Here is a 57,671-nt window from a genome sequence, read left to right on the forward strand (position 1 = left end):
CCGGAAAGCCGCGGCGCATGTGTGTCAAGGCTCGGACGTGTCCAAGCGGAATCCACTGTAGCCGGTGTGCACGGGACAGTCCAGATGATCGCGCAGATAGGCGATAGCCCCCTCCCCTGTGCAATGACACGGAACCAGCAGTTCGGGCTGCATGTCACGCAGGGCCTGCGCGGTCATTTCCAGCCGCTCCCGGCTGGCCGAGCCCAGGTGGAGACCGCCGATCACGGCGCGGATGCGGCTCTCGCCGGTGATCTCCCGCAGATGGGTGAGAGTGTTGATCAGGCCCGCGTGACAGCAGCCCAGGCAGACGATCAGCCCCTTGTCGGTGCTGATCCACAGGGCCTGGTCGTCGTCGACAGGGTCGGAACGCAGGCCATGGGGATCAAAATAGAACGGTCCCCCTGCGTCCTCGAAATCCGTCCACCTCGGAATGAAACCGCTCAGGCCGATCCCATCTCCGAGCAATTGCGCCCCGCCGTTCCAGAACATGCGCTCCACGGGCAGAGTTGCCAGGGCCCGCATCGAGAACATGGGCATGCGGATATCCCGGACCTCGCCGCCCGAGATGCTGTAGCGGGGCTCGGTCACGCCCGAATGGCAGTACACCCGCACTTTCGGCGCGGCCCCGAGCACCATGGGCACCGCGCCGGTATGATCGTAATGGCCATGGCTCAGGACCAGCGCGTCGGTGCGGCCCAGATCGATCCCAAGCGCATGGACGTTTTCGGCCAGGGCGGTGCCCTGGCCGGTGTCGAGCAAGATGTGCCCGTCGCCATGCTCTATCCACAAGGCGAAGCCATGCTCCGCCAGACATCCGAAGCCGGCCTGATTGTCGACCAGCACCGTCAGCACGGTCTTGTGCATGATGAATCTCCGTGATCAGGCATCCTGTTTGACGGTTGGCAGCTCCAAAAGCGGCGCGACAACACTGCGCATGAGTTCCGCCGTCGGGCTTGCGGCATGGTGCATGACAAACGCCTGCCCCATGTCACCGGCTTCGGCCACCATCGGATCGATGGGGATGGAACCGAGAAAGGGAACGCCCATGTCCTCGGCCATGAGCCGTCCGCCGCCGGAACGCAGGATATGGGTCAATTCTCCGCACTTGGGACACACGAATCCGCTCATGTTCTCGACCACGCCCAGCACCTTCATGCCGACCTGCGCGCAGAAAGTGATGGACTTGCGCACGTCCATGGCCGCCACGCGCTGCGGCGTGGTCACCACCACGGCTCCGTCGATGGGGTTGATGAGCTGACAGATGGACAGGGGCTCGTCGCCGGTGCCGGGAGGCGCGTCGATGATCAGGTAATCCAGATCGCCCCAGGCCACGTCCTTCAGAAATTGCTTGATGACGTTGCCCTTGACCGGACCGCGCCAGATGACCGCGTCGTCGGGATTGCGCAACAGAAAGCCCATGGACATGACCTTGAGGTGCCCAAGCTCCACCGGGACGAGGCCGTCGGGACCGGCTTCGATGTTCGCCCCTTCCAGGCCGAGCATGGTCGGCACGCTGGGGCCATGGATGTCGACATCGAGGAGTCCGACCTTCTTGCCCGCGAGCATGAGTCCCATGGCCAGGTTTACGGCCACGGTGCTCTTGCCCACGCCGCCCTTGCCGGACATGACCATGATCTTGTGCCCGATATGGCACAGCCGGGATTGCAGGGCCCGACGGTCCTCGAAATCCTGATCGTTCTCACCCAGCTCGCGCTTGGCCGCCGAGCAGCTGGAATCCTTGCATGAATCGCACGTACTGGCCCTGGGGGCGCTGTTTTCCATATTCTCCATTCAGTTACTCCACGATACGCGGTTAGTTGTTCAATTTTTTTCAAACGGCGGACGAACCGCCCTTGCCCGAATCCTTCTCCGGATCGCCACGCAAATCCCTGCCTCGCCTGTTGCGGATTCGCGCGCCGCCCGGCGCCCCCTCCGCCCAGCCCTCAGGGCTCCGAGGGCCCGAGCCCGGCCTTGCCGGGAATGGTTCCGGATCTGCCCTGCGTGACTGCTGCATGCCCCTTTGACGTCCAAAGCCCCTGCCTCGGCAGCCGGGCATGTCAAATCTTTCATCCAGATCGCCACGCTCCCAGGCCGTGATGACCCGTTCCAGATCACCGGTCACGAAACCGACAACCTTGATTCCTCCGGCCGCAAGGGCTTCTTGCATGGGCCTGGAAATGGCCCCGCAAATGAGCGTCCCAACATCCAGACGAAGCAGGTCCTCGGCCCTGTGCAAAGGCTCGCCGCGCGACAGGACATGCTCTTCCCGCTTACGGCCCCCTTCGGCCAACACAAGGATGCGCCCGCCGACGTCAAAGACCGGCGCGATACGATCCTGCCATTGATGCAAGGCAATGCGCGACATTATGGCTCCTCTTTCCCTCTTGCGAAGCATGAGGCGTGCCGCCGGACGGACGCATATGAAAAACGGATAATACACTGATAATAAAGAATATCATGCGAAAAAGAAAAAACATGGAGGGGCGCAAACGCACCACAAGGGAACAAATGAGTAGCACCATGGCTACTCTTTCGGGGAGGATCGGCCGTCGCGTTCGGGCAAGGCCATGCCGAGGCGCTTCATGCGCCGAAAGAGCGTGGTTTTGTGGATGCCCAGCTCGCGTGCCGCTGCCAGGCGATTGAAGTCGTTGCGCTCCAGAGCCGCGTGAATGGCCTGCCTGTCGAGCATGTCGTGCATGGCGCGGCCCTCGCCGAAGTGTCCACGAGGGGCCAGCAGGGTCAATTCGTCCGGCAGGTGGTCGATGTCGATACGCCCTTCGCCGCAAAGCACAAAGGCCCTCTCGATGCAGTTCTCAAGCTCCCGGATGTTGCCCGGCCAGTCATGCGCCATGAGCAGGGACAGGGCCTCGGTGCTGATGCCCGTGACCGTGCGCCCCTGGATGCGGTTCAGGCGGCGGATGAACTGCTCCACCAGCAGCGGCAGATCGTCCTTGCGCTCACGCAAAGGGGGCAACTCCAGCCGGATGACATTGATGCGGTAATAGAGGTCCTCGCGGAAATCACCGGCCCGAATCAGCTCCGCCAGATTGCGATTGGTGGCCACAATGACTCGGGCGTCGGTGGATTCGGTCCTGGAGGACCCCAGCGGTTCGAAGGTGCGCTCCTGCAATACGCGCAACAGCCGCACCTGCAGGGCCGGACTGATTTCCCCGATCTCATCCAGAAAAATCGTCCCGCCCCGGGCCTGGGCAAAACGGCCCAGCCGGTCGCGGTTTGCCCCGGTGTAAGCCCCGGCCTTGACCCCGAAGAGTTCGGACTCAAGCAATGTATCCGGCAGAGCCGCGCAGTTGACGGCGATGAAAGGTCCACCGGCATGAGCGCTCAGGGAATGGATGGTGCGGGCGAAGAGTTCCTTGCCGGTGCCGGTTTCCCCGGTGAGCAGGACCGTGCTGGGGCTGGCGGCGATGGCCGGCAGCATGGAGAAGAGCTTGTGCATGCGCGGACTGCGGCTGAAGAGCTCGCCGACATGGTAGCGGCCTTCAAGTTCGCGCTTCAATGCGTCGATTTCCGAAAGATCGCGGAATGTTTCGGCTCCGCCCATGACCTGGCCGTTCTCGTCGCGGAACACCGCCGTGGACACGCTGATGGGGATGCGTTCCCCTTGCGCCGTGATGATATATCCGCAGGTGCCGATGCGCGGCCTGCCGCTCGCAAGCGTATCCTGCAGGGGGCAGTTGTCGCCGCACAGGCTGGAACGGAAGACCTCGGAGCACAGGCGTCCGATGGCCTCGGAGCGGGGCACTCCGGTGATCTCTTCGGCGGCGCGATTGAAGGACGTGACGCGCCACTCAAGATCGACGGTGAACACCCCGTCGGAGATGCTCTCGAGGATGGCGTCCGTGGGCGTGCGCGTAGCGGGATTCTTTGTGGACGAGGACATGGCTTTTCTTGTCCCTCTCGGCAGGCTCGGTCAAGAGCGCATGAAAACAAAGAAGGGCGGAAAGGAGATGTTCCCTTCCGCCCCGCATGATGAATCAGGCCCGGTCTAAACCTTGGCGGCGGTCTTCAGGTCCGCGACGGCATCGGTAACTTCCCAGGGGAAGATGAAATCCTCGCGGCCGAAATGGCCGTAGCAGGCGCTCTTCCTGTAGATGGGCTGGATCAGGTTGAGTCTTTTGATGATGTAGTAGGGGCGCAGGTCGAAGACCGTGCGCACGGCCTTGGTCAGGACCTCATCCGGGACGACGCCCGTGCCCCCGGTGGTGACCAGCACGGAAACCGGCTCGGCCACGCCGATGGCGTAGGCGATCTGCACTTCGCAGGTGCCCGCCAGGCCCGCGGCCACGATGTTCTTGGCCACGTAACGGGCCATGTAGGCGCCGGAGCGGTCGACCTTGGACGGATCCTTGCCCGAGAAGGCGCCGCCGCCGTGGTTGCCCATGCCGCCGTAGGTGTCGTTGATGATCTTGCGTCCGGTCAGGCCGCAGTCGGCCAGGGGGCCACCAGCCACGAAACGGCCCGTGGTGTTGATGTAGATGCGGGTGTTCGCGTCCATCATGTCCGCGGGCATGACCTTGGCGATGACCTCGCGCTTGATGCCCTCGACGATTTCCTCGTAGGTCACCTCGGGGGTGTGCTGGGAGGAGACGACCACGTTGTCGATGCGCACGGGCTTGCCCTTGCGGTACTCGACGGAGACCTGGGTCTTGCCGTCGGGACGCAGGAAATTCAGGATGCCGGACTTGCGCACCTCCGCCAGACGGCGACTCAGGCCGTGGGCGTAGTAGATGGGCGCGGGCATGAGCGCGCTCGTCTCCGTGGTGGCGTATCCGAACATCATGCCCTGGTCGCCGGCGCCCTGATCCTCGGGCTTGGCGCGGTCAACGCCCATGGCGATGTCCGGGGACTGCTTGTCGATGGAGGACAGCACCGCGCAGGTGTTGGCGTCAAAGCCCATGTCGGAGCTGACATAACCGATCTCGCGCACCGTGGAGCGCACAATCTCGGGCAGGTCGGCATAGGCTTCGGTCGTGATCTCACCGGCGATGACGGCCATGCCGGTGGTGACCAGGGTCTCGCAGGCCACGCGGGAGCGGGGATCCTGGGCCAGCAGGCAGTCCAGCACGGCGTCGGAGATCTGGTCCGCGATTTTATCGGGGTGTCCCTCGGTCACGGACTCGGACGTAAACAGATAATGATCGGCATTGAGAATCATGAAAAATCTCCTTCTTGCATGGGGAGGTTGTTAATAGCGGTAATGATCGGGCTTGTACGGACCGGTCACGGGCACTCCGATGTAATCGGCCTGCTCCGTGGACAGGGTCTCAAGCTCCACGCCCAGACGCGCCAGATGCAGGCGGGCCACTTCCTCGTCCAGAATCTTGGGCAGAATCATGACCTGCGGGGGATAATCGTTCTTGGCCAGATCGAGCTGGGCCAGAACCTGGTTGGTGAAGGAGTTGGACATGACGAAGCTGGGGTGGCCGGTGGCGCAACCCAGGTTCACCAGCCGGCCTTCGGCCAGGATGATGAGGCTCTTGCCGGAAGGCAGGGTCCATTTGTCCACCTGCGGCTTGACCGTGACCTTGGTGCAGCCCGGGGTATCTTCCAGGAAGCCCATGTCGATCTCGTTGTCGAAGTGGCCGATGTTGCAGATGATGGCCTCGTCCTTCATGGTCAGCATGTGCTCGCCGCGCACGACATGGTAATTGCCGGTGGCCGTGACGAAGATGTCCGCTTCCTGGCAACCCTTGACCATGGTCGTGACCTCGTAGCCTTCCATGGCCGCCTGCAGCGCGCAGATGGGGTCAACCTCGGTGATGAGCACGCGCGCACCGAAGCCGCGCATGGACTGGGCGCAGCCCTTGCCTACGTCGCCGTAGCCGCAGACCAGCACGACCTTGCCCGCGACCATGATGTCCGTGGCCCGCTTGATGCCGTCGGCCAGGGATTCGCGGCAACCGTAGAGGTTGTCGAACTTGGACTTGGTTACGGAGTCGTTGACGTTGAAGACCGGGAAAAGCAGCTCGCCGTTCTTGGCCATCTGATAGAGGCGATGCACGCCGGTGGTGGTCTCCTCGGACACGCCACGGATGCGGGCGGCGATCTTCGTCCACTTCTGGGGATCGGCCTTGGCGCTGACGATGAGCCGGTCGAGCACGCAGCGGAATTCCTTGTTGTCCGTGGTCCGAGAGAGCAGGGACGGATCCTTCTCGACCTTCACGCCTTCGTGCACGAGCAGGGTCGCATCCCCGCCGTCATCGACGATGAGGTCCGGACCAGTGCCGTCGGGCCAGGTCAGGGCCATCTCCGTGCACCACCAGTAATCTTCCAGGGTCTCGCCCTTCCAGGCGAAAACCTTGGCCAGGCCCTGCTCGACAATGGCGGCCGCAGCATGGTCCTGGGTGGAAAAAATGTTGCAGGAGGCCCAGCGCACATCCGCTCCCAGAGCGTGCAGGGTCTTGATGAGCATGGCCGTCTGGATGGTCATGTGCAGGCTGCCGGTCACGCGCAGGCCCTTCAGGGGCTTTTCGCTGCCGTACTTGTCGATGAGCGCCATAAGTCCGGGCATTTCGCGTTCGGACAGCTGCATTTCCTTGGATCCCCAATCGGCCAGACTCATGTCGGCGACCTTGTGATCAAGCTTTGGGTCAATGGGTAACGTCATGGTATCTCCTTTCCTTGGCTGTGGCCGTGGCCACCTGATGTTAAACTGAAAATTCTTCCCGGCGGGCGGTGATGACCATGAGGGTCAGCCCCAGATTGACGGGGTGTCGCTCGCAGCTCAGCTCCTGGAACCCGGCCTTCTCCATCCACGACTGCAGGTCGTCCGGGGAAAAACCGAGCCAGCGGTCGCCGTAGCGCGTGCGCAGGGTTTCGTTGTCGTGCAGCAGAAAATCCACCAGCACCGCCTGTCCTCCGGGGCGGACCACCCGGCCCATCTCGGCGATGCCGTCCTGGGGCGCGGCCAGATGGTGCAGCACCAGCGACATTATGGCCGCGTCCGCTTCTCCGTCGCGCAGGGGCAGATGTTCGAGGTCGCCGATGCGCAGGCTGACCTCAAGCCCCTCGGGCAGGAGCTTGGCCGCCGCGTCGAGCATGCGCGCAGAGTTGTCCACGCCGATGACGCATCCCGCTGCTCCGGCCAGATGCCCAAGCAGAAGGCCTGGGCCGCACCCCAGATCGACCACAGTACCCCGCTGCGTCTCGGCGGCGGCAAGGCGCTTCATGATGGCCGGCCCAAGCGCGAAATCGCCGAGCATTTCGCGGCTCAGGCGGTTCCAGTCCGAAGCGATGCCGTCAAAAAAGTGGGTCGTTGAGCGACGGCGATCGTTCAGGACCTGTGCGGCGCGGTCCAAATCCTGACGGTGCTCGGGCAAATCCTTGAGTCCTTCCAGCACGGCCGCAAGCAATGCGCGAGAGCCGTTGGCCGATGAAGACGAGTAGAAGGCCCACAAGCCATGGCGTTGGCAAGCCACCAGCCCGGCGTCCATGAGGATTTTCAGATGCCGCGAGATACGCGACTGGCCCATGTCCAGAACCTGCACGATCTCACCCACGTTGAGCTCGTGGGCGGCGAGCACGCCGATGAGGCGAAGCCTGGTTTCATCGGCCAGGGCCTTGGTCTGGGTCAGTAGTTTCATGAGTGGCGCATGTGGTTATTTTTATATATCAAGATATCCTGATATAGGCACGCCTACATGCCCGCCGTGCAAAGGTCAAGAACCAGTCTTGCCTGGCACCGGCAAGACGGTTACTTAATAAAGATGCATCAAAGACAAAAGAAAGTCCGCTCCGCGTCCGAGGCGCTCGGCACGGTCCTCGGCACGCCGGAGGCCGCCCTGGAGCTGGCCATTGCCCGGTTGTGGAGACACTGGCCCGAAATTCTCGGGGCGGAAATCGCCGAAATGATCCGCCCCCTGGGACACCGTAAAACCACCATGCTTCTTGGCGCGACCAACTCCATGGTCATGCAGGAATTTTCCTATTTCGCGCAAAATATCCTGGACAAGGCCAACGGCTTTCTGGGCAACGCCTATTTTCAGAAGGTGCAGATCGAGCTCATGGCCGGCCGACCAGCCCTGGATCAATCCTTGCTCCCAAAATTTCCGCCCCGCCCCGAGCCCCCCAAACCCGACATCCTCGGCAACCTTTTGCCCTGCATGGACCCGTCTTCGCCCGTGACGTCCTGCTACCGAGCCTACGTCAGGCATTTCCGCCCGGACCTCGAAATCCCGGAGGACGAATGAACAGACACGCGCTCTTTCTTGTCATCATTGCCCTGCTGTTCCTGCCCACGCAGGTTCGGGCAGACACGGACGCGGTCCTGCGCGACTACATCCCAAGCGGCAAAATCACGCGCTTTGAGGAACCGGTGCTCTTCTGGATCGGCGGCAAGGATCGCCTTGAAGGACAATATTATATTGATACCGTCGTGAACGAAGTGCGACGCATCATCCCCCAGCTGTCCTTCAAACAGGTCTCTTCCATGAACCAGGCCAACGTCCGTTTTTTTCTGACCGACTCAAAGGAAGAATGGCAGGCGACAGTGAGCAAAAGCGCCCAGGGCATGGCGGGCTGGCAGGAGATAGGAGATCTCATCCGGGGCTTCACGCTACTGGCCTCGAATAACGGGGTCATCAGAAAGGCGGACATCGCCCTGCATCTGAACTTTCAGACCTCGGGCGGCCAGAAGCTCTGGATCGTCCGCCACGAACTCATGCACGCCCTGGGCATCATGACCCACCCGAAGGCAACCGTCGACACGGTCCTCAACTCCAGACAGGCGCAGGAAGAAAAAAACAGCATCTTTTCGGACTCCGACATCCTTGTCCTCAAAACCATTTACAGCCCAAATCTTGCCCCGGGCGGTTCCTGGTAAGAGTCGCCGTTTTTCCGATCTTGACAGCCCGGACCTCTTTCCCTAATGAGACTTTTCGCTGCTGGGCGATCGTTCAACGGTAGGACAGCGGACTCTGACTCCGTCAATCTTAGTTCGAATCTAAGTCGCCCAGCCACCATGCGTCCCCATCGTCTAGCTAGGTCCAGGACACCGGCCTTTCACGCCGATAACAGGGGTTCAAATCCCCTTGGGGACGCCACATCAGCACAAAATCGGGACACGCTCCCGCCCCCCGGAGGTTCCGGGAAACACCCCCTAGGCCCCGCGCGAAAGCACGGGGCTTTTTCTTTCCGTCCATTCAAATCGTGTAACCCTGCTATTTCAGCCAAGCCTATACCACACCCCCCGGCCTTGCCCCTGCATGACAAGATGCCTGTTCTGCACCAGCTTGCGGAAATGATCTTTCAAGGTGTTCCGGCTGACCCCTGTCAGGATGACCATTTCTTTCAGCGTGACCCGACCATGTTCGCGGGCGTGTTCCAAAATACGCAGGGAAAGTTCCGGCAACGCGGCCAGCAGCAGATGCTCTTTCTCTAGCTTCTTTTCCAACCTTTTCATTTGTTGATGCAGGGCACGTAAAAAAAACAGAATCCAGGGCTGCCAGTTGGGGTTCTCTGTGCGAATGGTTGTTTGCGTCTGACGCAGGGCAAGGTAATAGCCTTCCTTGCTGTTCTCGATAACGCTTTCAAGCGAACTGTACGGCGTGTATGAATAACCGCAGCGTAGCAGAAGAAGCGTGGTCAGAATGCGTGATAAGCGCCCATTACCATCTTGAAATGGATGGATCGCCAGAAAAGTTACGGCAAAGACACCCATGACCAACAAAGGATGCAGCTTTTTGGTTTCCAGTGCGTGATTTGTCCACTCGACCAAATCACGCATGAGGCGAGGAGTATCAAAGGGAGCGGCTGTTTCAAAAACGATACCTATTTGTTGCCCCTTCTCATCAAAGGCGGCGACGTTGTTCGGGGATGTTTTGTAATTGCCTCGATGGCGTTCGTCTTTATCGCTGTGGCGCAGCACGTCCCGGTGCAGTTGGCGAATGTAGTTTTCAGTCAGGGGAATGTGTTCCCAGGACTGAAAAATTTGCTCCATTGTCTCCGCATATCCCGCCACTTCCTGTTCATCGCGCGTGGCAAAGGAGCGGATGGAAAGATTTGCCAGCAGTTTTTCCACCGCACTGTCGGAGAGCTTGCTGCCCTCGATGCGCGTGGAAGAGCCTATGCTTTCAATGGTCGCAACCCAGCGCAAGGCGAGAAGCCTTTCCGGCGCTAGCGAACCAAGGGCCTTCCAAGCGCCTTTGAATTCGTCGATCTCTGCAATAAGCCCAAGGAGTTCATGGGTGATGTTCAGGGTGTCGGCAGTAATCATGTCCATTTACACATCCGAAAACATCCATTCTGTCAACCCGCAAAAACACCCATTTTCATCCGATTCCCTGCTTTCCAAAAAAATTCCGTTAATTCCTCAAAGCGTGAGGACCCTTGTGCTCGACAATGGACAATCGACGCAAGGCAGGGACTCCAGGCTTTTACACGTCAATGACAGGGCCCTAGCCAAATGGAAGAGTGCCGTTTTCGACCATGAAGGGATTCATCCCGCCAGATCACCTCGGGATTGCCAGCCCATCAATCCCTGCGAAAGCGGAACCTGATTTCCTCCACCCAGCAATACAGCACCGGCACCACGAAGACCGTGATCGTCGCGAAGACCATGCCTCCAAAAGACGGGATGGCCATGGGGATCATGATGTCCGAGCCACGGCCCGAGGAGGTCAGGATGGGCACCAGGGCCAGGATGGTCGTGGCCGAGGTCATGACCGCCGGGCGTATGCGCCGCCCCGCCCCTTCCAGGACCATGACCCGGATGGCGGCGACGGAGTCGGGCTTTTTGCGCGCCTTGCTCTCGTCCAGGAAGGTGGCCATGAGCACGCCGTCGTCCGAGGCGATGCCGAAGAGGGCCAGAAAGCCCACCCAGATGGCCACGCTCAGGTTGATGGGGTGCACCTGGAAAAGCTCGCGCATGTCCACCCCGGCCAGGTGGAAATTCAGGAACCAGTCCTGTCCGTACAGCCAGATCATGGTAAACCCTCCCGACCAGGCCGTGAAGATGCCCGAGAAGACCATGAGAGTGGTCGCGATGGACCCGAACTGCAGATAGAGGATGATGACGATCAGCAAGAGGGCCACGGGCAGGACGACCATGAGCTTCTTCTGGGCCCGGACCTGGTTCTCGTAGCTTCCCGCGAATTCAATGGTCACCCCGGCCGGGATGACCAGTTTGCCGTCCGCGCGCTGCTGCTCGAGGTAGGCCTTGGCCGACTCCACGACATCCACTTCCGCATACCCCGGCTTCTTGTCGAAGAGCACGTAGCCAAGCAAAAACGTGTCCTCGCTCTTGATGGCCTGGGGGCCGCGCACGTAGCGGATCTCGGCCAGCTGCCCGAGCGGGATCTGCCTGCCGCCGGCGGCCGGGACGGAGATGCGCTCCAGGCTTTCGACGGAATCGCGCAGGTCGCGCATGTAGCGCACCCGGATCGGATACACCTCGCGGCCTTCGATGGTCGTGGTCGCCACCATGCCGCCCACGGAGGCCTGGATGATCTCCTGCACCGTTGCGAGCATGATGCCGTAGCGCGAAATGGCCTCGCGGTCCGGCACGATCTCAAGGTACGGCTTGCACACGATGCGGTCCGCCACCACCGCGGCCGGCTGGACCATGGGCACTTCCTTGAGCAGCCGTTCCACCTCCATGGCCACGGACTCGATGGTCGCCAGGTCCGGCCCCTTGACCTTGACCCCCATTGGCGCGCGCATGCCCGACTGCAGCATGACGATGCGCGCGGCGATGGGCTGCAGCTTCGGGGCCGAGGTCATGCCGGGCACTTCGGCGGCCCTCACGATCTCGTCCCAGATGTCGTCGGGGGATTTCACTCCGCCCCAGGCCTCGCGCCCCCGGTTCAGGTCCGGGTCCAGCGCGGGCCGCCAGAGCCGGAAGGGCTGGCCGTCCGCGTCGGGGATGAGGCGGCCCTCTTCGTCTCGCTCGAACCAACCGCGCACCAGATACGGCATGCCGTCGGCCGCGGGTACCGGGATGCCGCCCTCGTCGCGGAAATAGTCCTTGGCGTCCTCGCGCCAGAGGAAGCGCAGGCGTCTGCCCTCGGCGCCCAGCAGGTATTCGTTTTTATAGTTGATGACGGTCTCGACCATGGACACCGGCGCCGGGTCCAGGGGCGAGTCCGCGCGCCCGAGCTTGCCCACGGCGCTCTCCACTTCCGGGATGGCCTGGATGGACATGTCCTGCAGGGCCAGGAGGTCCTTGACCTCGCCCAGGGAGGCGTGGGGCATGGTGGTCGGCATGTAGAGGAAGGAACCCTCGTCCAGCGGCGGCATGAACTCCTTGCCCAGGCCCGGGAAGGCGTGGACGAAAGCCACCATTGGCCGCGTCGTGCGCAGCCCCTCGGGCAGGACGGACAGGAAGGGGGCGGCCCCGAGCCAGACCACTCCTCCAAACAGGGTCAGACAGCCCGGAATGACGAGAAAAAGGGCTTTATGCAGGAGAAAGATTTTCAGAAGCGGCCCGTATGCAAAACGAAAGGCCTGAAAAAAACCCATCAGCAAACCGACGAGGCCGAGCACGAAAAAGGTGTTGGCGGTCCGTCCCTTCTCCAGCCCCAACGGCAGCCAGTCCAGAGCCAGGAACACTGCCACGGCCAAGGCCAGCCCAAGACTCGCGCCCCAACGCAGGCGAACCTGCCAGAACTCGGGCAGCCGGTCGTGAACCAGGCGATAGATCCCGACCACGACAAGGCCCGAACCGATCCAGACGGACTTCCAGACCGCTACCACAAGGCCCGCGGCCACCAGCGCAACCACCAGCCACAGGGACGGCCGCACCTTCCTGCGGCGGAAAATGAGCGCAGCCGCTGCCGGAAGGATGGTCAGGGCCACGATGATGGAGGCGATGAGGGCGAAGGTCTTGGTGTAGGCCAGGGGGCCGAACAGCTTGCCCTCGGCCCCGGTCATGAAGAAGACGGGCAGAAAGCCGACGATGGTCGTGCTCACGGCCGTGAGCACGGCGCTGCCGACCTCGGAGGCCCCCTCGAAGACCACCCGGGTCATGGGCGTGTCCTCTGGCGAGGAGTCCATCTTCTGCAGGATGCTCTCGCAGATGATGATGCCCATGTCGACCATGGTCCCGATGGCGATAGCGATGCCCGACAGGGCCACGATGTTGGCATCCACCCTGAACTGTTTCATGGCGATGAAGCACATCATCACGGCCATGGGCAAGAGCGCCGAGATGAGAAAGGAGCTGCGCAGGTGCATGACCAGCACCAGGACCACGATGATGGTGATCAGGATCTGCTGCTGGAGGGCCGAGCCGAGCGTATTGAGGGTCTCGTGGATGAGGCCCGAGCGATCGTAGAAGGGCACAATGGTCAGCTTGGAGCGCGTGCCGTCGGGCAGGGTCTTCTCCGGCAAACCGGGAGCGATGCGGGCGATCTCGGCCTTGACCGCGTCGATGGCCGTCAGGGGGTTTTCGCCGTAGCGCACGGTGACCACGCCGCCGACCACCTCCACTCCGCCCTTGTCCAGCAGGCCCCGGCGGTTCGCCGGACCGAAGCTGACGTGGGCCACGTCGTCCACGGTGATGGGGATGGAGTCGCGCATCTTGATGACCGAAGTGCGCACCTGTTCGAGATTCTTGATGAAGCCGATGCCGCGGATGACGTACTCCACGCGGTTGACTTCCATGGTCCCGGCGCCCACCTCCATATTGGCCATCTTCAAGGCGGTGACGATCTCCGGCAGGCTGACGCCCGCCGCGCGCATGGCGTCGGGATCGATCTCGATCTGGTACTCGCGCACGAAGCCGCCCACACCGGCCACCTCGCTCACCCCCTCGGCCGAGGTCAGGGCGTAGCGCACGTACCAGTCCTGCACGGAGCGGATCTCGTCGGGATCCCAGCCGCCCGTCGGCCGGCCGTCTGGGTCGCGGCCCTCCAGGGTGTACCAGAAGACCTGGCCCAGGGCCGTGGCGTCGGGGCCCAGGGTCGGGCGCACGTCGGACGGCAATGTTGACGGGGGCAGGGAATTGATCTTCTCCAGCAGGCGTGTGCGGGACCAGTAGAACTCGACGTCCTCGTCGAAGATGACGTAGATGGTCGAGAATCCGAGCATGGAGTAGGAACGCACGGTCTTCACGCCGGGCATGCCCAGCAGGGACACGGTCAGGGGATAGGTGACCTGGTCCTGCACGTCCTGGGGAGAGCGGCCGGGCCAGGCGGTGAAGACGATCTGCTGGTTCTCGCCGATGTCCGGGATGGCGTCCACAGGCACGGGGTCCCGCTCGATGCCGGGCGCGTGCCAGGCAAAGGGCGCGACGATGAAGCCCCAACCAAGCGCCATGCAGACCAGAAGAACGACGACGAGCTTCTGATCCAGGCAGAAGCGGATGATGCGGTCCATGAGGGACATGTGCGCGCTCATGCCTACTCGCCCCTCAGCTGACGTTTGACTTCGCCGCAGCGCAGCATGGAGGCGCCGAAATAGGGGTTGTTGACCCTTGGGTCACCCTGCAGCCACGTCGCGCCCTGATCGCCGAAGGCCATGGGGCAATAGAGCTCGTAGACCGGCCCCTGCCCTGCGCCGTAGGTTTCAACCATGCGGGACATGGCCACGGACAGGGGGTAGAACCCGGCGCGCAGGCCCTCCATATCGGCGGCCTGCTCCATCTCGCCGAGGCCCGAAGCGATGGCCGCCGAATGCCCGGACCATGCTTCACTTCCCTCGACGCGGGCGCTCTCGTCGGCCTGTCCGAGGGCCTGCCTGAAAAGGACGAGAGCCGCATGGGCCGTGTTCGCGTCATCGCCGGCCAGGGCCTCCTGCACCGGAACATAGGCGGCGTAAAGGGCGTCGAGGGCACTGCGCAACCCGGCGGGAGCCTCGATCTTGGCCGTGAGTTCCTCCAGGGGGAACGCGGCCCGGACACGGGCGAAATGACCGCGCATGTCGTCCAGCACCTGCGAGGCGCGGCGCGGGGTCGGGGACTCGTAGCCCAGCAGGGCGTCGTTCCCCAGGAGCATGGACAGCTCCTTCCACTCCAGGGCCGCCTCGCCGTCCAGGGCGTCGGCGTCCACGCCGTTCAGGGCCTTGCCGAAATCATGGTACGCGCCGCGTACGGCGTCCAGGCCGCCCGCGGCCACCGCTTCCTCCACGGCCCCGAGGCGCTGGGCCAGGGCCGCCAGGCGGACGCTGAAGGGCTGCGGCACGTCCGCGAAGCGCACCCCGCTCGCGGCCGGAGCCTCGGCCGGGTTCATCATGCTCGGCCGGGCCACGATCTGCAGGGCCGCGTCGATGCGGAAATTGCCCTGCACCACCACCAGCTCGCCCTCGGCGATGCCGCCGCGGACCACGAAGCCCTGGTCGGTCCGGGGCCCGAGCACCACCTCCCGGCCCTCGTACACGCCGGGCCGATCCGGGTCGGCCACGTACACCACCGCGCGCTTCCCGGTGATGAGTGGGGCCGAGGCCGGAATGACCAGCTCCCGCGGCCGCTGCGCATCCCCGTCCTGCTGCATCGCGCTGACGAACATGCCGGGCTTGAGGGCCAGCCCGGGGTTTGGCACTTCCACCCGCACCTCCACGGTGCGCGTGGCCGGATTCACGGACGTGCCCACATACACGACCTTGCCCGTGAACTCCTGCCCCGGCAGGGCCTCGACCCTGAAGGCCACGTCCTTGCCGGGGGCCATCCAGACGAGATCCGACTCGTAGGCTTCAAGCACCACCCAGACCCGCGAGAGGTCCGCCACGGCATAGATGGGCATGCCCGTCTGCACGTACATGCCCTCCACGACCTTTTTCTCGATGACGATGCCCGACTGCGGCGCGGTCAGGGTGACGTGGTCCGCCGGGGTCCCGCGCTTCACAATGCTTTCGATCTGCGCCTTGCCCATGCCCAGCAGGCGCAGTTTCTCGCGGGCGGCGTTCTCCATGCGCAGGGCGGAGTCCGCGACCAGGCGGCTGCCGCCCGACATGCGCTCGCGGGCCCGCACGGCCTGGATGAGTTCGGCCTGGGCCGCCACCAGTTCGGGACTGTAGACAAGGGCCATGGCCTGCCCGGCGCGGACCACGGCACCGGTCGTGTCCACGTGCAGCCTGTCGATACGGCCGCCGACCCAGGCCGTGATGACGCCCACACGCGATTCGTCGTAGGCCACCTTGCCGAAGAGATGGGTCTGCACGGAAACCTCGGCCAGGCGCGCCGCTTCCACCCGGATGCCCGCCAGCCGGGCAGCGTCCGGGGAAAGGCTCAGCTGGCGGAGGCTCGTCCGCCGGTCCTCGCCGTCCGGTATGGCCAGGGGGATGAGATCCATGAAGCAGATGGGGCACTGCCCGGGTTCGGGCAGCTTGATCTGGGGATGCATGGAGCAGGTCCACAGGGATGCAGCGGGCGCGCCTTCGGAGGTCTCCTGTCCGGCGTGATCGTGTCCGTCATGCCCGGACCCGGGAGGAGCCCACAGGAGGTATCCCCCGCCAAGGCCGAGGGCCACAAGAAGACATCCGGCCGTGGCCCACACCGCGTATTTCCTGAGTGTCGCGTTCATGCATCCCTCGAAAAAGGTTTACTGTTTCTTTTCCGCCGGAGCGGCTTCGGCCGGGACCTTTTCCAACTCGACTCCCTCGGCCTTGAGTTTTTTCATGTATTTCTCGGGATTTTTCTTGAAGGTCTCGGGGCATCCCGCGCAGCAGAAATACACCCTCTCGCCCTTGTAATCCACATAGAGTTCCTTGTTGATGGTCCCGCCCATGACGGGGCATTCGGTCTGGGGCGCGGCCCAGGCCGGGGACAGGGACAGGAAGGCGAAGACGGTGGCGGCCGCGCAGAGCAGAATGAGCTTTTTCATGATGGTTCTCCTTGCCTCACTTGGAGGCTTCGGGTTTTGTCAGTGAGACCCGCAGATCGCGGGCCTGTTCTTCTCCGGCCAGAGCCGGGGTCCTCGAAAATGTGCGGGGGATCTCCTCCCCGGCCAGGACATCGAGATCGGCCAGGCGCACGGCTTGGTCCGTCAGCACCCGGTGGTACTGCAGTTCAAGCTCGATGAGCGTCTTCTCGGCGGTCAGCAGGTCCAGCATGGAGGCCTTGCCCGCCTGGTAGGCGTCCATGGAGGCATCAAGGTTCTGCCGCGCCTTGGGCACGATGGTCCCGGATAGAAGCTCAAGACGCCTGGACCCGTCGCGGACGCCAAAAAGCAGCCTGCTGGCCTGGGCCTCAAGGCCCGCGACCTTGTCCGCCCGCTCCAGGCGCGTCGCCCGGGCGGAATTCCTGGCTTGCCGCACCGCCGCCTCCCGCGCCTCCTGGTCGAAGGGCAGGTTGATTCCGAAGGTGATGGCCACGGGGTCCTTGCCCTCGTTGACCACCCCCGGCATACGCGGGGCGTCTGTGTAGATGGACTCCAGCCCCACGGTCAGGTCCGGGTAGAATTCCCTGCGCGCGAGATCCGCGGCCGCATCGGCGGCTTCGGCCTTGGCGTCGAGGGCGGCCAGCGCCAGGTTGTGCGCCGTGATGGCCGAGGTGATCCGGACGTCATCCCAGTCCGTGTCCATGAGCGGGACGCTGCCGGGCATGGTCAGGATCTCCCCGGCGGGTCTGCCCAAGAGGGTACGCAGGCGCTCGGACAGGGGGAGCCGGTAATCGTTCAGCGAGGCGACGCGTTCCTCGACCTTGGCCCGCTCCACCTGGACGCGGGTGAAATCCGCGTAGGAAGCGCTGGACACGGTGTATCGGGCTTCCACCAGCGCTTCGAAATATTTCAATATTTCAAGCTCTTCCCGTGCGGAATCAAGCGCTTTGCCCAGATAGGCGTACTCGAAATAGGCGGCCCCGATCTCGCGGAAAAGGGTCAGCTTGACGCCCTGGGCCTGGGCCAGCAGGGCTGCGGCCTCGCGTTCGGCCACCGTGGCCTTGAGGTCACGCTTGCCGAACCACGGCAGCATCTGGGCCACGCCGTAGCGCATGCGCTGGGGGCCCGTGCGGGTCTCGATGGGCGTGGTGAAGACGCCAAAGGCCAGGCGCGGATCTGGCCAGGCCCGGGCCTGGGGGACCTTGTCCAAGGCTGCGTCGAAGCGGGCAAAGGCGGCCTGCAGGCCCGGATTGGAGCGGGCGCCCTCCTCCAGATAGCCGTTAAGGACGCTTTGCTCCGGCCACTCGTCCGCGAACGCAGCCTTGCCCGCAAAAACCAGCACCGCGGCAAGGCCCCAAACGGCCAGGCGAGTCAGGGACATCTTCATCGTGAACCTCCGGCAGGATAATCTCGACAAGATATAAGCAACTGCCATGCTTGAACTCATAAGCCCCATAATTTCATGAAAATAGCTCAGAAAATTTAAACCGGACCATTTTTATACGATTAATACACGCAACAAATTGCACAAGAGCCCTTCACAAAATGGCGGCACCCACAAATCCTGCACACCTGAAGCGAACTCTGCGCCCGGATAAGGCCGGCATCGACCGTATCCGGTTGGATGTATCGATGAAAAGGCTCCAAAACCATAGATGCACATGATGCTTCTGGCCAGAAAAAAAACATGAAAGGCGAAGCAGTGCCGAAAAAAAATTATAAAAGTAGGTAGATTTCGGTCCTGCGCAATCCTTCTTTACAGCCGCCCTTGGTGCATCTACGGTAACGCGCTGCGGAGGTGCCAGGTGAACGTTCTTCAGACCATCCTGCCGATTTTCTTACTTATTCTGACGGGCTTCGTGCTCCGCAAGGCGGAATTTCCAAGTGCGGCCTTCTGGCCTCAAGTCGAACGCCTGACCTACTACGTACTTTTCCCGGCCCTGCTCGTGGGCAAGCTGGCCTCTCTGCATATCACAGACCAGCCGGTGCTGTTCATGTCCGTCACGCTGGCGCTGTCCATAAGCGCGATCGCCGGTCTGCTCCTGATCATGCGACCGTTGGTGCAAAAAGATGGACCGGCCTTCACTTCCATCTTTCAGGGTGCCATCCGGCCCAACACGTACATTGGCCTCTCTGCCGCTGGAGGTCTCTTCGGCGACGAGGGACTGACCCTTTCCGCAGTGGCGCTCATGACCATCATCCCGCTGGTCAACGTGCTTTGCGTGCTGGTCCTGTCCAGGCACGGACGCGACACCAACATTCGTGGTTTACAGGAGACGCTGGTGCAGCTCGGCCGCAATCCGCTCATTCTGTCCTGCATCGCCGGTTTCACCCTGCAGTTCTTGAACATCAGCCTGCCCGCACCGGTGCTGGAAGGCTTGCACCTCCTGGGCAGTGCCTCGCTGCCGCTAGGACTTTTGGCCGTGGGCGCGGGGATGTCGTTCACGGCCGCCCTTGAAGGCTGGAAGGACATCGGCGTCGGCTCGATCTTCAAGCTTCTACTGCTGCCGCTGCTTGCCTTCGGCATCGGACGGACCCTGGGACTTTCAGGAACGCCCATGGGCGTCTGCCTGGTCTTCACGGCCGTCCCGGTCTCTGTCTCCTCCTACATCCTGGCCCGGGTCCTCGGCGGCGATTACGACCGCATGGCCGCCATCATCACCATCCAGACCCTCCTCGCCCTGCTGACACTACCGCTGGTACTGGGCCTGCTGCTGTAAGCGGCTCACGCGCGGTTCGTGCTGAAAGGCATGGGGTATTTCAAGGGATGAAAGAAGATGAACAAGACTGACAGGCGGTATCCCGACGCCAGAAATTTTGCGCCGGAAAGGAAGCTGGTGAAGCCGTTTCTGTGCTTCGCGAACGATTCGAGGCATGAATAATCAATCTACTGAATTGATTTGATTATCGCCTGAATCTGCGCACTAAAAATTACAATTAGACGAACAAGAACTTGCAATCAGACGCAGCCATCGGGGGGACGTGCCGCGCTTCGTCTCAATGGCCCAGATACCCGTGCCCCGCTCGACTGACCTACCCGACTCTTTTCAGACCAGGAAATACTTGAGACTGGCGTTTCCCACAGCCAAGAGGTTTGCGCTCGACATGGCCAGTTTGCCTCCGGGCCTACAGTATCTGGCCGAGGAACTCCCTGGTGCGGGGCATCGTAGGTGCGCCGAAAAAGGAGTCCGGACAGCTCTGCTCCAGGATCACCCCTTCATCCATGAAGGCCACCGAGTCCGCCACCTCGCGGGCAAAGCCCATTTCGTGCGTGACCACCATCATGGTCATGCCGTCGTCGGCCAGCCTGCGCATGACGGACAGCACCTCTCCCACCAGCTCAGGGTCCAGGGCCGAGGTGGGCTCGTCGAAAAGCATCACCTCCGGCTCCATGGCCAGGGCTCGCGCGATGGCCACGCGCTGCTTCTGCCCGCCCGAGAGGGTCTGAGGATAGGCGCTCTCCTTGTCGCCAAGACCCACCTTGTCCAGATAGTATCGCCCAAGCTCCCGGGCCTTGGCCTTGGACATCCCGCGCACCTGGGTCGGGCCTTCGGTGACGTTGCCGAGCACGGTCATGTGCGGAAACAGGTTGAAGTGCTGAAAAACCATACCCACCCGCGATCGCAGAGCGTTGATGAACCGTTCGTCGCCATGGACGAGCTGGCCGCCCACGCGGATCTCGCCCTGATCGTACGTCTCCAGATAGTTGACGCATCGAAGCAACGTGCTCTTGCCCGACCCGCTGGCTCCGATGACGCAGACCACATCGGACGGCATGATCGCCATGTCGATGCCCCTGAGCACATGCTGTTCGCCGAACCACTTGTTCAGCCCCTGTATTTCAATGACCGACGTCTGTTGCACCGCTTCCTCCCGTGGTTTGAAAATTCTCCGCTACCGGACTTGCGCCGTGACGCCACGCCCCAGCTCCACACGACCAGGACTACTGCGTCGAGACATCGAGCCTAGCCTCCAGGGCCCGGAACAGCCAGCTGAACACGGCCGTGTACAGCAGATAGAATATGGCCGCGAGAAACAGCATTTCCATCATCATGAAATTGGATGATGCCAGCTGCTGCGACTTGAGCAGCAACTCGTTGATAGTGATGGTGCTGGCCAGGGATGAGTCCTTGAGGGCGATGATGAACTGGTTACCCAGCGACGGCACCGCACGCTTCAAGGCCTGGGGCAGGATGATGCGCACCATGGCCCTGGAATAGGGCATGCCCAGACTGCGCGCCGCCTCCATCTGCCCGCTTGAGATGGAGACGATGGCCCCCCGGAATATTTCGGCGATGTAGGCGCCGTTGTGGATGCCAAGAGCCAGCACGGCCGAGGTCAGGGCAGTCAGCCCGGCCAGACTGCGCAGGCCGAAATAGATGAACAGCAATTGCAGCAGCAGCGGCGTGCCGCGCACCACGTAGATGTAGGCGCGGGCGGGAATGCTCAGCAACCGGCGCTTGGAGATGCGCATGAAGGCCGTGCCCAGGCCCAGGGCCACGCCCAGCACGATGCCGAGGGCCGAGACCTTGAGCGTCATCCACGCCGCCGGAAGAAAATAGGGAAGATACTTGGGCAGAGCCGCAAAGTCGAAATACATGCGAGTGTCCGGTTTCTTGAAGGTTGGGACTGTCCAGGGCGTTATGCCCCGGACGCAGTGTCATCGCCGTGCGGCATCTATTTGGTGGTAATGTCGGTATTGAGCCACTTGACGCTCAAACGCGCCAGGGTGCCGTCCTCGTGCATGCCCCGCAGGATCTGATCGACGGCTTCAAGCAGGGTCTGGTCATTCTTGTTGAATGCCACCGCAATGTTCTCACTGCGCAGGGGCGCGCCCAAGGGGATGATTTCGAACCTGTCGGAATTCATGGCGTTCACGCCCACGACACGGTCGGTGATCACGCCGTCCACCACGCCGTTCGACAGCTCTGTCAGCGTCTGGGTGTCGTCCTTGTAGAGCTTGACCTCGCCCACGCCAAGCTTGGCCGCGTCGGCGGCAAAGGTGGTGCCCGTGACCACACCCACGATCCGGCCGCGCAGGTCTTCGGGCGAGGCAAAGGATGAATCCTTTCCGACCATCATCTGCGCCCCGGAATAATAATAGGGCGTGGAGAAATTGACCACCTTGAGTCGATCCTCGGTCACGGCCATGCTGCCCAGGATGCCGTCATACACGCCGGAGCGCAGGCCCTCGATGATGCCGCTCCATTCGGTGGTCACCGGCTTGAGGGTTACTCCAAGCCGGCTGGCCACCTCGCGAGCCACATCCACGTCAAATCCTACCAGTTCGTTGTTTTCGCTATAGAAGTTGAAAGGAGGGTAGCCGCCGCTCATGGCAAAACTGATCTCGCTGGCCTCCCGGACACGTTCGAGGGAATCAACCTCCGTGTCGGAACAGGCAACGAGTCCAAGGAGAAAAAAAGAGACCGCAACAGCGGCCAGCAGACGCGCAACAGTTTTCATGAAAGCCCCCGTGTTTTGATGAAATGACGATTGTCCGGCAAGGAAATATCAGGCTGAATCCTCCTCGATTCTCATCGCGACATGGTCAAGATCAAAGAATCAATTTGTCTGCCGGAGATGAAAAGCCACACCGAACCAAATGACAATCAGCTCTGCGCAGCCTGCCAAGCATCGATGCTGTATCTCTGCATTGCCATAGCCGACACAAAACATGTTTCAGATTCATACTAAGTAAACACTATTGTGCATTGCCGAACAAGGGGGGAGCGTGGGGATGTTTCGGGTACCTTGGCGTACCCGAAACAAAAATGGAAAATGGAAATTTATAAGGTCACTGCAAAAGTTTGTCAGCCCCTTGAAGAAGGGGATCCGCGTCTTTTAACCATCTGAAAAGAATGGGTTTCGCGCCATTGCCCGACATAGCCCGCCTTCGCGGGAATGGCACTCAGGTTCTTTCGCGACTTTTTGCAGTGTGGTCATTTATGAATTGTTCATGAAAAAAGCGGGAACCCGAATGATCCGGATTCCCGCTTTTTTGTGTCGGCCCCAAAGACGTTCAGGCTTTCAGGACAATATGCCCTTGAAATCCTCGTATCCGAAGCTCCGTACCACCCGCATGGACCCGTCCTCGGGTTCGAAGGTGGCGATGGAGGGCAACTGGATGCCGTTGAAGGTGTTGGTCTTGACCATGGAGTAGTGGGCCATGTCCGTGAAGACGAGACGGTCGCCCGGTTCCAGACTGGCCCTCTCGACTCGATCAAACCACCCAACGCTCCGCCGGAAGGCTGAAAAAATCTTCCAAAGGAATGCCAGGTCCGCCGACCATGAGCGTTTTCGCTTCCGGATATGTGGCCCGAAACCGCTCAAGGCCTTTGGCATCCCCCGACGTGCCGCTCTTAACCTCAATGGCCCAGATGTCCTTGCCTCGATCGACAACATAATCGACCTCGTATTTTCCGTCACGCCAGTAGGTCACTCCGTACTCCATGGAACCAAGCCCGTTGCACAGGTGCGCGCCCACGGCGTTTTCGACCAGTCGCCCCCACCATAAGGCGTCTGAGGCGGCTTGCTCGAAACTGCGTAGACCCAAGGCGTTCACAAGGGCGTTATTCCAGAGCACCAGCTTGGGACTGCTGCCCCGCTTGCGCTGCGTGCCCCGGGAAAAGAGTTCGAGTCCGCTGAGCAGAAAGGCCCCTTCCAGCAGGCGCAGGTAGTGGGCCAGGGTGGTGGTGTTGCCGGCGTCCTGAAGCTGGCCCAGCATCTTGGTGTAGGAGACGATCTGGGCCGGAAGGGTCGCCGCCAGGGCAAAGAGATGGCGCAGCAGCGCCGGCTTGCCGACCCTGGCCATCTGATAGACGTCCCTGGCCAGAACGGTCTCGATGAGGGAATCGACGATATAGCGTTTCCACAAACTCTCATCGTGGGCGAAAGCCGCGGCCCCCGGATAGCCCCCGAAAAAAATCCACTGCTCCAGAGTCCAACCGAATGCGTCTCTGCACTCCGCGAAACCCCAGTGCGGACAGCGGTGCAAGAGAAAACGCCCAGCCAGGCTTTCCGTCAGCCCATCCTGCATGAGCAGGGCCGAGGAGCCCAGAAGCAACACGCGGATGTCCAGGGCCAAATCCCGGCCATCCCACAGCAGTTTGACGCTTTCGCTCCACCCCGAAACCTTCTGCACCTCGTCAAGCACCAGCAACACGGGGCCATCCGAGGCCTGCATCAGGGCGCGCCGCCATTGGGTCTCGATCCATGCGCCGTCCAGGGGCATCGGGCTGTCGGCTGTGGCCACGACCGCGGGAAACCCGAGGCTGTCGGCCAATTGCCGGGCAATCGTGGTCTTGCCGACCTGACGCGGCCCGACCAGGACATGCATGACCGGCGACGGCGATTTCATGATCCGTTGCAGATCGAAAAAGAGCGCTCGTTGATATGTCATAATCATCTGATATCCAGATACAAAATAGGAATCAACAATTTTTACTCAATATAATGAGCAAAAATACTCAATCATTGAGTAAATATAGCTTTCTGGATATATCTCTTTATATATTAGATATTTAAATCATGAATAACTCATGAAAAAAGCGGAAACCCGAATGATCCGGATTCCCGCTTTTTGTGTCGGCCCCAAAGGCGTTCAGGCTTTCAGGACAATCTGCCCTTGAAATCCTCGTATCCGAAGCTCCGTACCACCCGCATGGACCCGTCCTCGGGTTCGAAGGTGGCGATGGAGGGCAACTGGATGCCGTTGAAGGTGTTGGTCTTGACCATGGAGTAGTGGGCCATGTCCGTGAAGACGAGACGGTCGCCCGGTTCCAGGGGTTTGTCGAAGGAGTACTCGCCGGCCACATCGCCTGCCAGGCAGGACTGTCCGCCAAGACGGTAGGTGTGAGCCTTCTCGCCCGGCAGCCCGGAGTCCACGATATGCGGGCGATAGGGCATCTCCAGCACGTCGGGCATGTGCGCCGGGACAGAGGTGTCCAGAATGGCGATGGGCATGTCGGCCTGGGTCACGTCCAGGACCGTCGAGACCAGATAGCCCGTGTTCAGGGCCACGGCCTCTCCAGGTTCCAGATAGACCTGCACTCCGTGACGCTGCTTGAACTCGCTGACGAGCCGGCACAGGAGGTCCACGTCGTAGTCGGGGCGGGTGATGTGATGTCCGCCACCGAAGTTGACGTACTGCATGCGCCCGAAGAATTCGCCGAAGCTCTTCTCCGCCGCCGCGATGGTCCTCTCCAGGCAGTCCGAGTTCTGCTCGCACAGGTTGTGCCAGTGCAGGCCCGTGACGCCGTCCAGCAGGTCGGGGCGGAAGTCTGCCCGTCGCACGCCGAGCCTGGAACCCGGCGAACATGGATCATAGATGGGCACTGCCCCTTCGGAATGCTCCGGGTTGATGCGCACGCCAAGCTCGATCTCGCGCCCCAGGCGCGCCGCCTCGGTTGCGATCAGTTCCCGGAATTTTTCCAGCTGGACAAAGGAATTGAAGACGATGTGATCGGCCGTGGTGCACAGGTCGAAGATGTCTGCCTGGGAATATCCGGCCGCAAAGGCATGCACCTCGCGCTTGAACTCTTCCCGCCCGAGCCTGGCTTCATGCGGCGAACTGGCGCAGACTCCGTTGAGCACCTGACGCAGCACCGGAAACAGGCTCCACATGGCAAAACCCTTGAGCGCCAGCAGAATCTTGCATCCGGTGCGTTCCTTGACCTGCGCCAGTACATCCAGATTGCGACGGATGAGCCCCAGGTCGACCACGAAAGAAGGCGTGGCGACCTGGCGGGGATCAAACCGGTACGAAGTGCGTCCGTCCATCACAGATCAACCACCACCCAGGGCAGGCCGTGGACGTTCAGCTTCTCCATGAACGGATCGGGATCGAGCTGTTCCATGTTGAAGACGCCCTTCCCGCTCCACTTTCCGGTCATCATCATCATGGCGCCGATCATGGCCGGCACGCCCGTGGTGTAGGAGATGGCCTGGGAGCCGACCTCTCGGTAGGCCTCCTCGTGGCTGCAGATGTTGTAGATGTAGGCCTTGCGCTCCTTGCCGTCTTTCACGCCCTTCATGACGCAGCCGATGCAGGTCCGGCCCTTGGTCAGCGGTCCAAGCGAACCCGGCTCGGGCAACACGGACTTCAGGAATTGCAGGGGCACGATCTTCTGGCCCTTGTAGTCCACGGGTTCGATGGAGGTCATGCCGATGCCCTCCAGGACCTTCAGATGATTGAGATAGTTCTGGGAGAAGGTCATCCAGAAGCGGGCGCGCTTGAGGCCCTTCAGATTCTGCACCAGGGATTCAAGCTCCTCGTGGTACATGAGGTAGCAGTCCTTGGCACCAATGCCCTCGGGAAAGTCATAGCTCATGCGCCAGGACAGGGGATCGGTCTCGACCCACTCGCCCCGCTCCCAGTAGCGGCCGCGCTGGGTGATCTCGCGGATGTTGATCTCGGGATTGAAGTTGGTGGCGAAGGGTTGGCCGTGGTCGCCCGCGTTGCAGTCGATGATGTCCAGCTCGTGGATCTCGTCGAAGAGATGCTTCTGGGCGTAGGCGCAGTAGACATTGGTCACGCCGGGATCGAAGCCCGAGCCGAGAAGCGCCATGAGGCCCTTCTCCTTGAAACGCTCCTGATAGGCCCATTGCCACTTGTATTCGAACTTGGCCTCGTCGAGGGGCTCGTAATTGGCCGTATCGAGGTAGTCGACTCCGGTCTCAAGACAGGCGTCCATGAGGGCCAGGTCCTGGTATGGCAGGGCCACGTTCAGCACCAGCTTGGGCTGAAAAGACTTGATGAGGGCCACGGTCTCGGCCACATTGTCGGCATCGAGGGCGGCCGTTTGGATCTCGCGGCCGATCCGTTCCTTGATGGACGCGGCGATGGCGTCGCACTTGGATTTTGTCCGGCTGGCCAGCATGATCTCGGTGAAGACCTCGGGAACCTGGGCACACTTGTGGGCCACGACATGGCCGACACCGCCGGCGCCGATAATGAGCACTTTGGACATGGCGATCCTCCTTTCAGCTAAGGAATGTTTCAGATTACAACCCGCTCGACAACCCGCCGTTGCAGGCCTCGGGATTTTCGCAATCCCGCCCCACGTTCAAATAGGTGTACCCGCGCATGCCCCGTTCGTAGGCGCGCATGATCATGAAGCGCTCCTGGGGGCTGATCTTGCCCGTGCGCACCCCCTGCTCCGCCACCTTGCGAAAATTCTCCAGAACCTGCTTGGGTTCGAATTCCACATAGGAAAGCACGTCGGCAACACTGTCGCCCTCAAGCTCGCGGATGAAATCGTAGGTGCCGTCTTCATTGATGCGCACGCTGACCACGTTGGTGTCGCCGAAGAGATTGTGCAGGTCGCCCAGGGTCTCCTGATAGGCACCAACCAGAAACGCGCCCAGATAATAAGGCTCGCAAGACTTGACCGAATGCAGTTCCAGCACGCGCTTGACGCCGTGGATGTCGATGAAGCTGTCCAGCTTGCCGTCGCTGTCGCAGGTGATGTCGGCCAGGATGGCCTGCTCTTCGGGACATTCGTCGAGCCGATGCACGGGCATGATCGGAAAGAGATGCCCGATGGCCCAGGCGTCGGGCAGGGACTGGAACACGCTCATGTTGCAGTAATAGATGCTGGCCAGGGCCAAATCCACGTCCTTCAGGGCGGAAGGCGGATTCTTCATCTCAGGCAGTTTCTCGGCGATGTTGCGGATCACGGCCCAGAAGATAGTGTCGCTCATGGCGCGCTGACGCAGGCTGCACTGGCCCAGGCGGAAGAGCTGACGCATCTGGTCGCGGTAATAGATGGCGTCGTTGTAGCATTCCTGAAGATTCTTGAGCGACAGGGAGTTGTACACTTCCAGCAGGTTGTGGACGGCCTCGGGGTCATCCTCGTCCAGGGCCTGGGGCACGGTGCGGTCTTCCAGGCGGCTGACGTCCAGCACATTGAACAGCAGCACCGAATAGTAGGCCACCGTGGCCCGGCCGGATTCGGTGATGATGTGCGGATGCGGCAGATCGTGCTCGTCCATCGTGGCCATGACCGACTCGACGATGTCCGTGCAGTATTCTTCCAGGGAGTAGTTGCGGCTGCTGGCGTAATTGGTGTGGGAGCCATCGTAGTCCACGGCCAAGCCGCCGCCCAGGTCCAGATAGCCCATGGCACAGCCTTCCTTGACCAGTTCCGCGTACATGCGCGTGGCTTCGTGCACGGCGGTTCGGATGTCGCGGATGTTGGGAATCTGCGAACCGAGATGAAAATGCAGGAGCTGCACGCAATCGAGCATGGACTGACCGCGCAGCAGGTCGAGCACGTCCACGACCTCGGCCGTGGACAGGCCGAAGATGGACAGGTCGCCGGCCGACTCTGCCCAGTGGCCGCCCGCCTGGGTGGAGACCTTGATGCGCACGCCGATGCGCGGCTTGATGCCGAGCGCCTTGGCCCGGTCCATGATAAGCGGCAGTTCGCTCGGCATTTCAAGAACCAGAAAGCACAGAAAACCCATCTTGCAGGCGTAGAGGGCCAAGTCGATGTAATCCCGGTCCTTGTAGCCGTTGCAGACCAGACATGCCTTGGGATTTTTCAGGAAGGACAGGGCTGCGATCAGCTCGGCCTTGCTGCCGACCTCGTAGCCGTGGTTGTAGCGATTGCCGACCTTGGCGATCTCTTCGAGAACCTGCTGCTGCTGATTGACCTTGACCGGGTACACGCCGCGAAATTCACCGTTGTATTCCAGGGTCTTGATGGCCGAGGCAAAAGAGTCGTGAAGCAGGGAAATCTGCGCATCGAGCAGATTCTCGATCCGAAGCAGCACCGGCAGTCCCAGCCCTCGTTCCTGCAGGCCGCTTATGATGGAAGGAATGGGCACGCAGACACCCTTGCCCGGAAAGGGCGTGATGCCAAGCTTGCCGTCGGGGGTGATCTTGAAATATCCCCCGCCCCAGTTGTCCACGCCGTAGAGTTCCACCGAACGTTCCACGGTCCATTTTTCGAGATTCCGAGATCGCATCAAAACCCTCCACCGTCTTACCTGAATGATACAGGCCCAGGTACAATCCGGGCCAGCGCACCCCCTCTAAACAGCGGGGGGGCAGGCCGTCAATAAATCTTGTGCCCCGTCGGCACACCGCGACTTTTCGACCTCTCAACCGACTCAATTTCTGCTTTGCCTTGCGCCACGCCTTGGGCTATCTGCCTTTTGCGCCTTCACCCGCAGGAGAACACAATGCCTTTCGTTGAAATTATGGCCGTGGCCATCGCCTTGGCCATGGATGCCTTTGCCGTTGCCATCGCTTCGGGCGTGGCGCTCAAGGTCGTGACCAGGCGGCACACCTTTCGTCTGGCCTGGCATTTCGGACTGTTCCAGGCCGTCATGCCCATCATCGGCTGGTTTGGCGGCTATGCCGTACGCGAATATTTTCTGCGCTTTGGTCACTGGATCGCCTTCGCCCTGCTCCTCTATATCGGAGGGCACATGCTCTGGGAAGGGCTGCACAAGGACGAAGACAATGTCTGCCAGGACCCCACCGTAGGCACAAAGCTGATCATGCTTTCCGTGGCCACAAGCATCGACGCCTTGGCCGTCGGCTTCACCCTGGCCATGCTGGGCCTGTCCATCTGGGTCCCGGCGGCGATCATCGGCGTGGTGGCCCTGCTCTTCACTGCCGCAGGCCTGCATCTGGGCAAATATCTCGGCTGCGAGACCCGCCTCGGCCAGTATGCGGAAGTGCTCGGCGGCGGCGTGCTGCTTGCCATCGGCTGCAAGATCCTGTGGCAGGCGCTCTGAGACTGTCAGGCCATGCACGCATGTTTTTCAGTATACAATTTGTGAATTTTCTTCCCAACATCAAAAGGGAGTCGCATGGATACCGGAAACAGCTTGGCGTGAAAAATCCGCAACCCAGACTCATCATCGCTCGCCACTTCCTGCATTCTCAAAAATGACTTGCACTGCTTGATTCCCTCTTCAGACGTGGCGCGGCCACATGCGTCAGATATAAAAATATCATCCTCTGTAAGATCTACAACAAATTCGAAAAAACATGCGAATATATTTTTATAAATCAAGAAATTTGATTTATACTCAGGTGCGACAACGACAGAATTTATATACAAATAATACATATTGGATTTTTCATAGCAATCAATATCATCAGGAGTTATTTTTGTTTCATCAAAATCAATCCTGAGAGCATCCATGAAAGTTCTTTCTTTCAGAGGAAACAGTCCTATATATGCGATTATCTTATTCGACTCTATTTCTTTTGCAACGCAATAAATTTTATTATTTTTATCGTTCCAGCTTTGAATTCTAGACAACGGAACAAGATGCTCTTCTTCGTAGACAATGCGATCAAGCTCCACAAGTTGCCTTATATCATCTTGAGAAGCTCCACAATAAAAAACAATATGTTTGTTATCAAAACACAAATTAAACAATCTGTTTTTTTGCATGACAACACCCTCCGCAAAATTTATTAATTACGATTCAAAAAAGTTATTAAATTTTATAAAAAAATTTTAAATCGCTATTTATTTAAAAAATATTCATATCTTCAAAACAGAATTACTTTAACCTTCTCTCGATACACCACATCAATCTACTTGAATTCACCAATCCGTACATTTTGCGCTCTGTATGCTCGTATTTCTACTCATCAAAAACCTGAAATGTAATATGTAGCGCTACCAAAATATGAACACCCATAATACGTACCGGTACGTATTATGGGTGTCTCGAATCTGCCTCGGGCCGTGCTCGTCACGGGGTTTGAAAGCAACCTGTGAACGCTTCCGCGCATCTAGGCAAAGCGTCCCGTCCGGGGTATGGAGAAGCCACACCCCAACCCTTGCCAAGGAGGACTCATGCACGGCTGGACCGGACGCATCCTGGACATCGACCTTTCGACGATGACGGTTCGGACAGGGGAACTGTCCCGCGAACTGGCCATCGCCTTTCTGGGAGGTCGGGGCCTGAACTCCAAAGCGCTTTTTGACCGCGTCTCTCCCGGCACGGATCCCCTGAGCCCCGAAAACGTCTACTGCATCGCCCCGGGCCCCCTGTCCGGGACAATTCTGGGCATGACCAGCCGCATGGAAGTCTCCACCCTCTCGCCCTATTCGGGCATCCTCGGCGACGGCAACGCCGGCGAACGCTTCGCCACGGTGATGAAACGCGCCCGGGCCGACCAGATCATCATCACCGGCCGCGCGCCCAAACCCTGCTACCTGCTGGTCACGCCGGAAAACGCCGAGCTGCACGATGCCTCGCACCTGTGGGGCAAAGGCGCCTGGGAAACGACCGATCTGCTGCTGGCCCGGCACGGCCAAAAGGCTTCCGTGGCCTGCATCGGCCAGGCGGGCGAAAACCTGGTCCGCTTCGCCTCGACCATCGTCGACAAGTACGCCTCGGCCGCGCGTGGCAGCGGTGCGGTACTCGGCTCAAAGAACCTCAAGGCCGTGGTGGTCGTCGGCAACCATACGGTGAGCCTGGCCGACCCCGAGACCTTCAGAGAACTGGCCGCCCTTGACCGCGAATTCTTCGCCAGGGACGAATTTCAGCGGAACGTGGCCGCCAAGTACGGCTCCCATCACGGCATGAGCGACTGGCGCCCCGGCTTCCGCAATTACACCAAATACCTGGAACCGGGTGAAGTGCCGCCGCAACTTCGCCCCGAAGCCTGGAAAAAATACGAGATCGGCCGCACGGGCTGCGGGAACTGCTCCGTGCGCTGCAAAAACGTGTACGAGATCCCGGACGGCCCGCGCAAAGGCGAACACGGCGAGGCGCTTGAATACGAGTCCATCTTCTGCATGGGCACCAACTGCGGAGTCTGTGACCCGGTGGCCATCATGGAGATGAGCAATCTTGGCGACATCTACGGCCTCGACGTCATTCCTCTTGGCAACACCATCGCCCTGGCCAAAGACCTCTTCGCGCGCGGCATCCTGACCCGTGAGCAGACCGGTGGCCTCGACCTGTCCTGGGAGAACGCCGCTGACCAGATCGAGCTGGTGCATCTGACGGCCTTGCGCGAGGGCTTCGGCAACATCCTGGCCGAAGGCATGCTCTCCATGGGCAAGATTCTCGGCCCCGAGGCCATGCAGTACTGCTACCACGTCAAGGGCCTGAGCCGAGGTCCCTACCCGGCCGGACTCTTCGCCCTGGCCCACGCCACCTCGACACGCGGCGCCGACCATCTGCGCGGACGCAGCTGGGCCTACGGCGAAAACGACCCCGACCTCTACCCCTGGCTTCAGGCTTCCGGAACCATGCATGCGGACATGGACGATCCGGTGCAGGCTGTCATTCTCTCGGAGCGGGTCTGCACCCTGGCCGACTCCGTGGGACGCTGCAAGGGTGCGGTCAATTCCTGGGCCAACGCCCTGCCCCTGGCCTTCAAGCATCCCCTCTTCGAGGGACTGGCCCGTCTGCTGAGCGCGGCCACCGGCGAGACCTTTTCCGAAAAAAGCCTCGTTGACGCCGCAGACCGTATCTACACGCTGGAAAAAGCCTTCAACGCCCGCCGGGGCATCACCAGCGCCCACGACTCCATCCCCCTGAACCCGGACCACCATGGCCCGGAAGAAATGGAAAAGGAGCGGGCCAGGCACCGGGACCTTCTCCGCCGCTACTACGCCCTGCAAGGGCAGGACACGCAAACCGGCATCCCCACGCGGGAACGCATGGAAGAACTGGGTCTTGGCAGTGAAGGATCACGCCTGCACGACGAGGGCCCCTACCCCGAATGGACCGGGCCGCCTCCTTGGCCCCTTCACGCCTATCCCCACGGAGGCCAGCGGGCCTGATCGGCACTCAACTCGGATCTTCAACAACACGAAACACTTGACGGCCTTGAGTAGCAAAGGCAGACATTGTCATACGACGCATTTGTCCGGACGGCCCGGCGCAGCCTGGGTGTCAGACAAACCAAGCCCTGATGCCCGGGCCCCCGAAAACCTGGCCATCCTCCTGCAAAGAGGCTCGGGAACGGCCGCATTTATTGCTTCCGGGGCAAATCTCGTACTAGAGACCACCATGGCCGAGTCATGCGGCTTGTATCTTCATCCCCGGAATGGTTCATGCGTTTCATCCTTGCCCTGCTCCTGCTGCTGACACTCTGCGGCCAATGCCCGGCGGCAATGCCATCGCCGGAGCTGAGTCCGGAAGAGAGAGCGTGGCTGGCCGAGCACAGGGATTCCCTGCTTCTCTCCTTCGACCGCTCATTTCCCCCTCTGGAGTTCGAAAAGCCCGACGGCGAATTTGCCGGCCTGAGCGCCGATATCATCGCGCGGATCGAAGAATTCCTCGGCATCACCTTCCGCAAACAGGGCGTGCCCTGGACCGAGATCCTGCAAGGCCTGCAAAACGGGAGCACAGCGCTGGCCCCGGTCATCGTCAACACCGCAGAACGCTCCGAATACACATATTTCACCCGGCCCTATGCCCGTATCCCGCATGTCATCGTCACCTCCCGCCACATCAAGGGCGTGCTGACCCTGGATGACCTTGACGGAATGCGCGTGGCCGTGGTTCGGGGCTATGCTTCGGCCGGCATGGTCCATGACGCCGCCCAAGGCCGATTCAACGTGGTGGAGGTGGAAACCATTCGCGAAGGCCTGCGCGACGTGTCCTTCGGGGTTGTCGACGCCTTTGTCGAGAATCTGGCCGTGGCCGCCTGGTACATCGACCAGGAAAAACTGCCCAACCTGCGCGTCGCGGGAAGCCTGGAGGCGACCCAGGAGCTGTCCATCGGCGTCAGCAGGCACTATCCGCTGCTGGCCAGTTCCGTAAACAAGGCCCTGGACTTTATCAGTGAATCCGAAAAAAAAGACCTCGTCGATCGATGGCTTCAATTTCCGACATTCTTTCCTGACAAGCAGACCCTCGACGCATTGAAACTCGCGGCCCTCTTCACCGCCATCATCCTGTTGGTGCTTGCGGGTGTCGCCTGGGTCCTGAGCCGCAAGCTGCGCAGGAAAATCCAGGAGCTCAAACGCACCGAGTTCGCCCTGACGGAACAGGTGGACCGTTTCCGGCTGGCCCTTGAGACCACCCAGGCGGGATTCTGGGAGAATTATCCGTCAGAGGGTCGGGAAATACACAGCCAGGAATGGTACGCCATGCTCGGATACTCGCCCCGGGTCGTGACGGGCGGCGTGGAGGACTGGACCAAACTCATCCATCCCGACGATCGTGAGAGAGCCTTGGGAGCCTTTTCGGCCTACATCGACGAAGGCGGCAGGGGCATGTACGAAGCGGAGTACCGCCTGCGCGCCGAGGACGGCTCATGGCGCTGGATCCTGGGCAAGGGCCGCGCCGTCTCCTGGAACGACGAAGGCCGCCCGACCCGCATCATCGGTCTCAACCTCGATGTCCAGAAAAGCAAGGAAGCCCAGGTCGAAATGCAGCGTGCCCAGGCCCTGAACAAGGCGCTGCTCGAACAGACCACGCAATTCATCGGCCTGCTCGACCTGAAGGGCAACCTCCTCGTCGCCAACCGCACCAGTATCAAATGGGCCAAGGCGAAACCGGAGGAGGTTCTGGGCAAGCCTTTCTGGGACGGGCCCTGGTGGCCCGACAAGAAAAAGGCGGAATCGTTTCTTTTGAATCTGATCGAGCAGGTCAAAAAAGGCCAGACCATGCGCAGCGAGGTCGTGCATGTCGATACCGAGGACAAGGAAACATACATCGACTTCACGATGTCTCCGTTCCGCGACGAGAATGGTCAGGTCGTCAATTTCATCGTTGAAGGCCGCGACATCTCCATGCTCAAGAAAAAACAGATCGAAATCGCGGAGAGCGAGAAGAGATTCCGTACAATCTTTGAAAATGCGCCCTACTCCATGTCCATCAACCGCTTCCCGGACGGAAAATACATGGACGCCAACACCGCCTTCCTGAACAAAATGGGCATCAGCAAAACCGAGCTGATCAGCCTCTCGCCCAAGGAAATCGGCGCATTGCCGGTTGAGCACCAGGAAGAGATATTCATGAGCCTCAGGGGCAGTCGCAACATCCACAACCTCGAAACCCGAGTGCAAAGGCCCAACGGGAACACCGGGCATCTTCTTTACTCGGGCGGACTCATCACCCTGGACGGCAAGGACTGCATCCTGTCCATGACCGTGGACATCACGGAACTCAAAGAAGCCCAGGAAGCCCTGCGGCGCTCGAAGGAAATGTTCTCCCGCCTGTTCCAGCTCTCTCCGGACATCATCACCCTGGCCAGAAAGGAAAACGGGGTTCTGCTGGAGGTCAACGAAACCTTCACGCGCACCACCGGATACTCCCGCGACGAAGCCCTGGGAAAAAGCACCCTGGCAATGAACATCTTCGCTTCGCCCGAAAGACGGACCGACTTCGTAGAAGCCCTGCTCCGTGACGGCCAGGTGGAAAACTTCGAATTCGACATGCGCCACCGTGACGGGCACATCCTGCGATGTTCCACTTCGGCCAGGTTTATGAGCGTCGACGACACACCCTGCATCCTGGCCATCACCCGGGACATCACGCACGTGCGGGCCATGCAGGAGAGCATGATCCAGTCCGAAAAAATGCTCTCGCTCGGGGGCATAGCCGCCGGCATCGCCCACGAAATCAACAACCCGCTCGGCATCGTTCTCCAGGCGGCCCAGACCATCACCCTGCGCACCAGGGCCGACTTCCCCAAGAACATCGAGGCGGCGGCAAGGATCGGCACCGACCTTGACCAGGTGGACCGCTACCTCAAAGAGCGCAAGATCGACGTCTTCATCCGCGACATTCAGGGCGCGGCGGTCCGGGCGGCGGAGATCATCCGCCACATGCTCGATTTCAGCAGACGCAGCGAGTCGAGGCGTTCGGTCTGCGACATAGGGACCATTCTTGAAAATTCCCTTCGACTCGCCTCCAGCGACTATGACCTCAAAAAGAACTACGATTTCAAATCCATAAAAATCGTGAAGGACCTGCCCGAAGGACTGCCCTGCCTGCATTGCACGGAAACGGAAATCGAGCAGGTCCTCCTGAACCTGCTGCGCAACGCGGCCCAGGCCATGGCCGAAGCCAAACCGCCCGTTTCCGATCCCTGCATCAGCATCCGGGTCAGGGCGCTGGGAACGGGCCTGCGCATCGACATCGCCGACAACGGGCCCGGCATCTCGCCGGAGAACCGCAAACGAATCTTCGAGCCGTTCTTCACCACCAAGATCGCCGGAGCGGGAACCGGCCTCGGGCTGTCCGTATCCTACTTCATCATCACCAAGGGCCACGGCGGCGCCATGTACGTCACCGCCCCTCCCGAGGGAGGGACCATGTTCAGCATAGAATTGCCCGGACCTGCCGAATCGGTGAAAAGCGAGCCACATGCCTAGACGGACGGCAGGATTTCAACATATCAAGGCGGGCATGTCAGACATCGTGAGCGAGCCGGCAAGGCGGAAAAACCCATGAACATCCTGGTAATAGACGACGAAGACGGACTGCGCCGCTCCCTGTGCGCCTATCTTGAGGACCTTGGATACGACACCCTCGACGCGGCCAACGGACGCGAGGGACTCGACGCCATGCGCAAGGCCCTGCCCGAGCTGGCGGCCGTCATCGTCGACCTGAACATGCCGGTCCTCGACGGCTACGGTTTCCTCCGGGAGGCTCAAATCGAGGCGCCGGAACTGCCCGTCATCGTGCTCTCGGGCGTGGGGGTGGTCGACGACGCGCTGCAGGCCGTAAGGCTTGGCGCATGGGATTTTTTGACCAAGCCGCTGCATAATTTCAGCATCCTCGACCATACCCTCGGCAAGGTCATCGAAAAGGCCAGGCTGATCCGGGAAAACAGGGAATACCAGACCAACCTCGAACAGCTCGTGCGTCAGCGCACCGCCGAACTGGAACGCACCCGACGGCAGATCATGCACCGCCTGAGCCGCGCCGCCGAATACAAGGACAACGAGACCGGCCACCATGTCATCCGGGTCGGAGAAATCGCGGCGGTTCTGGCCGAGGCCCTGGGGCTGGACGAAACAAGCTGCGCCAACCTTCGCGACTGCGCCCCGCTGCACGACATCGGCAAGATCGGCATCCCCGACGAGGTGCTCTTAAAACCCGGAAAGCTCGATCCCGTGGAGTGGAAGATCATGCAGCAGCACTGCATGTTCGGCTGCGAAATCCTGGGGCCCCTGACCAGCAAGGAAGAGGCGCATTCAAGCTGCGAGCAGTGGGACAGAAAGGATCTGGACGGCAACGAATTGCTCGATCTGGCCCGCACGCTGGCCCTGCTTCATCACGAGCGCTGGGACGGCAGCGGCTATCCCTTCGGTCTGGTCGGTGAAGACATCCCGCTTGCGGCGCGCATTGTCGCGGTGGTCGACACCTACGACGCCCTGGCCAGCGAAAGGCCATACAAAAAAGCCTTCCCCGAGGAAAAATGCCTGGCCATCATCCGCGAAAGTTCGGGCAGTCATTTCGACCCCAAAGTCGTCGAGGCATTTTTTGCCAACATCGATAGAATCCGGAACATCCGCGTGCGGTGGCGGGACTAGGATCCGCATCACAAAGAAGAAATCATGATTGTAAGCCAGATGCGCGTGAACTCCAAAGGAGAGTGGGAAACCTGTTCCGCCAAGGCCCACGGCCTGGACGCCGACCTTGCGCTGGTGTTCTGGTCCGACACGGACGAAAACACCGTCGCCGCCGCCGTGGAAGCCCTTGGAATCCATTGCCCGCGCACGACCCTGACCGGCTTTTACTCCTACGGCGAAATCGGAAGTGACGAGGCTGGAGGAACCTGCTGCCTGCACAATCAGACCATGACGGTCACCGTGCTGCGGGAGCAGGGATGAGCATGCACCGCCTTTTGCAACGCCAGCTCAAACGGGCCCGGGTCACTCCCAGCGAATTGCCGACAAATCTTGAACCCTTCATGACCCTCATAGAGGACGCCTACCGTCAATTCGACGAAGAAAAGGAAGTCCTGGAACGGGCCCTGGAAATCAGCTCCGCCGAACTGGTGCGCCGCAACGAAGTCATGCGGGCCGTGTTCATGGCCCTGCCGGACGTTTTCCTGTGGATCACCCGCGACGGTCTGATCAAGGATTGCCGAGGCGGCTTGCAAGCCCTCTTCGGCGTCGAGCCGCTCAGTCTCCTGAAGAGAAATCTGCGCGAAATTCCAGACATCGCCGACCCTCGGGCGTTCTCCCTGGCCATGCGCATGCTGGCCGAGACCTCGTTCTTCCAGGCTGAATACTCGATTCATTCCGCAGGCCGAACCCGGCACTACGAGGCCCGCTTCGCCAATCTCGAGGACGACCTGATCCTGGTCCTGATCCGGGACATTTCAGATCGAGCCCTGGCCGAGGAAGCGCTCCTTGGAATGCAGCAGCGCCTGGACCACATCATCGAATTTCTGCCCGACGCCACCCTGGTGGTCGACAACGAACACCGGGTCATTGCCTGGAACCGGGCCATGGAAGGCATGACCGGAGTGCCCAAGGCAGAGATCCTGGGCAAATCGGGCTATGAGTACGGCACTCCCTTTTACGGCCACCCACGACCCATTCTCCTGGACTTCATCGGCAAGGATCCAAGCCGGGACTACCCCATGTACGAGCCCACCCAGGGCAACCTCGAAGGACTGGCCACGGAAATCTTCGTCCCGCTCCTCCACGACGGGCGCGGGGCCTATGTCTGGGCCAAGGCCTCGGCGCTTTACGACAAGGACGGCAACATCGCCGGAGCCATCCAGACCATCCGGGACATCACCGACAAGAAGCGGGTCGAGATCGGCACCCGGGTTCTGTACTTGGTTTCCACCGCCGCCAGCACGCCCCTGGCGGACAAAGAGCTTCTGTCCAAGATCTTCGACATCCTGGCCGAGCACATTGAAGTCCAGGTCATGTTCGCCTCCATCCTTGGCGTGGAGGGCGCGAAGCTCACGTTCCCATTCTTCATTCGACAGGATCTGGCCAGGCACGAGACCATGAAGCATCTTTCCATGCTCTCCGCCAACGCCATGAACTCACCATCCCCGCAAATCACGGACACCCCGCCCGAGGGCCCGCGGGAAGGGGAAGCGCAATCCACGCTGTGGTTCACCTCACCGCTGCGCTACGGGGATCGGCTGCTGGGTTCCGTGGTCTTCGCGCTTTCCGAGAACAATCATTTCGTCCGCGACAAAGACACGCACGTACTCGCTTCGGTGGCCGACCATCTGGCCCTGGCCATCTCGCGCAACGCCACGGAAAAAGCGCTGCGCCAAAGCGAGAAAAAGCACCGAGCCATTTTCGAAAACGCGACCGAGGGCATCTTCCAGATATCTCTTGATCACGACCTCCTGAGCGCCAACCCGGCCATGGCCCGCATTTTCGGCTACGAGGACATAGGCAGCCTGATGGCCGACGCCCAAGGCTTCCTGCAACGCGCCATCTCCTCCGCCGACCGGGTCCAACTGCTGAGCCGGGCCCTGCAACTCGGCACCGCCCAGAATTTTGAACTCGATGCGTTCATGAAGAGCGGCAAAAAAACCTGGATCTCGATCAACATGCGCACCGTGAAGCGCTCCGACGGGTCCATCAGCCACCTCGAAGGCTCCATGCGCGACGTGTCCAAGCGCAAGAAGGCCGAACGCAGACTGGCCATCCAGAAAGGCCTCTTTCAGCAGCTCTTCGACAATTCCCCGCAAGGCATCCTGTTGCTGGGCAAGGACGGGGCGCCCATGGACATCAACCCGAGCTTCACCAGCCTCTTCGGATACACCCGAAGCGATCTCCACGCCCTCTTCGAAATGCTCCTGAACCCGGACAGCCTCGACGAAAGCTTTGCCTTCATCTCCACGGTACTGAGTGGAACCTCGGTGAGCACGGAGACGCAACGCAGAACCAAGGACGGACGGATCATTCCCGTCTCCATGCTCGGCTATCCCTACGTGCTGGACGGCACGATCTCCGGGGCGTTCTTCATTTTCAGCGACATCTCCGAACGCAAGAATTACGAAGCTCAACTGACCAGACAGGCCCTGCGCGACAATCTGACGGGACTGCCCAACAGGGTGCTCTTCATGGACAGGCTGAACCGGGCCATGACCAGGCAGCAGCGCAACTCCGAGTATCGTTTTGCCGTGCTCATGATCGACCTGGACAGCTTCAAGCGGGTCAACGACACCCTCGGGCACCAGGCCGGGGATCATCTGTTGCAGGAAGTGGCCGCGCGCCTGACCCAGTGCCTGCGCACCATGGACACGGTGGCCCGCATGGGAGGAGACGAGTTCGCCGTGCTGCTCGAAGACTTCCAGAGCAACCAGGAAGCCATCGGCATCACCCGCAGGCTTCTGGAGACCATACGCCAGCCACTCAAAATCCAGGATCGGGACGTGCTGGTCAGCGCCTCCGTCGGTGTGGTGCTGCAGACCGTGCGCTACACTTCGCCCAACGACCTGCTGCGGGATGCCGACATCAGCATGTACCGCTCCAAGGAGCTGGGCAAAAACCAGTTCAAGGTCTTCAGCAAGAGCATGTACGAACAGGTCGTGCAGACCGTGCAGCTTGAAAACGACCTGCGTCAGGCCCTGGTCGAAGATGAATTCGAACTCTTCTTTCAGCCCATCTACGCCCTGAGCGGACAAAAACTCCGAGGTTTCGAGGCGCTCATCCGCTGGAACCACCCGCTGCGCGGTCATCTGCCCCCGGGAGAATTCATCCCCGTGGCCGAGGAAACCGGACTGATCACCGAAATCGGCAAATGGGTCATGCGCCGCGGCTGCCTGGTCCTCGCCGGATGGCAAGCTCAATTCCCCGATCTTGACATCAGCATGTCCCTGAACCTTTCGCCCAAGGACCTGCTGCAGGCGTCGCTCATCCCCGTGCTGACAGAACTGCTGCATGAAACCGGTCTCAAGGCGCGGCACATCAAGCTCGAAATCACCGAAACGGCGGTCATGGACAATCCCGAGCAGGCCACATCCAGACTGGAGCGATTGCAGAAGATGGGCTTTCAGATCGCCATGGACGATTTCGGCACGGGATATTCGTCCCTGTCCTACCTGCAACGCCTGCCCATCGACATCCTTAAGATCGACCGCTCCTTTGTTCAGACCATGCTCGAAAACCCCAACAACCTTGAGATCATCAAGGCCATCATCGGACTGGGGAAAATCCTGGATCTGCGCATCGTAGCCGAGGGCGTGGAAACGCAGCAACAGCTTGAATCCCTGCAGGAACTCGGATGCGACCTGGCACAAGGCTATCATCTGGGCAGACCCATGTCCAAGAAGCAGACCGAAACGCTGATGGCCGCATGCAGCGCGAATCCGCCGACATGACCCGCCCTGCCCACCTGTCCCCGTTCCGCACCTACCGCGCCTCCCGGCGTGACGACCTCGTCTCCTTCCAGCTCATCATCGAGGAAACGGATCTGTGGATCGCGGCGCGGGAAGATCTCGGCGCTCCCATGGCCGACCATGTTCGACTCCTGCGCGGACAGATCAAGGCCTACGCGGCCGTACACCCCGAATTCCTGACCTCTCTTGAACCCCTTGAAACTGGCCCGCGCGCTCCGGAAATCATCCGCCGCATGTGCCATGCCGCAGCCCTGACCGGTGTCGGTCCCATGGCCGCCGTGGCCGGAACCCTGACCCAGATGCTGGCCGAACACTTCCGGGAACGCTCACCTGACCTTCTGATCGAAAACGGCGGAGACACCTACCTGTGCTCCACCCGGGACCGGCACATCGGCATCCTGAACATGCCGGACCAGGCCGTGCGCCTGTGCGTCCCGGTGTCGGCCAGGGAATTTCCCTGCTCCTTTTGCGCGTCCTCGGCCAAAATCGGACATTCGCTGAGTTTCGGGAAGGCCGACCTTGTCGTGGTCCGCGCACAAGACGCGGCCCTGGCCGACGCGGCGGCCACGTCCCTGGCCAACGCCCTGACCGGAGCCTCGGCCATGGACGCGGTCCTGGCCAAGGCCCAGGGCTGGGAGTCCCTTGGCATCGACGGCGTCTTCACGCAATGCGAAGGCAAGATCGGCGTGTGGGGCAAAATGCAGTTGGCCGTGATTTGAGAGATGAAAAACCATTTCCTGTCTGGACAATGTCAGCCGCCAGGCTTATAGATGAATCAAGACCTGTTCGTTTTAACCTAAGCGGAGGTAAGACCATTGGGCCATTCATTTGGGAAGAAAAGTTGCTTGAGGTAGCGTGAGAAAAAAGGCCTGAAGAGGCAGGGGACTTGAACCCATCAGCCCGGGCAAACCAGACGGAGAGACCGTCACCAAACGCTACGAAGAAAAGTTTTTAAGGGTTCAAGAATCTTAAAACAAAAAGTACGACGAAACGATCAAGTTAGAAATGCCTTGAAATGACTCGCCCCGCTTCACCATGAAGCGGGGCGTTTTTATTGGAGTCGCCCAAACCTTCCCGAAAGACCTCAAACACGCTCTTTGCCTTTGCCCTGACCTTTGCTAGACAAAGGAACATGTCCACTGCAAACGGCTCCGCGCCGGACAACGCGACCCCGCACGCCAATAAACAGCCCGCCAGACCGGCTCACTTCCGTTTCCTGCGCGGGTTGCTGTTTTTTCTCACGCTGTTCTGCCTTGTCCTTGCCGTTCTCTGGAGCGCCCTGCCCCGCATCGCCCAGGAACTTTTCGTGCCCGCGCTGGCCAGAACCCTGCATGCGCCCGAACTGAGCATGGACATTCGCAGGGCAGGCTTTTCGGGTCTTGATCTGGGCGAAATATCCCTGTCCAGCGATGCGGGCCTTGCCGCCGAGGCCGTGCTCATCGACTGGAGCCTGTCCGGTCTCCTAACGGGCCGAATCGACAGGATCAGGATCCTGGGTCTGTCGATCCGGGTTCAAAAAAATGGAGAAAATTGGAACATTCCCGGTCTTCCCCGGCTTCAGAAATCATCCGGCGCGGACTCCGGGACCATGTTCCTGCCCTGGGTGGACGAGATTTCCGTTGAAGGCCGCATCAGCCTTGAAGGACCGGGCCTTGGGCACTCGTTTCCCTTTAGCGTGAACGGGGGCCTGGATGAAAATGCCGACATCGTCCTGAATGCCGACACCGCGCTGGCCGGGCAGAGCGTGAGCTTGGCGCTGAAAGGGAACCTGCAGCAAAACAATTTCCGACTGACCTGCGTCCTGCCCCCGGCCTCCATCGCGGCCCTGGCCGGGATGGTCCCGAGCCTAAACGCACTGCCCCTCGCCGGAACCGTGCGGGCCGAGGGCCACGCGTCCCTGCCCCCAGACCAGAAGCCCCTTCTTGAAGCCCGGCTTGGCCTTGACTCCCTGCGAACCATGCTTGGCGGCGCGCCTCTGACCCAGGACGGCAACGCCACCCTCGACCTTGCCTGGCAGGACGAACCGCGCCTTTCCCTCTCGGCCCTGAGCCTTGGCGCCCCCCTGCCGCTGACCCTGAGCGTCGCCGATATCCGGGCGGACCTTGAGAACATGTCCTTTGGCTGCTCCTGGAGCCTGACCGCGCAGGCCCTGCCGGGCGTCGCGTTTTCGTCTCCGCCGCGCCTGGCCGGAAGCTGCGAACTCAACGCCTCGGACCAGGGCTGGAACATGCACGCCACGGCGGCCCTCGACGCTCTTGAAGTCCGCCCGGCCCAGACGCCGGGGCTGGTCCTTGCCCTGGACACGACCACCCTGACCCTCGACGCCGGAAAGGACTCCGCCGGTACGCGTGTTGACGGATCCCTGGCCTTGGGCAGATTACGCGTGACCCGGGAAACCCTGGGCGCGACCCTCTCGGGCCTGAACATGACCGTAAACGCCACCGCCGCTCCAGACCTGAGCGGAACGATACGCCTCAGCGGAGCGCGCCTGGATGCAAAACAGCCCGGCATGGCCCTGACCACGACCCGCCTTGACGGACAATGCGCCTTTGTCCTGACCGAGCAGCTTACCTTAAACGGCGTCATAAACGCGAACGCACGCGCCAGCAGCGGAGACACCGCCGCACTGGTGAGCCTGCGCCTGCCCCTGGCCTGGCCCGAACCGGCGACGACGTCCGGCAGCGTAGACCTCGATCTGAAGTGGAAAGGGAAAGGGCTGGCAAAAATTTCATCACGAATCGCGCAAGATTTGCACGGGGCGAGCCTTGACGGGACCCTCTCGGTGCTGCCGGTGGCGGTTCGGGCGCCCCTGAAGGGACGCATCGACGCAACAAACATTTCCGGCTCCTGGATCGAGATGAAGGCCGCCCAAACCATCACCCTGCCCGGCAAGCTGACAAGTCTCATCCCGGCGCTGGGCGATCTGTCGGGCAGCGCCCGCCTGGATGCCGCCGCGCGGCTGGACTTGAGCAACGGAGCGGCCATGCTCCCCGCCGATCTGAAGCTCACCGGACTGTCCCTGGCACACGCGACAAGTGAACTCACGTTAAGCGACGGGGCCGTCGAACTGGCCTTTTCCAACCTGCTGAACATGCGCTCCGAACCGGACGGGCGTATGAATTTCGAGCGCTTGCAACTGGGCACCATCATCCTTGAGCAGGGCGACATCCATTTTCAGATCGAAGCCCTGCACAGCATCCTGGTCGAGGGCTGCCGCTTTGAATGGGCCGGTGGTCGCATCGGCAGCCAGGCTTTCAGAATCAACCCGAACGTTGAGGACTACACCGTCGAGCTCTACTGTGACCGGGTCGAGATGGCCCAGGCCCTGGAACAGTTCGGAATGACCCAGGCCCAGGGCGGAGGCACCGCCAACGGCCGCATCCCGGTGCGCTGGGCGGACGGGAACCTGACCTTCGCCAACGGCTTTCTGTATTCCACTCCGGGCGAAAAAGGAGTACTGCGCGTCAAGGGCACGGAGATCCTGACCGCCGGCATTCCCCCGGGAACGCCCCAATACGGGCAGCTGGACCTGGCGGCGGAGGCCCTGAAGGACTTCACCTACGACTGGGCCAGAATCCGCATCAACACCCAGGAAAGGGAGCTTGTCGTCTCCCTGGAACTCGACGGCAAACCCGAAAAACCCCTGCCGTTCAGCTACAACCGCGATCTCGGCGGCTTCGCCCGGGTCGAGGCCTCTTCACCGGGGTCCGTATTCCAGGGCATCCGCCTGGACGTGAATTTCCGCCTGCCCCTGGATCAACTTTTGCAATACAGACAGCTCCTGGAACTGATGAAAAACGGAGGTTAACGTGCGAATTCCCTTGATGGCCCTGGCCGCGATGCTGCTCTTGCAAAGCGCCTGCAGCACCCGCCACGAGGTGCAGATGGCGCCGGTGGAGGTCAAACCCATCCACATCACCATCGATGTCAACGTGCGGGTCCAAAAGGACCTGGAAGACTTTTTCAGCGACATCGACAAGGCCGACCAAAAACTGAACCCAAGCAACTGAACTGGAGTCCCATATGCGCAAAATGAAGCACCTCATACCGATCCTTCTGGCCCTTTTATGCGTCATGTTCTGCGTTCAGGCCGGCTTCGCCCAGGGCATCAAGGACAGGATGCTCGCCCGCCTGCCTGTCATCAACGAACTCAAAGCCCAGGGCCTCGTGGGTGAAAACAACCAGGGATTTCTGGAGTTCCGCTCCGGAAACAAGCCAAGCGCCGACGTGATCAACGCCGAAAACGCCGATCGCCGGGAAGTCTACAAGGCCATCGCCGCCCGTCAGAACGCTTCTCCCGCCCTGGTAGGGCAGACCCGCGCCGCGCAAATCGCCGAGAAGGAAGCCCCGGGAACATGGATCCAGAGCCCCGATGGGGCGTGGAAAAAGAAATGAACCGGCGATAAGAGTGCGCTGAAAATGAACCGGTGTGGAGAGGCACGGAAGGAAACGGACTGACACGGACTGGCACGGACTGGCACGGACGAACACGGACAAACACAGGGTAATACAGGCGCGGCCATTATTTCTTGTCCGTGCCTGTCCGTGTTTGTCCGTGTCAGTCCGTGTTCTTCTGTCTTCTGTGTTCTTCGGTGCCACCCCTTTATAATCCACCCGCCCCTTCCACCCCCGCCTTGACGGCGCCGCCTCCGGCCCGGTAAAGCCTCCATCCGGCCCGAAAGACATCACCCGCTTGCCGCACAAGGAATCCCCATGAACTCCAGAATCATACGCGCCAATCTCTTCCTTTTGCTGACCGCCCTGATCTGGGGTGCGGCCTTCGTGGCGCAGCGCATGGGCATGGACCACATGGGCCCCCTGACCTTCAACGGCATCCGCTTCGCGCTGGGCGCCCTGGCCCTCTTGCCCCTCATCGCGAACATGGACAGAAAACGCACCACCGTCGCCGCGCCAATGTCCGCCCTGATCCGGGGCGGCCTGCTCATGGGCGGAGCCCTGTTTCTGGGCGCATGGCTGCAACAGTTCGGACTCTGCTACACCACGGCGGGCAAGGCCGGCTTCATCACCGGCCTGTACGTGGTCTTCGTGCCGCTGATCGGCATCTTCCTCGGACACCGCTACGGCATCGGGACCTGGGCCGGAGCGGGCCTGGCCATCGCCGGCATGTACATGCTGAGCGTGACCGAGAGCATGACCATGGACAAGGGGGACGCGCTGGTCCTCATGTCGGCATTTTTCTGGGGCGTGCATGTGCTCCTCATCGGCAAGCTGACCGGCGGGCTCGCGGCTGTGGACGCCGTCAAACTGGCCGCCGTCCAGTTCGCCTTCTGCAGCCTGATCAGCCTGGCCGGAGCCGCGATCTTTGAAGAGATCAGCCTGGCCGGTCTTTGGGCCGGCATCATCCCCATCCTCTATGGCGGACTCATGAGCGTCGGCGTGGCCTACACCCTGCAGGTCGTGGCCCAGCGCGACGCCCGCCCAGCCCCGGCGGCCATCATCCTGAGCCTTGAGGCGGTCTTTGCCGCTGTGGCCGGATGGATGCTGCTGGGCGAAATCCTCACCACCCAGGCCCTCATCGGCTGCGCGCTGATGCTCGGCGGCATGATCTGGTCCCAGGCCAGGCCATGACGGCAGTGAAAGCAAAAAAACGGCTGTCGAACCGCCAAGGCATTCCACCAAGCTCAAATTCCGCTAAAAGGCTTCCATAAAACATCACGCCGGCAGCATCCCTCTCCCGGCTCAGTCCTCTTTCCCGGACGACTTTGGTTGTATTGGCCGGAAAAAGCTGTCATGTTCTTCTTCAGCACCAATCCTTGATCCCAGATTCAACGCCTCCGTCATACACATTCCGTCACGCGGGTGCCGCAACAACAGACCAGCTCTGCCTGATCACAGCGCCGCCCCGGAGCAAAAATCCATATGATGAAGCCCCTCCCCGACGACGATCTGGAAAAACGACTCGCCGCAACTCAGGCCGCCCTGGAAGAGAGCGAGGCCAGATACAAAAACCGTTTCGAGCATTCGCCGGTCGGAGTGTATCGAAGCTCCCTTTCGGGAAGGTTCCTGGAGCTCAACCCCGCCATGGCGGAAATGATGGGATATGACACGGCGCAGGAAGCTCTTTCCGATATGACCGACCTCGCCCGTCAGCTTTACGTCGAGCCCAATCGCCGCCGGGAATTCATAGAACTGCTGCAAACTGAAGGGGTGGTCAGACATTTCGAGTTTCAGGGCAGGAAGAAAAACGGCGAGATCATCTGGATTCACGAAAACGCAAGCCTTGGAAGCTTCGACGGCACCGAAAAGCAGATCATCGACGGTTTTGCCCAGGATGTCACGGCTCGCAAACTGGCCGAGGAGTCCTTGCGGAAAAACGAGTCCCTGCTGCGCTCCATAACCGCCAATGTTCCCGGCGCGCTCTACCAGTTCACCCGCAGGGCGCCCCTGACATACGAAATTCCCTTCGTGAGCCAGGGGGCGGGTCAGTTGCTCGAATGGCCGGACGAATCCCTGCGCAACACCTCCGTTCTTTTTCAGAACGTCTTCCCGGAAGACCAGAGCAGGCTCTTTGCCACCATCGAGCAATCGGCCCTGTCCATGAGCCCCTGGAAGGAAGATTTTCGCATCTCCACGCGCTCCGGGGCGACCAAATGGATCCGGGCCGCATCAAACCCCCAGGCCATGCCGGACGGGAGCATCACCTGGTTCGGCTTCATGCTCGACATCACCGAACAAAAACGGATCGAGGAAGCCCTGCGCAAAAGCCAGGAGCACCTGCAGGCCATTTTCAGGGTCGCTCCCACGGGTATCGGCGTGGTCAGGAACCGGATTCTGATCCGCGTCAACCAGCGCGTCTGCGAAATGACCGGACACACAGAAGAGGAACTGCTGAGCCGGAGCGCGCGCATGCTCTATCCCACACAGGAAGACTTCGAGTTCGTCGGGCGCGAAAAATACAGGCAGATCAAGGCAAAAGGAACGGGCGAAGTCGAAACGCGCTGGATCAGAAAGGATGGGACCATCATTGACGTGCTCATGGCCTCCACGCCTCTTGATCCGGAGGATCTTGGCGTCGGCGTGACCTTCACCGCGACGGACATCACGGAGCGCAACTCCACTCAGGCCGAGCTGCGCATGGCCGGCAAAAGCATGCTTGAAGCCGCGGCCAAAGCCACGGAACTGGCCGCCCAGAGCCAGGCCGCGAACAGGGCCAAAAGCGAATTTCTGGCCAACATGAGCCATGAAATCCGCACGCCCTTGAACGGCGTGCTGGGCATGCTGCAACTCATGGAAACGACGGTCCTCGACGACGAGCAGCGCGAGTTCATATCCACAGCCATCAAGTCATCGACCCGCCTGACCCGTCTGCTCTCCGACATCCTGGACATCTCGCGCATCGAATCCGGCAAGCTGGTCATCTACGAAACGCAGTTCCAGATCGCAGCCCTCAAGGAGTCCGTGTTCGAACTCTTTGCCCCCATTGCCGGACAGAAGAACCTGAAACTCGATTTCCTGATGGATAGAAACGTGCCGGCCCTGCTCGTCGGAGACGAAATGCGCCTGCGCCAGATCCTCTTCAATCTGGTGGGCAACGCCATCAAATTCACGGACCATGGGCACATCACCACCGAAATATCCATGCTGCCCTGTTCCTCCGCGCATACGTGTCACCTGTTCCTGTGCGTCTCGGACACAGGGGCGGGCATTCCCGAGGAACGTCTCAAGGACATCTTTGAACCCTTTGTGCAGGTCGACGGTTCCTACGTACGCGATCATCAGGGCGCAGGACTTGGCCTGTCCATAGTGCGCCGCCTGACCCAGATGATGGGGGGCAGCCTGTCCGTCGATTCGGCCCCCGGTCAAGGAACGGCCATCTGCCTCGCCCTGCCCCTGCGCATCCCCGTCGTCCCGGACGAACCGGCACAGGACAGTTCCCCGGACAGGCATTCCCCGCGCGGACTCCGGATTCTCATGGCCGAGGACGACGAGGTCAACCTCTGGGCAGGCCGCAGGATGCTGGAAAAACTCGGGCACACCGTGACGGCCGTCATGAACGGACGGGAAGCCCTGAGAATTCTGGACGACCAGGAGTTCGACCTGATCTTCATGGACATCCAGATGCCCATCCTGGACGGAGTCGAAACGACCCGCGCCATTCGCAAGCGGGGTGGGGCGCAGGCCAAGGTTCCAATCATCGCCATGACCGCCTACGCCATGACCGGAGACCGCGAAATCTTCCTGCAGGCAGGCATGAACGACTATCTGGCCAAGCCGGTTCAGCTGGAAACCCTCGAACTGGCCATTCAAAGGACAATGAACGCGAAATAGCGTCGCTTTGATTCTGTTGCAGGCCAAAACGCAAGCGGGCCGAAACTTCCGACGGAGGTTTCGGCCCGCTTGCATCCAAAAACCGTTTTTATCATCATCCCGTTGGCCGCGTGCCCGTCCGGCGGGACGCGTCTACACCGCGATCTCCGGATGAAAGACATTGACCTCCCTGAGGTCATCGCCCAGATAGGCGCGCTCGTTGGGCCCGAGAATGCCAAGAGAGAGGCAGATCAGGGTCCACAGGTGCACCACTCCGTAATGTCCTTCGTAGTGTTCGCTCAGTTCATGAATCTGGGCATGGCAGTTGTGACAGGCGGCGATGCAGTAATCGGCTTTGGTGGCCTTTATCTGTTCGTCCTTGGTCAGTCCGTAGGCCAGGCGCTGATCCTTGAACCCCGATTGCAGGAACCCTCCGCCGCCGCCGCAACAGTAGTTGTTGGAACGGTTCGGGTACATGTCGATGAAGTTTTCCTCGCCGACAACTGATTTCACGACAAAACGCAGGTCATCGGCGATGGCGTCTCCGTAACTCTTTCGGACGATCTGACACGGGTCCTGCACCGTGAATTTTATCTTGAGATCCTTGTTCCAGTCGGAATTGACCTTGAGTTTGCCTTCACGAATCCATTTTGCATAATATTCATAGATGTTTTTTACTTCGAAACGATGCTCGATACCAAATTTTTCCAGTCCGGCCCGGACTGAGTATGTTACGTGGCCTCACTCGGTATTGAGAAAGACCTTGCACCCCAGCTCGCTGGCCTTGTCCGCCGATTGACGCGTCAAACGCTCCCAGCTCTGGTTGTCCGCCAGAAACATGCAGTAGTTCTCCCCGGCCCAGCCCCTTGACCCGTAGGTCCAGTCCGCCCCGACCAGATGCAGTATCTTCCACAGGGGGAGCAGTTCGTCGGGCTCGGTCACGGGCTCGCGCGAGTTCTGGTTGAGGAAGAATTCCGCGCCCTCCTTGTCGACGGGAGCTTCCATGTCCTCGAATTCGGGCTGCGCCTCCCGGCATTCCGTCAGGATGTCATCGACCACGAAGGCGAAATCATCCGGTGCGGTGCCCATGGCGCTTCCGCTCTCGTTCTTGAGCGCCATGTCGCAGGAACCCATGATGCCCTTGGGGCGCGTCTCCCTCGGCCAGGCGGCCCTTACCTCGTAGACCAGACGGGGAATGTCGATCTTCATGGGACAGGCGTAAATGCAGCGCTGACACATGGTGCACATCCAGACCCAGGGCGTGGACAGGATTTCCTCGTCCATGCCCAGCGCCGCCATGCGCAGGAACTTGCGGGGGTCCATGTTTTCCATGCCGGTAGCCGGACATCCGGATGAACATGCCCCGCAGGTCAGACACATGTTCAGGTTCCCCCCCTCGGGCAGAATTTCCCTGACTGTTTCCATGAAGGTGCTTTTCCCGCGACCAAGCTCGATTATCTTTCCGTTCAACATCCCGGTACCCCCCGAAATGAATGGTTACCCAAGCGGCCTGGGCGGACGCGGAGATGACAGGACAGACCCGGCCACCCCCGCGCCCGCAAGAGAACTAGACGGTGACCGCGACATCAACCACCTGGCCCGTCTGGTCGTACATCAGCCCGCAGCGCAGGTCGAAGTGGCGGTTGACGCTCATGGTCGGACAAGGCGCATTGACCGAGACCTGTACCACGGTGGAGCCGAGAAAGGCCTCTTCCGGGTCGTCGGCCCTGGAATGGTGGGCCATGATGATCAGATCCGCGCCGATCTGCGTGGCCATGTTCAGGATCTCCATGGCCGGTCGTCCGAAGCGCCCGGCATAGACGCAATCGTCGATGCCCTGGAGCCGGTCGCCGTATTCCGCGCCGAGCCTGGCTTCGATCTCCGCGCGGCCTTGCGGCGAATCCGTCGAGGTCTCGCTGACGTTCATGAGCGTGAGCCGGGCCTTGTACTGCCTGACCATCTGGCCGCCGTAGCTGACCGCGCACTCGGACTGCTCGGAGAAGTCCGTGGCCACGAGGATGTTGGAAAACGCCGGATCCTTGCACTCCACGGCTCGGTGCACGATCATGACCGGGCAACGCGCCTTCTGGCTGACCCGCTCCAGGGTGCTACCGGCCATACCCCACATCTGGGCCCGCTTTTCCTCGTATTCCTTGGTATGCGGCCCCATGACCACCAGATCGGTGTCCTTCTTGCGCGCCAAGCGCAGCAGCTCGTTGTGCGGAATGCCGGCCACGACCTGCACCGTGACGTTCGGCAGTTCGGCCAGCAGGGAGGCGTACATTTCCCGAATGCGCCCCTCCAACCGGGCCGTCTCGCCCGAGGCCTCCAGAGTTTCGATGGAACCCCAGCCCTGCTCCATGCCGGCCACATGAACCAGATAAAGATTGGACTCGAACTTCTTGGCAAAACCCACCGCGGATTCAACCGCGCATGCATCCACGCCGCTGGGCGTCACGCCTACGATGATGTCCTTGAACATAACTACCCCCTTTGTTTTTAATCAGGTTTCGCGGGCAAGCGTCTCGTCGCCTTCGCCTGGCGCTTCGTGCCGCCAGGCCCGGGATCTGATCCCGGCGCGCATGCTCCCGTCCATGCTCATGTTCTTGTCCAGCAACACGGAGGGCTCCTCCAGTCCGAACGCCAGACCCATGAGCTGGGTCAGATACAATATCGGCACATGGTGCCCCCCGGCCGCCGAGTCGTGCTGGTAGGCTTCCAGATTCATCTGGCAGAGCGGACAGACCGTGGCCACGGCGTCGGAGCCTTCGGCTCCCTCCAGAATGGCGGCCACGGAATGCATGGCCACCTCCGGATGCGTGACCATGAGGGAAGCGCCGCAGCATTTATTGCCCATGTCCCACGGCAACGGCCTGGCTCCAAGGGCCGAGAGCACGTTGTCCATGCTCACCGGGTGCCGGGGATCATCAAAAACCTCGTAGGGACGCAGGATCTGGCATCCGTAATATGATGAAACACGCATTTCTCCGAGATCGTTGACGATTCGCTCTTTTATGGCTTCTAATCCGATGTCGTTGATCAGCACGTCCAGAATGTGTCGCACCCCAACCGTGCCCCGGTAATTCAGGCCCGACGCGCCAAGGGCCTCATTGACCCGCGCGTGCAGGTTCCTGGTGCCGACGACCTCGCGGTTGACCTTCAGAAGATTGAGGTAGCAGGCGCTGCACGGGGCAAGCACATCGAGCCCCGGCAGCTCCTGCTCGGCCAGGGCCAGATTGCGGGCCGGGAGAGCGTAATTCATGAGCGCGCTGACCGGTTCGGCCGCGCTGGCTCCGCAACAGGTCCAGTCGGGTATATCAACCAGCTCCACCCCCAGCGCGTCCATGACGGCCCGCACGGACACGTCGAACTCCCTGGCGCTTTCCTGCAGCGAGCAGCCTGGATAGTAGGCGTATTTCATGATTCCTCCTCCATCTCGCGCACCTTGGCGAAAAGCTCCTTCAGCCGCCCTTTCTGGGCGCTGCTCGGTGCGTGCAGCTTGCCGGCACGCATCATGCGCACCCCCAGAGGCAGGTAGTGCAGCGGCAGGAGCGGATCCCGGCTTTTCAGGAAATAGCCGGGCATGAGGCTCGTCTCCTGGACACGCCCGTACTTCTCCACGTTTTCCATGAATGCGTCGTAAAACGCGCTGTTCTTCCTGATCTTCCACGTGCCCCGCTGCCGAGCCAGCCGCTTCAGCGCCCCCATGGCCCGCGTCAGCTTCAGCCCGCGCGGACAGCGCAACGTGCACATGTAACAGGAAGAGCACATCCAGAACGTTCTGCTTTCAAGAATCCTGTCCAGCATTCCGAACTGCACCATGCGCCACATCTGCCGGGGCGTTATGTCCATGGCGAAACCGTTGGGGCATGACGCCGTGCAGGTCCCGCACTGCATGCAGGCCCCGATCTCGCCGCGCAGCTCTTCAAGAATCTCCCGGGTCACGGGATCCGGGCTCCAAGCGTGTGCTTGCGTCTGATTCATGATCCACCTTCCCTTGGCCTAGGCCAATTGTTCCAGGGCGGCGTCAATGACCGCCATCATCGGTCCGTCATGGAAGCCCTTGATCACAGTGGCGCTGTTGGGGCAGACCGCCGCGCAGGCTCCGCAGCCCTGACAGAGCATCTCGTCGACCAGTATGAGCTCGTTCTCCAGATCCACGGTGCGCGCCCCGTAGGGACAGGCCGCCACGCAGGCTTGACAGAGGGAGCACAGGGAAGGCCGCACCGTTGCCACCAGGGTCTCCCGGGCCACCTTGCCCGCCGAAAGGATACGCAGGGACTGCTGGGCCGCCGCCTTGGCCGAGGCCACGGTTTCGGCCATGCGCCGGGGCGAATGGGCCAGCCCGCACATGTAGACGCCCTGCTTCAGGAAATCCACAGGCCGCCATTTGCTGTCCGCCTCCTGGAAGAAGCCGTTGGCGTCGGTCTTGACCCCGAAGATCTCCACCAGATCGTCCACCTCGTTCGGCTCCACCCCGCTCGACAGGGACAGGATGTCCGCGTGCACCTCTATTTCATTGCCCAGGATCGGGTCCAGGGCGGTGATCACGGGCTTGCCCTCGACAAAGCGCACCGTGGGCGGTTTTTCCAGATCATAACGGATGAAGATCACTCCGGCCTTGCGCGCCTGGGTGTAGTAGGTCTCAAGAAAACCATGGGCCATGATGTCGCGGTAGAAGACATAGATGGGCAGGTCGGGGTTGCGCTCCTTCATGGTCAGCACGTTTTTCAGCATCTCCGGGCAGCAGATGCGGCTGCAGTAGTTGCGCTCGCCTTCCTTGCGGGACCGCCAGCACTGGATCATGGCCACCGCGCCGAGGCTGCCCACGTCAAGCGCGCCCGTGGCCAGTTTCTCTTCCAGCCCGAAATGGGTCATGACGGTCCTGTGCACGCAGAAGCCGCTCTCGTAGATCTTGGCCTCATGACCGCCGGTGGCCAGAATGGTCACGCCGTGCTCCAGCGGGAAGATGCCATTGTCGCCGCTTATGGCGGAGCGGAAGCGTCCGGCGCTGCCCCTCGACAGGACCACGCGCGCATCCTTGAAGACCTTGATGCGCGGATGCTTTTCCACCTGGGCGACGAGGTCCTCCATGTACTTGCGCGGGTCCGTGCCATCGAGCTGGGTATGCAGGCGCAGGGCCATGCCGCCGAGCTCCTCCTCGGCCTCCACCAGACAGACACCAAAGCCCTGGTCGGCGATGGCCATGGACGCGGTCAGTCCGGCCAGGCCTCCGCCCACCACCAGCGCCGAGCGCGACACGTCCATGAGCACGTCCGGCGGCGTGGGATCGACTCCCTGCAATTTGGCCACGGCCATGGACAGGCTGGAGAATATTTCGCGGGCCACATCCACGGCGTCACGCCCGTTGAAGGTCGGGGTGTGCACGTCGACCACGTCCATGAGCGCCGGATTGAGCCCCACGGTGCGAGCCATCTCCTTCAAGCGCGGGATGTAGGCGTAGGGCATGCAGGCCCCGATGAGAATGCGGTTGGGTTTCTTCTGTTTGACCGTTTCAAGGATCTGCTTCCAGCCAGCTTCGGTGCAGGCCTGGAACACCGGTAGCACCGTGCCGACAGAATGGACCCGGCCCACGGTGCGCGCCAGTTCGTCCAGATTCACCGCCTTGCCCAGGGTCGGGCAGGAGGTGCACACGGCCACCAGGGTGCGCACGGGCTCGCGGGAAACATCCAGATACTCCGGCTCCTCGGGCGCTGGAGCCGCCCCCAGCACGTCGTAGATCTTGATCATGCGCGCCGCCGCCTCGGACGCCGCTCCGGCCTGCATAACCGATTCGGAGATGTCGCGGGGTTCGCCGAACGATCCGGCCGCGAACACGCCGACCCGGCTGGTCCGCTCCGGGGCATAGGGCTGGGTCTTGCAAAAGCCCCACTCGTTGGTCTCGATGCCGACCGTGGCGGCGAACTTGTCCATGCCCTTCGGGGGCCGGGCGCCCACGGCCAGGACGACCATGTCGAATTCCTCCGACCGGCGCGTGCCGTCGTCGTTCAGCGATTCGAGCAGCACCCCGCCGCCCTCGGCGGCAGGCACGACCGAGTGCGGCCGGTTGCGCACGAAATGCACGCCCTGCTGCACGGCCTTTTGACGGTAATCGTCCCAGCCTTTGCCGAAGGTGCGCATGTCCATGTAGAAGATGGTGGCATCCACCGCCCCGTCCGTGACCTTCTTGGCCAGCATGGCCTCCTTCATGGAGAACATGCAGCAGACCGAGGAGCAGTAATTGGCGTTCTTGCCCACATCGCGCGAGCCCACGCATTGAATCCAGGCGATCCTGTTCACAGGCTTCCCATCACCCGGCCGCGTCAACCTGCCGCCCGTGGGACCGGTGCCGCTCAGCAGGCGCTCGAACTCCACGGCGGTGAGCACGGCCGGATGGCCGTACCCCCAGATATCCCGTCCGCCGTTCGGGTCCATGTCGGGATTGTAGCAGTCGAAGCCTCCGGCCAGGATCACCGCGCTGACCTGCAGCTCTTCGGTGGTGTCGGACATGATGCGCATGTAGTGCTTGTCCAGCCAGGGCACGAACTTCTTGGACGAGAGCGGCTTCATGAACAGATCCCGCGCCCCGCGCCGCACCAGCTCGGCCGCCGCCTCTTCCTGCCCGGCGGCAGCCAGGACGGCCACAGGCATACCGGGACTCAGCTCCTGGGCGCGGGTCATGACGCGCTGGGCATCCACGCCCTGCAGATTGAGCCCCACGAGCACGAAATTGATCGGTGCGCCGGATTCAAGCAGGTCCAGGGCCTCCTGGCCGCCGGCCGCCTCAAAGACCGGAAATTGCAGATGCTCAAGGCTTTCCCGCACCGTTGAGCGGGTCTGCTCCTCCTCGTCCGCCACCAGAATGCCGAACCGCGCGCGCTCTTCGAACTTGAGATCGATGGCCCCGGTCGGACAGACTTCGTGGCATTTCCAGCAGCGGATGCAGTTATCAAGATCCAGGACATAATGATTGGGAATGGCATGCGGCACGGGCAGATACACCGCCGAACGCTTCGTCAGCCCGGCGTTGAATTCGCTCGGGACCTTGACCGGGCAGACCTCGGAACATTTTCCGCAGCTGACGCACTTGTGCGGATCGACCAGTGGGGAGCGCTTGCTCAGGCTGACGAAGAACTTGCCGGGTTCACCTTCCAGGGACGCAAGTTCCGTTGAAAGCATCAAATCTATATTTTCATGAAACATGCCTTTGCGCAGACAAAACTGGCTGGACGCATCCCGGCTCATGAGCGGAAGCATGCGGCACATGCCGCAGTGATCCGAAGGGAACTGGTAATCCAGCTGGCTCAGGATGCCGCCATGACTGGGGCGTTTGTCGATCAGGGCCACCTTGTGTCCGGTCACGGCCAGATCAAGAGCCGCCCGGATTCCGGCGATACCCGCGCCCACCACCAACGCGCCGTATTGTTTCCTCATTGCCTCCTCCTCGGATTCAAGCCAGGTGCGAAACCGTATCCTGATATTCGTCCTCCCTGAACACCGTCAGGGGCGGGGCCTGGTCCAGACTGAGCCCAGGCTGATAGTCGAAACTCTTCTGCGTGCGGGCGGCCACGGTGCGGAACAGCTCCACGACCTCCACCCCGTTGGGGCAGGCGTTGGAACACTGGCCGCAGCCGACACAGGCCGTACTCATGTGCGCCATGCGCGTGAGGTGATAAAAGACGGTGTCGGTGGGCAGCTTGAGGCTGCCCTTGCGCTTGGCCCAATCCAGATATTGCCAGGGCTTGTGCTCGAAGACGTCGGTATTGAAGACGCACTCCTTGCAGTAGCAGACCGGGCAGGCCACCCGGCAGTTGTAGCAGTTCACGCAGGAACCCAGATACTGGGCCAGCTTCTCCAGCGTCGAGGTCCGCTCCTGCACACTGGCGTACATGGCGTCCCGCGCCACCTCACGCTCACTGACCAGGGCAGCGACGGCGGCTTCGCGTTTCCCGTCGGGTTCCAGGGGCGGCAGCCCCATGGCTCCGAGCAGGGCCTCGCCCCGAGGGCTGGCGGCCATGATCTGGATGCCTGAAGAAATGTCGCCCCCAAAAAGCCCTACGACAATGTCCGTGCCTTGCGGCGTGGGATGCTCGCAGACCTTGCAGGCTCCGGCCAGCTCGACGGAAGCGGGCTTGCGCCCCTCGGCCAGGGCCTTGTGGAAATCGGCACTGGCGGCCATGGGCTCACGCTCGCCGAGAAAATCGCGGTAATGCATGTTGTCGTAGGCTCCCGGACAATCCATGCCGATGAGGATGACCTCTTCAAGGGAGCCCTGATTGAGCTTGACCAATTCCATGAAGGCCCGGATCTCGCAGGGTCGCATGACCACGGCGAAGCGTTCCCCCGCCGAACCCTTGCTC

At 61.1% G+C, this 57,671-nt stretch carries 41 protein-coding genes, 2 tRNA genes and 1 pseudogene (1 of these 44 running past the window's edge); 17 read left to right on the plus strand and 27 right to left on the minus strand.

Going from position 1 to position 57,671, the window contains the following annotated elements:
* Window positions 1–24: 24 nt before the first annotated feature.
* From BMZ40_RS10765 to BMZ40_RS10795, 7 genes are all read right to left on the minus strand, one after another.
* Window positions 25–864: an MBL fold metallo-hydrolase gene (locus tag BMZ40_RS10765; protein ID WP_092375258.1), complete on the minus strand. Its 840-nt coding sequence runs from the start codon at window positions 862–864 to the stop codon at window positions 25–27.
* Window positions 865–879: 15 nt separating this feature from the next.
* Window positions 880–1,791: an Mrp/NBP35 family ATP-binding protein gene (locus BMZ40_RS10770; protein ID WP_092375261.1), complete on the minus strand. Its 912-nt coding sequence runs from the start codon at window positions 1,789–1,791 to the stop codon at window positions 880–882.
* Between the two features lie 40 nt (window positions 1,792–1,831).
* A complete protein-coding gene (locus tag BMZ40_RS10775) occupies window positions 1,832–2,365 on the minus strand; it encodes a NifB/NifX family molybdenum-iron cluster-binding protein (RefSeq protein WP_092375264.1) in 534 nt (177 codons plus the stop codon).
* A 159-nt stretch (window positions 2,366–2,524) separates the two neighbouring features.
* The gene (locus tag BMZ40_RS10780; protein ID WP_092375267.1) at window positions 2,525–3,901 is read right to left on the minus strand and encodes a sigma-54 interaction domain-containing protein; all 1,377 of its coding nucleotides are present in this window, start codon (window positions 3,899–3,901) and stop codon (window positions 2,525–2,527) included.
* Between the two features lie 105 nt (window positions 3,902–4,006).
* Window positions 4,007–5,176, minus strand: a complete 1,170-nt coding sequence (gene metK / locus BMZ40_RS10785) for a methionine adenosyltransferase (RefSeq protein ID WP_092375269.1) — start codon at window positions 5,174–5,176, stop codon at window positions 4,007–4,009.
* Window positions 5,177–5,206: 30 nt separating this feature from the next.
* Complete coding sequence (ahcY, locus tag BMZ40_RS10790; protein ID WP_092375272.1) at window positions 5,207–6,628, minus strand: adenosylhomocysteinase; 1,422 nt, start codon at window positions 6,626–6,628, stop codon at window positions 5,207–5,209.
* A 40-nt stretch (window positions 6,629–6,668) separates the two neighbouring features.
* Window positions 6,669–7,604 carry an ArsR/SmtB family transcription factor gene (locus tag BMZ40_RS10795; RefSeq protein ID WP_092375275.1) on the minus strand — a complete coding sequence of 312 codons (936 nt, stop codon included), beginning with the start codon at window positions 7,602–7,604 and terminating at the stop codon, window positions 6,669–6,671.
* Window positions 7,605–7,727: 123 nt separating this feature from the next.
* On the opposite strand from BMZ40_RS10795, the gene BMZ40_RS10800 reads away from it, so the two are divergent.
* The 4 genes from BMZ40_RS10800 to BMZ40_RS10815 all read left to right on the plus strand — a co-directional run bounded on the left by BMZ40_RS10800 (window position 7,728) and on the right by BMZ40_RS10815 (window position 9,062).
* On the plus strand, window positions 7,728–8,210 hold the full coding sequence (locus tag BMZ40_RS10800) for a DciA family protein (RefSeq protein WP_177193117.1): 483 nt from the start codon (window positions 7,728–7,730) through the stop codon (window positions 8,208–8,210).
* Complete coding sequence (locus tag BMZ40_RS10805) at window positions 8,207–8,842, plus strand: DUF2927 domain-containing protein (RefSeq protein WP_092375281.1); 636 nt, start codon at window positions 8,207–8,209, stop codon at window positions 8,840–8,842. Before BMZ40_RS10800 ends, BMZ40_RS10805 begins: the two co-directional genes overlap by 4 nt.
* Before the next feature lie 62 nt (window positions 8,843–8,904).
* A tRNA-Gln gene (locus BMZ40_RS10810) sits at window positions 8,905–8,978 on the plus strand.
* Between the two features lie 6 nt (window positions 8,979–8,984).
* Window positions 8,985–9,062 (plus strand) — tRNA-Glu (locus BMZ40_RS10815).
* Window positions 9,063–9,184: 122 nt separating this feature from the next.
* On the opposite strand, the gene BMZ40_RS10820 is transcribed toward BMZ40_RS10815, so the two are convergent.
* The 5 genes from BMZ40_RS10820 to BMZ40_RS10840 form a co-directional block, all read right to left on the minus strand.
* The gene (locus BMZ40_RS10820) at window positions 9,185–10,240 is read right to left on the minus strand and encodes a Fic family protein (RefSeq protein WP_245751091.1); all 1,056 of its coding nucleotides are present in this window, start codon (window positions 10,238–10,240) and stop codon (window positions 9,185–9,187) included.
* Window positions 10,241–10,491: 251 nt separating this feature from the next.
* Entirely contained in the window at window positions 10,492–14,355 is a 3,864-nt protein-coding gene (locus tag BMZ40_RS10825) for an efflux RND transporter permease subunit (protein WP_092375285.1), read from the minus strand.
* A gap of 2 nt (window positions 14,356–14,357) precedes the next feature.
* Complete coding sequence (locus BMZ40_RS10830) at window positions 14,358–16,475, minus strand: efflux RND transporter periplasmic adaptor subunit (protein ID WP_092375288.1); 2,118 nt, start codon at window positions 16,473–16,475, stop codon at window positions 14,358–14,360.
* An 18-nt stretch (window positions 16,476–16,493) separates the two neighbouring features.
* A complete protein-coding gene (locus BMZ40_RS10835; protein WP_092375291.1) occupies window positions 16,494–16,775 on the minus strand; it encodes a YHS domain-containing protein in 282 nt (93 codons plus the stop codon).
* Between the two features lie 16 nt (window positions 16,776–16,791).
* Window positions 16,792–18,159 carry a TolC family protein gene (locus BMZ40_RS10840; protein WP_177193118.1) on the minus strand — a complete coding sequence of 456 codons (1,368 nt, stop codon included), beginning with the start codon at window positions 18,157–18,159 and terminating at the stop codon, window positions 16,792–16,794.
* Between the two features lie 418 nt (window positions 18,160–18,577).
* Between BMZ40_RS10840 and BMZ40_RS10845 the strand changes: the two genes are divergently transcribed.
* Window positions 18,578–19,492, plus strand: coding sequence for an AEC family transporter (locus tag BMZ40_RS10845; RefSeq protein WP_092375298.1), 915 nt, complete (start codon window positions 18,578–18,580; stop codon window positions 19,490–19,492).
* Window positions 19,493–19,898: 406 nt separating this feature from the next.
* On the opposite strand, the gene BMZ40_RS10850 is transcribed toward BMZ40_RS10845, so the two are convergent.
* The 8 genes and pseudogenes from BMZ40_RS10850 to speA all read right to left on the minus strand — a co-directional run bounded on the left by BMZ40_RS10850 (window position 19,899) and on the right by speA (window position 28,742).
* Window positions 19,899–20,636, minus strand: coding sequence for an amino acid ABC transporter ATP-binding protein (locus BMZ40_RS10850; protein WP_092375301.1), 738 nt, complete (start codon window positions 20,634–20,636; stop codon window positions 19,899–19,901).
* Between the two features lie 79 nt (window positions 20,637–20,715).
* Window positions 20,716–21,372: an amino acid ABC transporter permease gene (locus BMZ40_RS10855; protein WP_092375304.1), complete on the minus strand. Its 657-nt coding sequence runs from the start codon at window positions 21,370–21,372 to the stop codon at window positions 20,716–20,718.
* Between the two features lie 77 nt (window positions 21,373–21,449).
* Window positions 21,450–22,235, minus strand: coding sequence for an ABC transporter substrate-binding protein (locus BMZ40_RS10860; protein WP_092375307.1), 786 nt, complete (start codon window positions 22,233–22,235; stop codon window positions 21,450–21,452).
* A gap of 564 nt (window positions 22,236–22,799) precedes the next feature.
* Window positions 22,800–22,973, minus strand: a pseudogene (locus BMZ40_RS19205) (carboxynorspermidine decarboxylase); the annotation flags it as partial.
* Window positions 22,974–22,992: 19 nt separating this feature from the next.
* Window positions 22,993–24,171, minus strand: a complete 1,179-nt coding sequence (locus BMZ40_RS10870; protein ID WP_218143764.1) for an ATP-binding protein — start codon at window positions 24,169–24,171, stop codon at window positions 22,993–22,995.
* Between the two features lie 209 nt (window positions 24,172–24,380).
* Window positions 24,381–25,550 (minus strand): carboxynorspermidine decarboxylase, encoded by a 1,170-nt coding sequence (gene nspC, locus BMZ40_RS10875; protein ID WP_092375317.1) that lies wholly within the window; start codon window positions 25,548–25,550, stop codon window positions 24,381–24,383.
* On the minus strand, window positions 25,550–26,740 hold the full coding sequence (locus BMZ40_RS10880) for a saccharopine dehydrogenase family protein (RefSeq protein ID WP_092375319.1): 1,191 nt from the start codon (window positions 26,738–26,740) through the stop codon (window positions 25,550–25,552). The genes nspC and BMZ40_RS10880 overlap by 1 nt, the downstream gene beginning before the upstream one ends.
* A gap of 34 nt (window positions 26,741–26,774) precedes the next feature.
* Window positions 26,775–28,742 carry a biosynthetic arginine decarboxylase gene (gene speA / locus BMZ40_RS10885; RefSeq protein ID WP_092375323.1) on the minus strand — a complete coding sequence of 656 codons (1,968 nt, stop codon included), beginning with the start codon at window positions 28,740–28,742 and terminating at the stop codon, window positions 26,775–26,777.
* Window positions 28,743–28,958: 216 nt separating this feature from the next.
* Between speA and BMZ40_RS10890 the strand changes: the two genes are divergently transcribed.
* The gene (locus tag BMZ40_RS10890; protein WP_092188996.1) at window positions 28,959–29,519 is read left to right on the plus strand and encodes a manganese efflux pump MntP; all 561 of its coding nucleotides are present in this window, start codon (window positions 28,959–28,961) and stop codon (window positions 29,517–29,519) included.
* A gap of 5 nt (window positions 29,520–29,524) precedes the next feature.
* Here BMZ40_RS10890 and BMZ40_RS10895 read toward each other — a convergent pair whose 3' ends face one another.
* Window positions 29,525–30,187 (minus strand): hypothetical protein, encoded by a 663-nt coding sequence (locus BMZ40_RS10895; protein WP_092375327.1) that lies wholly within the window; start codon window positions 30,185–30,187, stop codon window positions 29,525–29,527.
* 411 nt (window positions 30,188–30,598) lie between these two features.
* Between BMZ40_RS10895 and BMZ40_RS10900 the strand changes: the two genes are divergently transcribed.
* From BMZ40_RS10900 to BMZ40_RS10950, 11 genes are all read left to right on the plus strand, one after another.
* Window positions 30,599–32,542: an aldehyde ferredoxin oxidoreductase family protein gene (locus tag BMZ40_RS10900; protein ID WP_092375330.1), complete on the plus strand. Its 1,944-nt coding sequence runs from the start codon at window positions 30,599–30,601 to the stop codon at window positions 32,540–32,542.
* Between the two features lie 273 nt (window positions 32,543–32,815).
* On the plus strand, window positions 32,816–36,088 hold the full coding sequence (locus BMZ40_RS10905) for a PAS domain S-box protein (RefSeq protein ID WP_177193119.1): 3,273 nt from the start codon (window positions 32,816–32,818) through the stop codon (window positions 36,086–36,088).
* 75 nt (window positions 36,089–36,163) lie between these two features.
* Window positions 36,164–37,252, plus strand: a complete 1,089-nt coding sequence (locus BMZ40_RS10910) for an HD-GYP domain-containing protein (RefSeq protein ID WP_092375335.1) — start codon at window positions 36,164–36,166, stop codon at window positions 37,250–37,252.
* 24 nt (window positions 37,253–37,276) lie between these two features.
* Window positions 37,277–37,552, plus strand: a complete 276-nt coding sequence (locus BMZ40_RS10915; RefSeq protein ID WP_092375338.1) for a hypothetical protein — start codon at window positions 37,277–37,279, stop codon at window positions 37,550–37,552.
* Window positions 37,549–41,025, plus strand: coding sequence for a bifunctional diguanylate cyclase/phosphodiesterase (locus BMZ40_RS10920; protein WP_092375340.1), 3,477 nt, complete (start codon window positions 37,549–37,551; stop codon window positions 41,023–41,025). The genes BMZ40_RS10915 and BMZ40_RS10920 overlap by 4 nt, the downstream gene beginning before the upstream one ends.
* Window positions 41,001–41,762 (plus strand): UPF0280 family protein, encoded by a 762-nt coding sequence (locus BMZ40_RS10925; RefSeq protein WP_245751093.1) that lies wholly within the window; start codon window positions 41,001–41,003, stop codon window positions 41,760–41,762. Before BMZ40_RS10920 ends, BMZ40_RS10925 begins: the two co-directional genes overlap by 25 nt.
* A 413-nt stretch (window positions 41,763–42,175) precedes the next feature.
* Window positions 42,176–44,851 (plus strand): intermembrane phospholipid transport YdbH family protein, encoded by a 2,676-nt coding sequence (locus BMZ40_RS10930; RefSeq protein WP_092375343.1) that lies wholly within the window; start codon window positions 42,176–42,178, stop codon window positions 44,849–44,851.
* Window position 44,852: 1 nt separating this feature from the next.
* A complete protein-coding gene (locus BMZ40_RS10935) occupies window positions 44,853–45,053 on the plus strand; it encodes a YnbE family lipoprotein (protein WP_092375346.1) in 201 nt (66 codons plus the stop codon).
* 13 nt (window positions 45,054–45,066) lie between these two features.
* Window positions 45,067–45,438, plus strand: a complete 372-nt coding sequence (locus BMZ40_RS10940) for a YdbL family probable chaperone protein (protein ID WP_092189014.1) — start codon at window positions 45,067–45,069, stop codon at window positions 45,436–45,438.
* Window positions 45,439–45,756: 318 nt separating this feature from the next.
* Window positions 45,757–46,632, plus strand: a complete 876-nt coding sequence (locus BMZ40_RS10945) for a DMT family transporter (protein WP_092375350.1) — start codon at window positions 45,757–45,759, stop codon at window positions 46,630–46,632.
* Window positions 46,633–46,923: 291 nt separating this feature from the next.
* Window positions 46,924–49,332 carry a PAS domain S-box protein gene (locus BMZ40_RS10950; protein WP_092375354.1) on the plus strand — a complete coding sequence of 803 codons (2,409 nt, stop codon included), beginning with the start codon at window positions 46,924–46,926 and terminating at the stop codon, window positions 49,330–49,332.
* 132 nt (window positions 49,333–49,464) lie between these two features.
* Here BMZ40_RS10950 and BMZ40_RS10955 read toward each other — a convergent pair whose 3' ends face one another.
* From BMZ40_RS10955 to BMZ40_RS10980, 6 genes are all read right to left on the minus strand, one after another.
* Entirely contained in the window at window positions 49,465–50,784 is a 1,320-nt protein-coding gene (locus BMZ40_RS10955) for a (Fe-S)-binding protein (protein ID WP_092375357.1), read from the minus strand.
* Between the two features lie 94 nt (window positions 50,785–50,878).
* Window positions 50,879–51,793, minus strand: a complete 915-nt coding sequence (locus tag BMZ40_RS10960) for a universal stress protein (RefSeq protein ID WP_092375360.1) — start codon at window positions 51,791–51,793, stop codon at window positions 50,879–50,881.
* A 21-nt stretch (window positions 51,794–51,814) separates the two neighbouring features.
* Window positions 51,815–52,732, minus strand: coding sequence for a CoB--CoM heterodisulfide reductase iron-sulfur subunit B family protein (locus tag BMZ40_RS10965; protein WP_092375363.1), 918 nt, complete (start codon window positions 52,730–52,732; stop codon window positions 51,815–51,817).
* A complete protein-coding gene (locus tag BMZ40_RS10970; protein WP_092375366.1) occupies window positions 52,729–53,295 on the minus strand; it encodes a 4Fe-4S dicluster domain-containing protein in 567 nt (188 codons plus the stop codon). Before BMZ40_RS10970 ends, BMZ40_RS10965 begins: the two co-directional genes overlap by 4 nt.
* A gap of 18 nt (window positions 53,296–53,313) precedes the next feature.
* Window positions 53,314–56,745 (minus strand): FAD-dependent oxidoreductase, encoded by a 3,432-nt coding sequence (locus BMZ40_RS10975; protein WP_092375369.1) that lies wholly within the window; start codon window positions 56,743–56,745, stop codon window positions 53,314–53,316.
* A gap of 16 nt (window positions 56,746–56,761) precedes the next feature.
* Window positions 56,762–57,671, minus strand: the 3' portion of a protein-coding gene (locus BMZ40_RS10980; protein WP_092375371.1) for a 4Fe-4S dicluster domain-containing protein. 233 nt of this gene lie beyond the right edge of the window; only the last 910 of its 1,143 coding nucleotides appear in the window; its start codon lies beyond the right edge, outside the window; the stop codon is at window positions 56,762–56,764.

The sequence above is a fragment of the Desulfomicrobium apsheronum genome (assembly GCF_900114115.1).
In the GTDB taxonomy this organism is placed as follows: domain Bacteria; phylum Desulfobacterota; class Desulfovibrionia; order Desulfovibrionales; family Desulfomicrobiaceae; genus Desulfomicrobium; species Desulfomicrobium apsheronum.

Coding starts and splice junctions, on each gene's coding strand:
- BMZ40_RS10765 (WP_092375258.1), bottom strand. CDS start 864: ATGCACAAGACCGTGCTGACGGTGCTGGTCGACAATCAGGCCGGCTTC.
- BMZ40_RS10770 (WP_092375261.1), bottom strand. CDS start 1,791: ATGGAGAATATGGAAAACAGCGCCCCCAGGGCCAGTACGTGCGATTCA.
- BMZ40_RS10775 (WP_092375264.1), bottom strand. CDS start 2,365: ATGTCGCGCATTGCCTTGCATCAATGGCAGGATCGTATCGCGCCGGTC.
- BMZ40_RS10780 (WP_092375267.1), bottom strand. CDS start 3,901: ATGTCCTCGTCCACAAAGAATCCCGCTACGCGCACGCCCACGGACGCC.
- metK (WP_092375269.1), bottom strand. CDS start 5,176: ATGATTCTCAATGCCGATCATTATCTGTTTACGTCCGAGTCCGTGACC.
- ahcY (WP_092375272.1), bottom strand. CDS start 6,628: ATGACGTTACCCATTGACCCAAAGCTTGATCACAAGGTCGCCGACATG.
- BMZ40_RS10795 (WP_092375275.1), bottom strand. CDS start 7,604: ATGAAACTACTGACCCAGACCAAGGCCCTGGCCGATGAAACCAGGCTT.
- BMZ40_RS10800 (WP_177193117.1), top strand. CDS start 7,728: ATGCATCAAAGACAAAAGAAAGTCCGCTCCGCGTCCGAGGCGCTCGGC.
- BMZ40_RS10805 (WP_092375281.1), top strand. CDS start 8,207: ATGAACAGACACGCGCTCTTTCTTGTCATCATTGCCCTGCTGTTCCTG.
- BMZ40_RS10820 (WP_245751091.1), bottom strand. CDS start 10,240: ATGGACATGATTACTGCCGACACCCTGAACATCACCCATGAACTCCTT.
- BMZ40_RS10825 (WP_092375285.1), bottom strand. CDS start 14,355: ATGAGCGCGCACATGTCCCTCATGGACCGCATCATCCGCTTCTGCCTG.
- BMZ40_RS10830 (WP_092375288.1), bottom strand. CDS start 16,475: ATGAACGCGACACTCAGGAAATACGCGGTGTGGGCCACGGCCGGATGT.
- BMZ40_RS10835 (WP_092375291.1), bottom strand. CDS start 16,775: ATGAAAAAGCTCATTCTGCTCTGCGCGGCCGCCACCGTCTTCGCCTTC.
- BMZ40_RS10840 (WP_177193118.1), bottom strand. CDS start 18,159: ATGAAGATGTCCCTGACTCGCCTGGCCGTTTGGGGCCTTGCCGCGGTG.
- BMZ40_RS10855 (WP_092375304.1), bottom strand. CDS start 21,372: ATGTATTTCGACTTTGCGGCTCTGCCCAAGTATCTTCCCTATTTTCTT.
- BMZ40_RS10860 (WP_092375307.1), bottom strand. CDS start 22,235: ATGAAAACTGTTGCGCGTCTGCTGGCCGCTGTTGCGGTCTCTTTTTTT.
- BMZ40_RS10870 (WP_218143764.1), bottom strand. CDS start 24,171: ATGACATATCAACGAGCGCTCTTTTTCGATCTGCAACGGATCATGAAA.
- nspC (WP_092375317.1), bottom strand. CDS start 25,550: ATGGACGGACGCACTTCGTACCGGTTTGATCCCCGCCAGGTCGCCACG.
- BMZ40_RS10880 (WP_092375319.1), bottom strand. CDS start 26,740: ATGTCCAAAGTGCTCATTATCGGCGCCGGCGGTGTCGGCCATGTCGTG.
- speA (WP_092375323.1), bottom strand. CDS start 28,742: ATGCGATCTCGGAATCTCGAAAAATGGACCGTGGAACGTTCGGTGGAA.
- BMZ40_RS10890 (WP_092188996.1), top strand. CDS start 28,959: ATGCCTTTCGTTGAAATTATGGCCGTGGCCATCGCCTTGGCCATGGAT.
- BMZ40_RS10895 (WP_092375327.1), bottom strand. CDS start 30,187: ATGCAAAAAAACAGATTGTTTAATTTGTGTTTTGATAACAAACATATT.
- BMZ40_RS10900 (WP_092375330.1), top strand. CDS start 30,599: ATGCACGGCTGGACCGGACGCATCCTGGACATCGACCTTTCGACGATG.
- BMZ40_RS10905 (WP_177193119.1), top strand. CDS start 32,816: ATGCGTTTCATCCTTGCCCTGCTCCTGCTGCTGACACTCTGCGGCCAA.
- BMZ40_RS10910 (WP_092375335.1), top strand. CDS start 36,164: ATGAACATCCTGGTAATAGACGACGAAGACGGACTGCGCCGCTCCCTG.
- BMZ40_RS10915 (WP_092375338.1), top strand. CDS start 37,277: ATGATTGTAAGCCAGATGCGCGTGAACTCCAAAGGAGAGTGGGAAACC.
- BMZ40_RS10920 (WP_092375340.1), top strand. CDS start 37,549: ATGAGCATGCACCGCCTTTTGCAACGCCAGCTCAAACGGGCCCGGGTC.
- BMZ40_RS10925 (WP_245751093.1), top strand. CDS start 41,001: ATGCAGCGCGAATCCGCCGACATGACCCGCCCTGCCCACCTGTCCCCG.
- BMZ40_RS10930 (WP_092375343.1), top strand. CDS start 42,176: ATGTCCACTGCAAACGGCTCCGCGCCGGACAACGCGACCCCGCACGCC.
- BMZ40_RS10940 (WP_092189014.1), top strand. CDS start 45,067: ATGCGCAAAATGAAGCACCTCATACCGATCCTTCTGGCCCTTTTATGC.
- BMZ40_RS10945 (WP_092375350.1), top strand. CDS start 45,757: ATGAACTCCAGAATCATACGCGCCAATCTCTTCCTTTTGCTGACCGCC.
- BMZ40_RS10950 (WP_092375354.1), top strand. CDS start 46,924: ATGATGAAGCCCCTCCCCGACGACGATCTGGAAAAACGACTCGCCGCA.
- BMZ40_RS10960 (WP_092375360.1), bottom strand. CDS start 51,793: ATGTTCAAGGACATCATCGTAGGCGTGACGCCCAGCGGCGTGGATGCA.
- BMZ40_RS10965 (WP_092375363.1), bottom strand. CDS start 52,732: ATGAAATACGCCTACTATCCAGGCTGCTCGCTGCAGGAAAGCGCCAGG.
- BMZ40_RS10970 (WP_092375366.1), bottom strand. CDS start 53,295: ATGAATCAGACGCAAGCACACGCTTGGAGCCCGGATCCCGTGACCCGG.
- BMZ40_RS10975 (WP_092375369.1), bottom strand. CDS start 56,745: ATGAGGAAACAATACGGCGCGTTGGTGGTGGGCGCGGGTATCGCCGGA.